The sequence below is a fragment of the Gracilimonas mengyeensis genome (assembly GCF_900182705.1).
GTDB classification, from domain to species: domain Bacteria; phylum Bacteroidota; class Rhodothermia; order Balneolales; family Balneolaceae; genus Gracilimonas; species Gracilimonas mengyeensis.
Genome location: NZ_FXTP01000023.1, coordinates 1 through 42085 on the forward strand (window position 1 = coordinate 1; position 42085 = coordinate 42085).

33 protein-coding genes and 1 tRNA gene are annotated in these 42085 nt (G+C 45.0%); 14 read left to right on the plus strand and 20 right to left on the minus strand.

The features are described from left to right. Window positions 1-518: 518 nt before the first annotated feature. Both FN815_RS18355 and FN815_RS18360 read right to left on the minus strand, forming a co-directional pair. Complete coding sequence (locus tag FN815_RS18355) at window positions 519-1838, minus strand: sensor histidine kinase (RefSeq protein ID WP_185957376.1); 1320 nt, start codon at window positions 1836-1838, stop codon at window positions 519-521. Continuing rightward, window positions 1822-2517 carry a response regulator transcription factor gene (locus FN815_RS18360; protein ID WP_142456301.1) on the minus strand — a complete coding sequence of 232 codons (696 nt, stop codon included), beginning with the start codon at window positions 2515-2517 and terminating at the stop codon, window positions 1822-1824. Before FN815_RS18360 ends, FN815_RS18355 begins: the two co-directional genes overlap by 17 nt. 210 nt (window positions 2518-2727) lie before the next feature. Between FN815_RS18360 and FN815_RS18365 the strand changes: the two genes are divergently transcribed. The 3 genes from FN815_RS18365 to lplA all read left to right on the plus strand — a co-directional run bounded on the left by FN815_RS18365 (window position 2728) and on the right by lplA (window position 5932). Next, a complete protein-coding gene (locus FN815_RS18365) occupies window positions 2728-3780 on the plus strand; it encodes a COX15/CtaA family protein (protein ID WP_142456302.1) in 1053 nt (350 codons plus the stop codon). 834 nt (window positions 3781-4614) lie between these two features. Further along, on the plus strand, window positions 4615-4824 hold the full coding sequence (locus tag FN815_RS18370; protein WP_142456303.1) for a DUF3565 domain-containing protein: 210 nt from the start codon (window positions 4615-4617) through the stop codon (window positions 4822-4824). Between the two features lie 109 nt (window positions 4825-4933). Further along, entirely contained in the window at window positions 4934-5932 is a 999-nt protein-coding gene (gene lplA / locus FN815_RS18375) for a lipoate--protein ligase (protein WP_142456304.1), read from the plus strand. A 398-nt stretch (window positions 5933-6330) separates the two neighbouring features. Here lplA and FN815_RS18380 read toward each other — a convergent pair whose 3' ends face one another. The 5 genes from FN815_RS18380 to FN815_RS18400 all read right to left on the minus strand — a co-directional run bounded on the left by FN815_RS18380 (window position 6331) and on the right by FN815_RS18400 (window position 12896). Then, the gene (locus FN815_RS18380) at window positions 6331-6642 is read right to left on the minus strand and encodes a hypothetical protein (protein ID WP_142456305.1); all 312 of its coding nucleotides are present in this window, start codon (window positions 6640-6642) and stop codon (window positions 6331-6333) included. Window positions 6643-6759: 117 nt separating this feature from the next. Then, window positions 6760-9981, minus strand: a complete 3222-nt coding sequence (locus FN815_RS18385) for an efflux RND transporter permease subunit (RefSeq protein WP_142456306.1) — start codon at window positions 9979-9981, stop codon at window positions 6760-6762. 176 nt (window positions 9982-10157) lie between these two features. Continuing rightward, window positions 10158-11195 (minus strand): efflux RND transporter periplasmic adaptor subunit, encoded by a 1038-nt coding sequence (locus FN815_RS18390; RefSeq protein ID WP_221930360.1) that lies wholly within the window; start codon window positions 11193-11195, stop codon window positions 10158-10160. 79 nt (window positions 11196-11274) lie between these two features. Beyond that, window positions 11275-12639 (minus strand): TolC family protein, encoded by a 1365-nt coding sequence (locus FN815_RS18395; RefSeq protein WP_142456308.1) that lies wholly within the window; start codon window positions 12637-12639, stop codon window positions 11275-11277. Between the two features lie 41 nt (window positions 12640-12680). Further along, entirely contained in the window at window positions 12681-12896 is a 216-nt protein-coding gene (locus tag FN815_RS18400; protein WP_142456309.1) for a YgaP family membrane protein, read from the minus strand. A gap of 513 nt (window positions 12897-13409) precedes the next feature. Between FN815_RS18400 and FN815_RS18405 the strand changes: the two genes are divergently transcribed. Both FN815_RS18405 and FN815_RS18410 read left to right on the plus strand, forming a co-directional pair. Then, window positions 13410-14411 carry an LLM class flavin-dependent oxidoreductase gene (locus FN815_RS18405; RefSeq protein ID WP_142456310.1) on the plus strand — a complete coding sequence of 334 codons (1002 nt, stop codon included), beginning with the start codon at window positions 13410-13412 and terminating at the stop codon, window positions 14409-14411. Window positions 14412-14495: 84 nt separating this feature from the next. Next, window positions 14496-14969 (plus strand): hypothetical protein, encoded by a 474-nt coding sequence (locus FN815_RS18410; RefSeq protein ID WP_142456311.1) that lies wholly within the window; start codon window positions 14496-14498, stop codon window positions 14967-14969. A gap of 6 nt (window positions 14970-14975) precedes the next feature. Here the strand turns inward: FN815_RS18410 and FN815_RS18415 are convergent, their stop codons facing one another. Further along, window positions 14976-17042: an acetate--CoA ligase family protein gene (locus FN815_RS18415; RefSeq protein ID WP_142456312.1), complete on the minus strand. Its 2067-nt coding sequence runs from the start codon at window positions 17040-17042 to the stop codon at window positions 14976-14978. A 507-nt stretch (window positions 17043-17549) separates the two neighbouring features. On the opposite strand from FN815_RS18415, the gene FN815_RS18420 reads away from it, so the two are divergent. From FN815_RS18420 to FN815_RS18445, 6 genes are all read left to right on the plus strand, one after another. Further along, entirely contained in the window at window positions 17550-18941 is a 1392-nt protein-coding gene (locus tag FN815_RS18420) for a PAS domain-containing protein (protein ID WP_142456313.1), read from the plus strand. Between the two features lie 442 nt (window positions 18942-19383). Continuing rightward, window positions 19384-20355, plus strand: a complete 972-nt coding sequence (locus FN815_RS18425; protein WP_142456314.1) for an alpha/beta hydrolase family protein — start codon at window positions 19384-19386, stop codon at window positions 20353-20355. 136 nt (window positions 20356-20491) lie between these two features. Beyond that, window positions 20492-20812 (plus strand): YtxH domain-containing protein, encoded by a 321-nt coding sequence (locus tag FN815_RS18430; protein ID WP_142456315.1) that lies wholly within the window; start codon window positions 20492-20494, stop codon window positions 20810-20812. Window positions 20813-21054: 242 nt separating this feature from the next. Next, window positions 21055-24090: a sialate O-acetylesterase gene (locus FN815_RS18435; RefSeq protein WP_185957377.1), complete on the plus strand. Its 3036-nt coding sequence runs from the start codon at window positions 21055-21057 to the stop codon at window positions 24088-24090. A 408-nt stretch (window positions 24091-24498) separates the two neighbouring features. Beyond that, window positions 24499-25635 carry an amidohydrolase gene (locus FN815_RS18440; RefSeq protein WP_142456317.1) on the plus strand — a complete coding sequence of 379 codons (1137 nt, stop codon included), beginning with the start codon at window positions 24499-24501 and terminating at the stop codon, window positions 25633-25635. A 196-nt stretch (window positions 25636-25831) separates the two neighbouring features. Next, a complete protein-coding gene (locus FN815_RS18445; RefSeq protein WP_425461080.1) occupies window positions 25832-27346 on the plus strand; it encodes a M20/M25/M40 family metallo-hydrolase in 1515 nt (504 codons plus the stop codon). An 80-nt stretch (window positions 27347-27426) separates the two neighbouring features. On the opposite strand, the gene FN815_RS18450 is transcribed toward FN815_RS18445, so the two are convergent. Beyond that, window positions 27427-28122 carry a class I SAM-dependent methyltransferase gene (locus tag FN815_RS18450; protein ID WP_142456319.1) on the minus strand — a complete coding sequence of 232 codons (696 nt, stop codon included), beginning with the start codon at window positions 28120-28122 and terminating at the stop codon, window positions 27427-27429. Window positions 28123-28487: 365 nt separating this feature from the next. Between FN815_RS18450 and FN815_RS18455 the strand changes: the two genes are divergently transcribed. From FN815_RS18455 to FN815_RS18465, 3 genes are all read left to right on the plus strand, one after another. After that, window positions 28488-28835, plus strand: coding sequence for a rhodanese-like domain-containing protein (locus tag FN815_RS18455; RefSeq protein WP_246075361.1), 348 nt, complete (start codon window positions 28488-28490; stop codon window positions 28833-28835). Window positions 28836-28914: 79 nt separating this feature from the next. After that, window positions 28915-29148 (plus strand): hypothetical protein, encoded by a 234-nt coding sequence (locus FN815_RS18460; protein WP_142456320.1) that lies wholly within the window; start codon window positions 28915-28917, stop codon window positions 29146-29148. 61 nt (window positions 29149-29209) lie between these two features. Further along, window positions 29210-29920: a matrixin family metalloprotease gene (locus tag FN815_RS18465; RefSeq protein WP_142456321.1), complete on the plus strand. Its 711-nt coding sequence runs from the start codon at window positions 29210-29212 to the stop codon at window positions 29918-29920. A gap of 18 nt (window positions 29921-29938) precedes the next feature. Here the strand turns inward: FN815_RS18465 and FN815_RS18470 are convergent, their stop codons facing one another. From FN815_RS18470 to FN815_RS18520, 11 genes are all read right to left on the minus strand, one after another. Further along, complete coding sequence (locus FN815_RS18470; RefSeq protein WP_185957378.1) at window positions 29939-30457, minus strand: class I SAM-dependent methyltransferase; 519 nt, start codon at window positions 30455-30457, stop codon at window positions 29939-29941. Between the two features lie 120 nt (window positions 30458-30577). Beyond that, the gene (gene rpoC, locus FN815_RS18475) at window positions 30578-34894 is read right to left on the minus strand and encodes a DNA-directed RNA polymerase subunit beta' (protein WP_142456323.1); all 4317 of its coding nucleotides are present in this window, start codon (window positions 34892-34894) and stop codon (window positions 30578-30580) included. Window positions 34895-34924: 30 nt separating this feature from the next. Next, window positions 34925-38740: a DNA-directed RNA polymerase subunit beta gene (rpoB, locus tag FN815_RS18480; RefSeq protein WP_142456332.1), complete on the minus strand. Its 3816-nt coding sequence runs from the start codon at window positions 38738-38740 to the stop codon at window positions 34925-34927. Between the two features lie 144 nt (window positions 38741-38884). Continuing rightward, a complete protein-coding gene (gene rplL / locus FN815_RS18485) occupies window positions 38885-39262 on the minus strand; it encodes a 50S ribosomal protein L7/L12 (protein WP_142456324.1) in 378 nt (125 codons plus the stop codon). Between the two features lie 54 nt (window positions 39263-39316). Then, window positions 39317-39838 carry a 50S ribosomal protein L10 gene (gene rplJ, locus FN815_RS18490; RefSeq protein ID WP_142456325.1) on the minus strand — a complete coding sequence of 174 codons (522 nt, stop codon included), beginning with the start codon at window positions 39836-39838 and terminating at the stop codon, window positions 39317-39319. A gap of 16 nt (window positions 39839-39854) precedes the next feature. Beyond that, window positions 39855-40553 (minus strand): 50S ribosomal protein L1, encoded by a 699-nt coding sequence (gene rplA / locus FN815_RS18495; RefSeq protein WP_142456326.1) that lies wholly within the window; start codon window positions 40551-40553, stop codon window positions 39855-39857. A gap of 13 nt (window positions 40554-40566) precedes the next feature. Then, complete coding sequence (gene rplK / locus FN815_RS18500) at window positions 40567-40998, minus strand: 50S ribosomal protein L11 (protein ID WP_142456327.1); 432 nt, start codon at window positions 40996-40998, stop codon at window positions 40567-40569. 76 nt (window positions 40999-41074) lie between these two features. Then, a complete protein-coding gene (gene nusG, locus FN815_RS18505) occupies window positions 41075-41632 on the minus strand; it encodes a transcription termination/antitermination protein NusG (RefSeq protein ID WP_142456328.1) in 558 nt (185 codons plus the stop codon). 2 nt (window positions 41633-41634) lie between these two features. Then, entirely contained in the window at window positions 41635-41817 is a 183-nt protein-coding gene (gene secE / locus FN815_RS18510) for a preprotein translocase subunit SecE (RefSeq protein ID WP_142456329.1), read from the minus strand. 18 nt (window positions 41818-41835) lie between these two features. Further along, window positions 41836-41908 (minus strand) — tRNA-Trp (locus tag FN815_RS18515). A gap of 80 nt (window positions 41909-41988) precedes the next feature. Next, a partial coding sequence (locus tag FN815_RS18520; protein ID WP_142456330.1) for an EF-Tu C-terminal domain-related protein occupies window positions 41989-42085 on the minus strand: 97 nt, incomplete at its 5' end.

Consider the following 42085-nt stretch of genomic DNA (forward strand, 5'->3'; position numbering starts at 1 on the left):
CTCTGTTGGTACTGTTGAGGTTCAACGGCAGAAAAAACCAGCCTGGATATACCTGACGAAGTGCATCTGCCTGCAGGCAGTGCATAGACCAATACTGAAGGTACCAGGCTGGCTCGATTCCAATAAAACAGGCAGAGAGTAAAGATCACAAGCTACTTATACAACCTTTTGCCTGTTGGTAAATAGTTCTCCCTCTAACATATGAGACCGGTACATGCTTGATCTCTAATTTAGCTCGTGTTTGAGATAAAATATCCATTTACAGTAATTGCTCCGGCCTGAAGGCCGGAGCAATTGTTTTTTATCTCGAATGCTCACGTGACTTACTAGCGCAAGCGTCCCGCTTGTGCGTTGTTGAAATAGGGTAAGGATCATTCAAGCCAACCAAGGCGTTTCCTCTTTTGGGTGAGGGTGGGAAGTCACCAATGAATCTTTAAACTCGCCAACACTTTTTTGCTGGCAATTTCCAGTCACCGCTTCGCTAAAGACTGAAAATATCCCGAAAAGACTATCAGCTCTCAAAACAATATCGAAACCGTAGCACCCTGTCCACTATTATTTTCGGCTTTGGAACGGAATCCGTGAAGCTCGCAGATACTCTGTACAATGGAAAGACCGAGGCCAGGACTAGCAGCAGCATTCCCGGTAAAATTCTCTCCCTTTTTAAAACGATCAAAAACACGGCCAATCATTTCTTTGGAAATACCCGGACCTTCATCCTCTACCGCAAATACCGGTTGACCATCATTATTGCTCCGAACAGAAATTGTAATTTTTCCACCTTCCGGCGAAAATTTAATGGCATTTTGAACAATGTTATACAAAGCCGAATGCATAAGCTCGCGACTACCGGTTATCTTGATCTTATTCGAAAAATTCTTTTCAAGTTTTAGTCCTTTCAGTTCAATAAAATCTTCAAGCTCGGTCAGCACTTCGCCGACCAGGTCCGTGATTTCAATCTCATCCTCCATCTCGTATTGCCGATTCTCTACCCGGCTGATGAGCAACAGGGCATTGCTCAAACGAGTAAGTCGCACAGCTGTTTGTTGTATGCCATTCAGACGTTCAACGGATTCCCGGTTCATTCCTTCGGGTTCGGACAACATTTTTTCGGTTTTCTGCCGGATGATAGAAAGTGGAGTCAACAACTCATGCGAAGCATTCTGAATGAATTTCTTTTGATCTTCAAAGGAAGATTTTATCTGGCTGAGCATAGTATTAAGCGCCTGATTGAGCACCCGGATTTCATAAGTGTCCGGTTCCGGGAAAGGTTCACCCACTTGTGTTGGAGATGATATCTTTTCCAGTCGGTCTACCGTTTCATAAAAGGGAGATAACACCCGGCCAAAAACATATTGATTGACCACATACAACAATATCACCCACAAAAACAGAGCTCCCAGCACACTTAGCAATACCGTCATGCTGATTTTTTCCCAAGCTGCTACTTCTTCATAGATTTCCAGGAAGTAGGGTTCACCAGTAACCGAAAGAGTCGTCTCAAGCTTGCGGTAGGCCTCTGGCACCGATGATATTTCGGGATAACGGATGGTATCTAAAGTGGCAAAGTAATTAGTATTCTCCACAACCTGTCCGGAATAAGACGTGATATCCACCCATTCATAGGAACCCAATCCTCCCAAAAGCCGGATTTCATCCAGAGTAGACGGATCTTCATTTAGCTGCTTTTGGATGTCCTGTTTGTGCTGCAGCAGGTGATAATCCAATTCATCAAAAATGGTGCTGTTTACCACATAATACATTCCCACCCCTGTTACCATCAACATTATAACGGAAAGCAGTAAATTGCTAAGCAGTATTTTATTGTTCAGCTTCATAACCATTCAACTTATATCCAACGCCATATACCGTTTCGATCATATCGGGCACACCGGATTCTCCCAGTTTCTTCCGGATATTTTTCATGTGTGAATTGATAAAATCCAGCGAAAACCGGTCATCAATCTTATTGCCCCAAATATGCTCAGCTAAAGCGATACGAGTGATGGTTTTATTCTTATTCAGAAAGAGATAGCGCAGCATCTTGTATTCGGTATCGGTTACTTCCAGCGGACGGCCTTCAAAACTAACATGCAAGTGATCAAGATGCACCGAAAGACGCCGGATGGTAATCACATTATCATTGATCTTAAACTTACGCCGCAAAACAGCATGGATACGGGCCCGCAGTTCAGGCATGGCAAAGGGTTTGGAAAGATAGTCATCGCTGCCCAATTCCAATCCCTGCACACGGTCGTCAATGTCTCCTCGTGCCGTTAAAATAATCACGGCCGTGTCTTCATTTTCGCGATGAAGTTTAAGCATTTTCAACAGGTCCAACCCATCCCCTCCTGGAAGACTTAAATCCAGAAGCACCAGATCATACAATTCGCCCGTGATGAAATCTTCAGCTGTGCTAAAATCCAGGGCGGTATCTACAGTAAACTGTTCCTCCAGCAGCTGTTCCTCCAGCTCCTCATTCAGCAGTGGTTCGTCTTCAACTATCAGAGCGCGCATACATTCCCGGTATGTTAGAATCTATGCTATAGTAGAAATTAAAAATGTACAGAATATGAATTCCGAGCCCGGTTTCTTAAACTATGATCAACTATCATCCAATAAGACACTTATTTACAGTTATTTATAAGCTTCACATAATCTTTACCTTTATCGGCTATAATAGTTGGTTGTTGAAGAAACTATTCAAGCGGCGATAAAATATTTACTATGAGGAACTCCAATCTGCGGCCTGTTTATCTTTGGTTATGGTCTGGCGTTATACTGGTTAGTCTGATGGTAATCATAGGCGGCATCACCCGGCTTACCGACTCCGGCCTGTCCATGAGCGACTGGAATCTTATTATGGGCTCCATCCCACCCACCAGTGAAGTAGAATGGCAACAAGCATTTGAGCGCTACCAGGAATTCCCGCAATACCAGCAAATCAATCATCAAATGCAGCTTGATGAGTTTAAACAGATTTATTTTTGGGAATACCTGCACCGGCTTTTGGGACGTATGATCGGCATCGTTTTCCTGGTCCCTTTTGTGTATTTCTGGGTAAAGGGGTATTTCGATCGCAAGTTGCTCAAACGTATGTTTATTCTTTTGGGATTAGGCGCCATGCAAGGAGCCATGGGCTGGATTATGGTAAAAAGCGGCCTTGTGGATGTGCCTTATGTAAGCCATTACAGGCTGGCCCTCCATTTTATGCTGGCCGTCATTTTGATTGGATTCTGTTTGTGGTACGCCCTTGATCTAAAAAAATACTCCCTGCCTCCTGATTCCCCTACCGTGTTAAACCGGCTGAAGCCTTGGTTTTGGGCAATTACTGTGTTATTCATTATTCAAATGGTATACGGGGCGTTTACTGCCGGACTTGATGCCGGTTACCTCTACAATTCTTTCCCAAAAATGGGCGGGCAATGGCTGCCTCCTACTTTTTCCATGCTGGAACCGTATGTGGCCAACCTGGTTGAAAATCCCGGCACGGTACAGTGGATCCATCGGGTAAACGGCACCCTGCTTGCCTTAGCTGTGATTGGATTTTGGTGGAAAGCCGTTTTCAACAGTAACTCAGCATGGATACAGGCGGTTTCCGGAATTTTGTTAAGCATTATTTTAGCTCAATATTTGTTGGGTGTACTCACGCTGATTTATAAAGTACCTGTTACACTTGGAGTTCTGCATCAGGCGGTGGCTATCTTGTTTTGGATTGTTTTATTGTTGATCGCTCACCGGCTGTATAAAAGTAACGGGCAAGTGGTGGCAACGTGGTAGTTTTTTAAAATTCTAGCTTATAGTATGAGGAATTGTTGAAGCTTAGTGGCGAAGGCTCTTGCGAACTTAATTTACAATAAATGCCTTTTCACCATCTCACATCCCCCTGCCCCGATTTCTCGGGGGCATGCTCATTTTCGGTCCCTCTTCAAAGAGGGGATTCTTGGTAGCAGCCTGAATTATAATTCTACCACTATAGTCGATGTTATCATGATGCATTATCGAATAAATCTCCCCTGGAAGGGAGACCGTTTGAAAGCCTGGGCTTTCAAGCAGAGGGATGTGCAATGGTGCATCCTCTTCGATGACTCAAGTCTGAAGACTTGATGTGCTTGTGCTCTTAAGTCATCGCTCGGAAAACTGTTTTCCTTTGGTAAGAATCTTGCCCCGCTCAAGACTTAAGATATCCTTGAAAGCAGGTTATAGTTTTAAAAGATCAGTTTTTAGTTGGGATCGTATTTCATCATCACAATACATCATACAAATCGCAAACATCACAGTTCAAAACAGATGCCGGACATAGCACATTCATCATCGGAATTAGTTACATGAACCCATTTCTATCCTAATCGCTTTCAAAAAATTAAAGACATTGAAGTTCTCACAAGTTAAAAGCCCAAATCTTCGACCTCACCAAACCTCTCCTTCACAAGGAGAGGCTTTTACGAGCCATGTTGATTATTAGAAACCTTAATAGTGCTTATTATCAACTAAAAGAGTTCTCCTCCTTGAGAAGGAGGAGACAGTGGAGGTCGGGAAGGTGGTAAAAGGTATGATTATAATATTACTTAACCTCCTATACATTGACTAGAGATTGTTCAGGACACTATTTTCATGAAACAAGCTATTATTGGATTCCACAAAGACGAAGAAGACGACTGGGTAGCCGACTTAGCTTGTGGCCACACCCAACATGTGCGCCATAATCCGCCCTGGCAATTGCGCCCTTGGGTCATCACGAAAGAAGGGCGTAAAGATCACTTGGGCAGGGAGCTTGATTGCAAAGAATGTGACCGCGAGCATAATTCTGATGATAGAAACTAAATATGTAAGTCATCGAAACTTACGAACCGTCTAAAATGCAGAATCATCATAAATGGCATGAATTCTGTTATCATAACTACCAAACTTTTTAACTCAACATCGCCGCACTATGATTTTTATTGATAACGAAGGCATCACCAATCCCCAAGTAAATCTCGCACTTGAAGAATACGCATTGCGTAACTTTGGGGAACATGAAGACTATCTGCTTTTCTACATCAACGAACCCTCTATTATTATCGGAAGAAACCAGAATACGCTGGAAGAGATTAACGATGAATACGTCAGGGACAATGGTATCCATGTGGTGCGGCGGATGTCGGGTGGCGGTGCCGTGTACCATGACTTGGGCAATCTGAACTTCAGCTTTATCACCAAATACAAAAAAGAGAACCTGAACAATTTTAAGAAGTTTACCCAGCCGGTCATCAAAGTATTGAAGTCGCTGGGCGTGCCGGCCGAGATGAGTGGACGAAACGACATCCTGGCAGAGGGGCGTAAAATCTCCGGCAATGCTCAGTTCTCTACCGGCAAAAGGATGTTCAGCCATGGCACTTTATTGTACACCAGCGATCTGGATGAGGTGACCAACGCCCTGGATGTGAAGATGAGTAAAATCCAATCAAAGGGGCATAAATCAGTCCGCAGCCGGGTGGCTAATATCATTGAGTTTATGGATACTGATTTGAGTGTTGGCGAGTTCCGGGAACGCCTGCTGGAAGGATTGTATGAGGATCGCGAAACTTTTGAAACCTACAAACTTTCCGAAAGCGAATGGGCTGAAGTGCATGCACTGAAAGACGAGAAATATGGCAACTGGGACTGGAACTTCGGCAAATCCCCTAAATTTAATATTCAGCGCACCCGTCGCTTCCCTATCGGCGAAATTGACTTGCGACTGGATGTGCAAAAGGGACACATCAAAAACTTAAAAGTGTATGGCGATTTCTTTGGTAAAGAACCAGTAGAAGAGCTGGAAGAGTTACTTAAGGACGTACGCTATCACCCCGAAGATATCACCGCAACCTTGCAACCTATAGACGTGAAAGAGTACTTTGGCGACATTGAAAAAGACGCCTTTATTGAATTAATCTATGGAGAAGACTGAGTGGGTAATTCCAGAAACTAAACGCCTTTGTAAATTTATTTTGAGGATATCCTAAGTGGTATTAAGGAGATTGCCACGTCGATATGCCTTCCAAATTTATTTTTGGCATCATATTCTCCTCGCAATGACCGTGTTTTAAAATTATAAGAGTGGTTCTCAGAAAATCATCTATTGCTTGGTCTGAAGATCGAAGAAGTTTCAATACAGGGTTTATGTACCTAGTCCTGGGCTATCAAAAGAAAAAAAGGCCATCCCGTAACCCTAACAATAAGTTTGGCGACGGGACGGCCCAAAGCGCAACAAGAGATAACATCTTTAGCTAATGTGCTGTCATCTAAAAAAGATGTTCGGCTAAAATGTTTTTTTATTGTGAACAATTGATGAAGGTTTTGAGCTTTTTAAGCAAAGGCTTCAACCGGTATCTGATAGGCGTGTAGCGGATTATCAGCATTATGATCCACCTGCTCATTGAATGATTTAACAGCCGCAAGGATATTTTTGACCGTTTCTTCGTTTTGAAAAGAGAAAAACAGGGTGGAATAGATTCCCTGGTCGGCTTGTGAAAACCAGCTCCTGATGTCGGGTTGATGTTTTTCGGTGCGAAAGCCATACATCTCTGTTTCACTATACACCGGCACATTATGCTTTACCATGAGGGCCCGCACTTCATCCTCAAATTCTGCTATGCTAAGTATGATGAGTAATTTCATGATTCTATGATTTAAGTAGTTAAAGCTTTAAAAAATTGGGAGAAAGCTTTCAGAATGGGCTGAAAGCTCCCTCCCGTTTTGTCAGACCGATATACCGACCTTTTTCATGGTGCTGTTTTAATCTTTTAGAATTTGTTCTCTGCTAAGCCTCTTTTTAACCATAAAGTAGATCAGCGGAACGGTTACCAGCGTGAGGGCGGTAGAGGCAATAGCCCCGCCCATCAACGAAATAGCCAGTCCCTGGAAAATGGGATCAAACAGGATTACGATAGCGCCAATTACTACAGTACCCGCCGTGAGCAGGATGGGCATGGTTCGTACCGCACCGGCTTCAACTACCGCATCCTGTAAGGAATTTCCTTCCCTCAGACTAATCTGAATGAAATCAATTAGGAGCACTGAGTTTCGAACCATAATACCAGCCAGGGCAATCAAGCCAATCATAGAGGTGGCCGTGAAGAAGGCACCGGTGAGCCAGTGTCCTATCAATATCCCAATCAGCGACAACGGAATGGCGATCATCATGATGATGGGCACGCCGAAATCCTGGAACCAGCCTACAATCAGGATGTAGATAATCAGCAGCACCACGGCAAAGGCAATGCCCAGATCGCGGAATACTTCCAGGGTAATCTGCCATTCGCCGTCCCATTTCACCGTCAGGTCCTCGCTGTTGAAAGGCTGACCTGCAAATTGCTGTTCCATGCTGTAACCCGCCGGCACGTTTAGTCCGTCGATCTGATCTCCGGCATCCAGGATGGCATAGACCGGGCTTTCAATTTCTCCGGCAACTTCAGCCGTCACATATACCACACGGCGCTGATTTTTGCGGAAAATACTTTTCTCCAAAGTGTCCTCTTTTTCCTCTACCAAATCAATAACCGGAATCATTGCACCTGTTTGGGATTGCACATGCAACCCTCCGAGCTGTTGGATTCCTGCCCGGTTAGCCTCACTTAGTTTTAACTTCACAGGCACCGGTGTGGCTTCGTCTTCATCATATAAAGTGCTTATCGGGTGCTGTCCCAAAATCATTCCAAGCGCTTCGGTTACCTGGTTAGGCATCACGCCGCTTATGGCTGCTTTCTGCCGGTCTACTTCAAAGTGGTATTTGGTTTGATCGGCCTCTACCATCCAGTCGGTATCTACAATACCAGGGGTTTGCTGGAAAATTTCTTTGATCTGTTGGCCGATATTCCGCTGCATTTCTAAATCCGGGCCATAGACTTCGGCCACTAAAGTAGACATGACGGGAGGTCCCGGGGGTACTTCCACCACTTTCACGTTGGCGCCGTACTTCTGCCCTACTTTCTGCACCATCGGACGCATCCGTTTGGCAATGTCGTGACTTTGGTCATCACGCAGGCTTTTATCTACCAGGTTCACCTGTATATCCGCCACGTTTGCGTTTTGACGGAGATCGTAACTGCGTACCAGTCCATTAAAGTTGATGGGCGCGTTGGTACCGGAATATACCTGGTAATCGTACACTTCGGGGATATTCAGCATTACCAGCCCTACTTCCTGCGCCACCACTTCGGTGCGTTCCAGGGTGGTTCCTTCCGGCATATCGATGATGAGCTGAATCTCATTTTTATTATCAAAAGGCAACATCTTCACTTCCACCGAACGGGTATAAAACAACACCAGGGTTCCGAAAAGTACCACCGTGGTTCCAATCAAGAAGCCCCAGCGTTTGGACGAGCTTTCCATCAGCGGACGCATGGTTTTATCATACACCCGGTAGATAATCGTGTCTTCCAGTTTGTAGCGTTTGCCTGAACTGTTTATCGCCTGAACCCGGGAAGCTCGAAGCAGCCGGTAACCCAGCCAGGGCGTGGCAATCAAGGAAATGATCAGGGATAAAATCATGGCCACGGTGGCTCCAATGGCAATGGGACTCATATAAGGCCCCATCAACCCCGAAACAAAAGCCATGGGAATAACGGCTGCAATTACCGTGAAGGTCGCCAAAATGGTTGGGTTGCCCACCTCGTTGATGGCATAAATGGCCGCCTGTTTAAAGGGCAGATTCCGCATTTTAAAATGCCTATGCATATTCTCCGCCACAATGATAGAATTGTCCACCACAATCCCCGTCACAAACACGAGGGCAAAAAGCGTGATGCGGTTTAGGGTGTAATCATACATGTAGTAGAAAAACAGGGTGAGTGCAAAAGTGATAGGCACCGAAATGAACACTACCAAAGCCCCTCTCCATCCCATCGCTAAGAACACTACAAAGGATACCGAAAGCACCGCCACTAACAAGTGAATGAGCAAAGTGCTCACCTTTTCCGTTGCGGTTTTGCCGTAATTACGAGTAGTCTCAACATTAATATCGGAAGTAATCACGGAGCCACTCAGCTGCTCTACCATTCTGTCGATGTCAGTAGCGATGGTCATCGCATCGGCGCCTTGCCGTTTGGCTACCGATATAGTTACTGCTGGATAGGCTCCACCGGCTACATACTCACTTTCCTTGGCCGATACGGGGCCCGGTGAATAAGACACATAATTGGCCGGCTCACCCGGACCATCCTTAACCCCTGCTACATCGCGCAGCAAAATTGGATCGCCTGCCCGCACATCTATCACTAGTTCACCTACCTCGTCGGCTGTTTTCAGGAAGCTCCCGGTTTGAACCAGGAATTGCTCATCATTAGCCGCAAAACTTCCGGAAGTAAACTCCCGGTTGGCCACTTTTATGGTCTGAGCTACTCTTAGCGGATCTACAGAAAGAGAAGCCATCTTGGCTTTATCGAGAATTACCTGCACCGTTCGTGAGCGTCCGCCATGAATTTTGGTCTCGGCTACATCAGTAATCGATTTGATTTCATTATCCAGTTCCTGGGCTACGCGCCGCAGTTGATAATCGTCTTGCGTATCACTCCAAAGCGTCAGTGTTACAATGGGCACATCGTTGATGGAACGGGTTTTTACCAGCGGCATAGTCACGGCCTCCGGTTTCTTATCCATAAACTTCATCACCTCGTTATAGAGGCGCACCAGGCTTTCTTCCACATCCTGCCCTACGTAAAAGCGGGCGGATACCATGGCCATCTCCGGCATGGACGTGGAATACACGTACTCAACGCCCGAAATGTTGGAGAGAATTTTCTCCAGAGGGATGGCCACTTTATTTTCTACCTCCTGCGGAGAGGCGCCGGGGTAACCGATATAGATATCGGCCATGGGCACGTCAATTTGAGGTTCCTCTTCACTGGGCGTCAGCCACACGCCGTACACTCCAATGGCTAAAAAGGCGATCATCAAAAGCAGTGTCAGCTTTGAATCAATAAACGCCTGTGCAATTTTACCTGCTAATCCGGTTTTCATCGTTCTTCTTTCTTACAAATTCTTATTAATGCTTGATCTGATTTACTTACTGTCAAAACTTTTTCCGCGAGCATCAGCCCGATCCGTGTAATCCGTGTTCTGTTCCTTTGTTGCAATTGTATGGAACACGGATGACGCTGATTCTGCGGATGGTCACTGGTCTATTATGAGTTATTTTATTGGGTCTGTAGTTGTTGCCCTTGCCTTATGGATGTTGTAGCATCGGCCACGAACTGTTCTCCATCCTTCAAGCCGGATATAACTTCTACACTATCTGCATAGGATTCTCCCGTTCTTACCCAGCGCAGCATAGCTTTGTCCTCATCATTCAGCGTATAAATTCCGGTTAACTGTCCTCGTTCTACCAGAGCCTTTTTTGGGATGAACAGTGCATTGCTTCCGTCAACCTGAATGGCAATTTGAGCAAACATGCCCGTTTTAAGGCCTTCGGTTCCGGCCGACTCATCCAGCTTGGCTTCAATGGCAAACTGACGGCTCATCGGATCACCTGCTTCACTTACCGCGGTCAATGTTGCTGGAAGGCTTTCAAGCGAGGCCGACTCTACATTGACCCATACTTTTTCGCCTTCTTTGATGTCTTCTATCCACTGCTCAGGTACATTAGCAGTTATTTTCATGGATGAAGGATCCGCTACCGCTACCAGTGGATGTCCGGGAGCTGCCATATCACCCTCCGATACAAACTTGCGGGCCACGATGCCATCAAAGGGAGCCCGAATGGTGGTGTAAGCCAGCATCTCGTTGAGCTCATGCAACCGCGCTTCAAGAGCTTCCATATTGGCCTTGGCGATCTCGTACATCGTCGAGATATCGTCCATTTCTTTGGATGTGGCACTTTCCTCAGCATACAAATTCTTGATGCGGTTGTAGTTCTTCTCGGTATTCTCCAGGTTGGCTTTGGCCTGCACCATATTGGCTTCCAGCTGTGATTTCTGCGCCAGGATCTGATCGTCCTTAATCCGAACCAGCACTTCTCCTTTATTCACTTGTTTGCCAACCTTTACCGGCACGCTGGTTACGGTTCCCATCACGATGGTGCTGAGATTGGCCTCGTTATCGCTGGCTACTCTACCTGGAAATTGTTGTACACCGGCCGACATCGAAGTGGAAGCTGTAAGTACTTCTACAAGTATCGCCTCCTGAGACTCAGACTCTTTTCCCTCCGATGTGCAACTTATAGTGAGCGTTGCCATGAGTATGAGGGATAAAAGTCCCGCTAAGGGTTTAAACCAATTTTTAAATAGGTAATTCATTGTTCGTGTTGTTTAATCGTTAATTTTTAAAATGTTCTTCAAGCAGCAATTCAAGGGCTGCCAAACTCATATTGTATTTAAAGCGGGCCATCACCCGTTTCAGCTTGGCCTCGGCCAGTTTGGTTTCCGCCTCCAGTAAATCGGTAGTGCGTTCCATCCCCTCTTCGTATCGGTTCGTCCTGATGGTCACGTCTTCGGTGGATTGAGTGATGGCTTCTTCCGTCAATGCCAGTTCTTTTTGGGCATGATCGAGGGAGCGCAGGGCCTGTCGCAGTCTGTTTTGCTGTTCCTGTCGGTGGCTTTCCTGCATGCTCTGTGCTTTGTGATAGTCTGCTTTCGCCTCCATCACTTTACCGGCTTTACTGAAACCAGAGAATAGATCCCACCGCAGATTAAGCCCTATCATGTAGGAGGAAGCATCAAAGCCTGCAAAATCCTGATCGTTGTATTCGTAACTTCCAAAGGCGTTAATTTTGGGTAAAAAGCTGAAACCGGCTGATTTGACCATCTTTTGGGCCGCCTCAACCTGTAAATCAATAGCCCGTGTCTGAGCGTTGTTGATTTCAATTTCTGAGAGGTTATCTGCCAGTTCGGGTTGCGCTTCAACTTGTAATTCATCGGTTGGGGTGATGATCGCGTTGCCTTCCAAGCCCAAAAGCAGCGCCAATTCCTCTTCTACCTTATCCCGTTCATTTTGCGTGTGCAGCTGGCGGCTTTCCATCTCCAGCTCATATACTTTAGCCGCCAGAAAATCTTCCTTACTGATCATGCCCTGCTCAAAATAATTTTGTGCCTGCCGGCGATGAGCTTGGGCGGTTTCCAAAGCGGCATCCAGCACCTCCAGCTGGCGCAGATGCAGAATCAGGTTGTAATATTGTTGCCGCACCTGGAACCGGATGTAGTTTTTAGTTCCAGCCAACTGTTCCCGGCTTGATTGGAGCTTGCTCTTTACGGCACCCCGCTGCAGGAACATATCCGGGTTTAGCAGGGGCTGGCGCACCTCAAATTTGGCACTGTAGTTCTCATAGGCATCCGGATCGTTTAACAGCGCCGGGTTAAAATCCTGCTGCGAAACCACTTCCTGTTTTAGTTTAAAACCAAATACGTTCAGCGGATCGTCTGTAGAAATGGCGTTGTACTCAAAAGATAATTGAGGCAGAAATACGGCATTGGTTTGCCGAAATTTAGCCTGTGTTTTATCCACCTCGTAGCCCGCCTGTTCAATACTGAAGTTTTGGTCGAGAGCCAGTTCGGTTGCTTCCTCCAGCGACAGCCGGAGTGTGTGCCCATTACCGGCCGACTGCTGTGCCATGACCGCAAGCGGCGCCATCAAAGCTAGCATAAGCAGACCGGTTTTCAGGGTATATGAATTATTGGAATTCATGTTAATGATTGTTTTGTAGTTAGTTTGTTGATTTAAATTCTTTACAGCTTGCAGGATTTGCCCTCCCTAAAACCAAGGTCAAATTTGCGCACTATTTGATCAGCCAGGCACCAGCCCGAAAAGGTAGATTGCATCATATTCAGCCCTACAAAAAGGGTAAGCAACAGCCAGTAAGGAGAAATGAAATGTGCGAGCAAAACGCTTAGCGTTACCATAAACCCTGCAAACAGCCGGATGGTCCGTGTTACTTTGTCCATGCTTAATTCCTTCCCCGATAGATATACTGTTCAGGATGTTGCCGGTCATTATTTACCGGCACCCTGACGGTGACCCTCTTTTTTTCCAATACTCGGTCATCATCCCTCAAAAGCCGTTTAATCCTTTCTATGTACTCTTTTAAAACGGAAACCATATGTGTTCTGCTCATCTTTGTTGGTTTGTGCTTTGAATTTCTGATACAAAGAATACGCAGTTTGCTAACTTCATTCAATAATTTTATTGAATGATTATTTGTTTGATTGTACGCTTGTTAAGTTAGGTATTTTCAGTAACAAGGCCTGCTTCATCAAATCTTAACTATCTATAAAACTGTGACTTATATCACAGATCCAAAAAGCCTGTTTGTGCGAGTAGCTGGTAGTAGTTGCAAGGAGTCATAGGAGAAGCACTGGTTTTTAGATCGCAAACGTAAATGATACACTCCTCAAAAATGTTGGGGCTTGATGAAAAAAGCACTTAAGTTTACTCATCATTAAACAAAACCTATTTTGATGCGCCACATCCCCTATTCCGTCTTAGATCTTGCCATTGTAACCGAAGGTAGCACCTTAGCCGAAGCTATAGAGCGCAGCCGCGATTTGGCTGTTCACGCAGAAGAGTATGGTTATAAACGATTTTGGATGGCGGAGCATCACAATATGGAGAATATTGCCAGTTCAGCAACCTCGGTACTATTGGGGCATGTAGCAGAAGCTACCAACAGCATCCGGGTAGGCTCTGGCGGAGTGATGCTCCCCAATCATTCGCCGCTCATCATCGCCGAACAATTTGGCACGCTGGCTACTATGTATCCCAATCGAATTGACCTCGGCCTTGGCCGGGCTCCCGGCACCGACCAAACCACCGCCAACGCCATTCGGGAAGACCGGATGCAGGAAGTGCAGAAATTCCCTCAAAATGTAATCCAGCTGCAAAAGTATTTATCGGCAGAAAACAGAGAGGAACAGGTACAGGCCATTCCGGGAACGGGAACCGAGGTTCCGCTGTATATCCTGGGTTCCAGCACCGACAGTGCGCATCTTGCAGCAGAATTGGGCTTGCCGTATGTGTTTGCCAGCCATTTTGCGCCCCAACAGTTGATGGCAGCTGTTGAGATTTACCGCAAACGGTTCAAACCTTCCAAACAATTGAACGAACCGTATGTGATGCCCTGTGTGAACATCATTGCATCTGACACGGATGAGGAAGCCGAATACCTTTCCACCAGTATGAAACAGATGTTTATGGGCGTGGTTACCGGAAACCGAAAGCCTATGCCGGCTCCGGTGGACGATATGGGACCCATTTGGAATATGCATCTCAAATACGCCGTACAGCAGATGTTGGCTTGTACCTTCATTGGCAGTAAAGATACTATCAGCAAAGAGCTTAATGATTTTCTGGAGCGAACCGATGCCGATGAACTGATGGTTGCCTCTTATATTTATGATCACCAACAGCGGCTGAAATCACATCGCATGCTAAGTGAAATTATGACCACTGTAACTGCCTGATTTCAAATCAGGAGTTTGAAAGTCGGCATAAAAACCCTATTTACCGGCATACACAGCCTTTTATATAAATTGAAAACCAATCGTATGAGTGCTTCTACTTTTTGGCGTACCGTTATTTCGGGATGTATTGCAACCTTTGTGATGACCATGATTGCATTTTTGCAGGGCGGTCTTGGTCTGCCTGTGATTGATGTGGGGCATATCCTGACCCAGAGCTTCAATCACATTCACACCGGTGAACCGTACAGTTTAATCTGGGGTAATTTAGCCTATAACATCACCGGAGTTTTACTGGCGCTGATTTGGGTCGCTTTTCTGCAGGAACGCATCCCGGGGAACCGGTTTATACAAGGCGTGCTCTACGGAGTTTTGGTTTCAGTAGTGGCTGGTGGTGTGATCTCTCCATTTGTTTCAATGGCTGCGGGTGACTCCTTTGGCTTTTTCTACACCAACACCTGGATTCCCGGAAAAGTATTGCTGGCAGGACTAACCATGCACCTCGGATACGGACTTACCCTGATGTTATGCATGAAGGTAGCCGGTGTCGGTAAGAAGTAACGGGCTCTAATTTTTTGGGGTGATTTTTTCGCCCCGTATATCCACCGCAATGGCGCCCTGGCCATTTTCCAAGACACACAGCGGGTTTATTTCCAGCTCTTCGATCTCGGGATAATCAACGGCGATACGGCTTAAGCGGAGTAGCGCCTCCACAACGGCCTCTTCATCCCGGGCCGACATATTTCGCCAGCCTTTCATTTTCTCACCTGCTTTAGTGGCGTTGATGAGATCTTTCGCACGCATACGATTTAGCGGAGCAATAGCCGTTTGCACATCCTTATATAATTCCACATCGGTGCCGCCACTGCCAAATAATACCATGGGGCCAAACTGCTGGTCTCGCACCAAACCTACAATCACTTCCTGCGCACTTTCTACCATTTGCTGAATCAGCACTCCCTGCATGTTTCCGCCGGCTTTTTCTACCGATTTTCGGATTTCACTCCAGGCTTCCCTTACATCTGCTTCACTTTTTAGGCCCAGCTTCACCCCGCCGATATCGGATTTATGACTGAATTCTTCGGAAACCAACTTCATCACCCCCTTGCCTTTGATCTCCGAAGCCATTTTTACTGCCTCATCTTCAGAAGCCGCCGTTTTTTGTTCGGGAAACCGGATGCCATAGCTTTCAAGCAGGCTTTCCCAATCGTTGTTTTTTACTGCTTCCTGAGCTTCTTTCTGATCCACTTCAAAGTCAGGGATTTCGGCATCCTCCTGTTTTCGCAACCATTCGCGCCGGTTCTTCATGGCGGATAAAAGCGATGCTGCCCGTTCCGGAAATGCCACGTTCGGGATTCTTCTTTTCTGAAGGATTTTGAGGGCATCGCCAACGGATGCTTTCCCCATGATGGAAGTCACCACAGTTTTGTCATGTGCAGCGGCTACTTCTCCCACCACCTCGGCCAAACTTACCGGTAAGAACCAATCCTGCGGTGCCTGTATAACCAAAACCGCATCCACATTTTCATCGGTGAGCAGGGCTTCTAAAGCCAAGGTGTAAGTGCCCGGCCCAGAACCAGCCAGTACATCCACCGGGTTGTTCACACTGGCCGCTTTAGGCAAACGGGAGGTTAAATATTTTTTGGTCTCATCAGAAAGGGAAGCTATTTCCAGCCCTTCTCTTTCCAGGGCATCTACAGCCAGTATGGCCGGTCCACCCGCATTGGTAAGCACCGCCACTCGTTTACCTCTAGGCAGTGGCTGCCAGGCCATGGCTCTGGCCCATTCAAACATTTCTTCAATCGTATCGGCTTCCTGAATCCCACAATATCTGAAAGCAGCCCCATATGCTTCCGAGCTTCCGGCCAGAGCTCCCGTATGCGAAGCCACCGCACGGGCCCCGCTTTCACCCTGTCCTCCTTTCAGCATCAGGAAAGGTTTCTTGAGGGCCATTTTGCGGGAAGTTTCTAAAAATGCTTGTCCGTCAGAAACGCCTTCGATATAGGCCGTAATAACTTTTGTTTGAGGGTCTCCGGCAATACCCTCAATCATTTCAATTTCGTTTACGTCAATCTGGTTTCCGAGACTTACAATCCGCGAAAACCCAATTCCACTGCCACTGGCCCAATCAATAATTGCTGCTACCATTGCTCCGGAATGAGAAATAAAGCCTATGTCACCAGGCTCCGGCATACCCACTACAAAAGTGGTATTTACAGGCGTGTGCGTATCGATTGTGCCAATGCAGTTGGGCCCAATCATACGGATGCCATACTCCTCAGCCACTTCCATCAGTTTCTTTTCCATCTCCCGTCCTTCCTCGCCGGTTTCGCTGAATCCGCCGGTCATAATAATGACATGTTGGATACCGCGTTCGCCACATTCCGCCAAAACTCCGGCTACTGCTTTAGCGGGAACAATTATCACCGCCAGGTCCACAGGATCCGGAACCTCAGCCACCGATTTAAAGCAGGGTTGCTCCAGTATTTCGTAAGCCTTCCGGTTTACGGGATAGATACCGCCTTTATAACGATACTTTATCAAATTACGAATGACCCCGTAGCCAAGTTTATGCGTGTCTTGAGAGGCTCCGATTACTGCAATACCCTTAGGAGAAAAGAACGGACTATCCATACGGAATGATCATTTTTGGTTAGCTGAAATGTGGCATACAAGGTAATGAAAAATCACATAAACGACGTCTCTGAACTCAGCTATTCTTGATATTCAAGTAACATATTTTCATAACTCTTTTTTTTACTAAGCCCATTAAAATTAATTCAATTACCCATTATTCATTATCAAAATAGATTTAAGAAAAACAAAAGACCTACCGATAACACAATAAAGGAGCAGTTCCTTTTATATCCGCTGCTGATTAGACTATTGCAGAATATAGTTTTGGGTTAGCAACAAGTTGTGGCAGCGATATTGTTCGGTAAAATTCATACAGCGGTTTTGGAGGTTTTCTAATGGGTAAATTATTGTTATGGCGGGACTATATTCCAGCCTCAAAGCTGCCCTTTTTATGTGACAGCCTTATTTTCACTTACTTATCAGCTCAAAGTAACCTCCTGCCAGTCAAGCTTTTCCTTTTCCTGTTTATCCCTCTTTTCTATCACACTATCTAAATAACATATTATGGAAGCAACTAAAAAGATTAAAGACTTCACCATACCTAAACCTCTTAACAAAGAGAGGCCTTTTGAATATCACGAGCTGTTCTTTTCTATTACCGATCCGAAGTCTGTAATTACTTATGCCAATGATGTATTTATTCGCATTAGTGCCTATCCCGAAGAAGAACTAATTGGGGTACTGCATAAGATCATTCGTCACCCTGATGTACCCAGAGCGGTATTTCGGATATTCTGGGATTTTCTGGAAGCAGGAAAACCCGTAGCGGCCTATGTGAAGAACCTGGCTAAAGATGGCTGCTATTATTGGGTGATGGCGCTGGCTTTTCCCTGCGAAGGAGGTTATCTCTCCATTCGCTTAAAACCGGGAACCAAACTGTTTAAAACGGTTGAGAAGCTTTATAAGGAAGCGCTGGAAGTGGAAAAGTCGGCTGAACAGCATACCGACAAGAAAACGGCGATGATGCAAGCGGTGGATTTCATCAACAAAAAAATAAATGAACTGGGCTTTGACAGTTATGAGAGTTTTATGTGGCATGCGCTGGAACAGGAAATGGCCAACCGGCAAGATCACTTATCTGGCACTAATGATATCACCCATAAAAATGTCGAAAGTGTACCATTTCAGATGAGAGACCTGGAGCATCTTTTATCCGGTTTATTCAATCATCTGGGTAGGGTTAGGGGATTGCAAACCAACCTTGCTGAAAATTCGGGCTTCATCAATACCCTGTCTTCCTCCATTGCCTTGCTTTCACTGAATGCCCAAATAGGATCTTCTAAAATAAATCAGCAAGATATTTCCCTGTCGGTAGTAGCCAAAAACATGGGCGATCAGGCTGTTAAAGGAAAATCTATTCTGACTAATATGAAGTCTAATATCAAACAGCTGGATAAGCTGCTTAGTGCTATGGCTTTCGATGTCATCTCTTCAAAACTTATGGTAGAGATGACCAACACCTACCTAAAAGGTCTGGGTGAAGAAAGAACAGATTCTACTCATGTTACCGAACTAAGCCCGCACGAAGTTATTAGTATCCTGAAAAATGCTTTTTCGCCATATTTGAATAGTACTAGTCGGCATCTGGCAAAACTGCCCCATCATATCCACAAACTGAGCAGTAACATCCATGAGGTTGAAAAGCTGCTTAAGATGCTTCGTTTCACTCATAACACCGGTAAAATTGAAATATCGAGGATACGTGAAAACAGTCATACTTTTACTACCACCTTTAAAGAACTGCTGCAGGAAATTGATGCGGCCCAGGAGGTAGTAAGCACTTTATCGGATTTTATAAATGAAAGCAGATCTTATCATCGTTTCTATTATCAAAATAACACAAATCTAAAATCCATCACTGACAGGTTAGAAATGAACGCACTTATAACGGCGTAAAACGGTCGAGGTTGCTATTTTACATTTTTACTGCAACTTACAATCAATTGATTTACTTTAGGCGGGCAATTGATTGGGAATACATACGTGTAATTAGTGAATTAAGGAATACAGGTTCATCCCTTTTTGGAAAATGATCAAATATCCTCATCTGCAATATCGTATGATTTCTCAGACCTGAAACCAAAAAGGCAATTGCTTTGGAGCGCATTGAGTGGAGCCGGCTACCGGGACTTGGATACAAGCTTTTTAACATCGTTCAGCAAAAACACAGATGTTCAAAGTGATATTTCTCCAATTATTAGTACCGGTGTAAACAGCCAATTTTCAGTTATTTGTCTTGTTAAATATTGGTTACATTTTCTTCATTCGTATTTTAGTCACATTAGATCAAAACATCATTTTCATATAACATATAGCAATTAATACGGTTTGATTTCCGATGGATGATTTTCTGAAACGATTCTTTGTTTTCGTAGTTATACAATTATTTTGCTTCAATCTGCTTATCGCGCAGAATGCTAATCGTGAGGAAGTAGTATTTAAAAGTGGAGATCGGGTTTTAAGTGGTACCCTGGTTTTACCCGAATCTGCCGAAAATGTACCTGTTTTGATATTTATCGGAGGCATTAATGAATGGGGGGATCCATTTCCACAGAGACAGCCCTTCATTGAGCAAAACCTGGAACGTACTTTTTTGGATGCCGGAGTAGGTGTTTTTTATTATCAGCCCAGAGGGGTCGGAGATTCCGACGGCAGGTGGCATCGCACCACTCTTCCGGGTTTTGCTGATGATGCTATAGCAGCAGTTCGGTATTTGAAGCAGCGCCGTGAAGTAAATCCCCAAAAAATAGGCTTGATAGGACACGGAGAGGATGGCTGGGTAGCACAAATTGTGGCTGCTGAAGCCCCTTCTGAAATATTATTTGCAGCCTCACTTGCCGGGCCAACCTTTGATGCCAAACGGCAGCTTATCAACGAGTACCATAGCGAGTATATGTGCGCCGGTGAAGACAGTACCACGGCTTATGACAAAGCCGTCCAAAAAGCGACTTCCCATCAAAATTGGGTATCATTATTCCCCTATACCAAACGCTGGCGGCATATGAGCCTGAAATTGGATTTTGAGCCGGCCTCATATATACGAGAAATTAATCTTCCTTTCCTTTTTGTTTTTGCAGAGAATGATGGCAAGGTTTACGCTGACTGGGCCGAAGAAGAACTCAATAATATTTTTTCAGGTTCAATCCCCTCGAATTTTACTGTTCAGTCTATTCCCGGAGCCAATCATTTCTTCCACGTAGCAAGCCCTTGTTTTGAGTATGATGAATCAACGCGAGAGTCTCTTGAGCGAGACTTTTCATTTCGCTTTCGGGAAGTGCTGAGAAACTGGGTATTTGAACAGTTGCAATAGTCCTATCCACCTTGGCGACAATTGGATACCATAGCTTGTAAAAACCGTTTGTTTTTCAAATTTCCGCAATACTAATTTGGAAATTGGAACTTGTTAGCGCTATACTTGTTTTAAGTACTAAAAAAGGAGAAATACTATGAGCAGATCATCAGATTATATTTCAGGAATTCTTTCAGGAGCACTTGTAGGTGCCGCAATCGCTTTGCTTTATGCACCGGACACCGGTAAAAATACCCGTGACCGTCTTTCTTACAAACTAAGTAACTATTATGATGAGCTGAATGAGCTTATTGATCAGTTGCGGGCAGAAAAAGAACTATTGGTTTCGGAGGCCAAAGAAAAAGGCGACCAAGTGGTACTTGATGCTAAAGAAAAAGCCGAGGGGCTTATCAAGGAAGCCGAAGATTTACTGGAATCTATTGAAACCGCTAAGAAAGCGGCGAAAGAACAAGGTTAATTTTTTAACCACATATTCTTACTTAATTTTCAAAAGCCTGCATTAAAAGCGCAGGCTTTTTCTTTTCCCAATTTTCAGGCTACTCTTCTATTTTTTATCTGATTATTAGTGTTTAGTCAATTATATTGATTAAAGAACTTACAGGTAATCCCTGGCATATCGCACACTAACCAATCCGTTGACTTATGTTTCCCTTCTTACCTAAAAAAATCGCCCCGATATTTCTCCTTTTTTTCGCCTTTATGTTACCGGTAACAGCTTTTGCTCAGCTTTCGGTATCAAAACTTTTTCAAAGTCGCGTGGTGTTGCAGCGTGATAAACCCGTGAAAGTGTGGGGTAAAGCTAATGTGGATGCAAATGTAAGCATCACTTTTGCACAACAGGAACTAAGCACACAGGTTGCTGCCAATGGGGAATGGGAAATTACATTTCCAGCAATGGACGCCGGTGGTCCCTATACGATGACCATCACTTCGGGCGACCAAAGCATTACCGTAACAGACGTTCTGGTTGGGGATGTGTATTTGATCAGCGGACAGTCGAACATGGAGTGGCCGCTTAGTGCCTCGGACGGAGGCAGTGCGGAAGCGTCTTCTGCAAATTATCCCGAAATCCGTGAATTTAAAATATCCAAAGCCACCTCTCCGGAAATTTCCGATGAGCTTGGTACTGCAAGCTGGAAGAAAGCTACTACTGGTTTTTCCACGGGTTCCTTCTCGGCAGTAGGCTATTATTTTGCCAAACATATTCATGCTGAAGAAGGTGTGCCCATCGGTTTGGTGAACAATTCGTATGGCGGTGCCCGTATCGAGGCTTTTATGAGCGAACAGATGCTGGGCTATGACGAAGAAGACGTAGAGCTGGCCAATGGAGAAACCGAACGCCAGCCTACCCTGATCTACAACAAAATGGTTCATCCTATTCTGCCTTTTGCTTACAAAGGCATTCTGTGGTATCAGGCCGAATCAAACGGCGACAGCATGACCGATGCCCTTGCCTATGGCGAATTGTTTAGAACCATGATTACCTCCTGGAGAGATAGTTTGAATCAAGGTGACCTGCCTTTTCTTTGGGTGCAACTTCCCAATTACGGTCAGCCGGCCGGCGATACTCCCTCCACCTGGGATGCATGGCCTCAGCTTCGTGCACAACAAAGTTCCGCACTCAGCCTACCCAACACCGGAGAAGCTATTACTATCGACGTGGGTGGAACCGATATCCATCCCACCAATAAAGAACCCGTTGGCGATCGCCTCGCTCTGTTGGCCCGTAAGATGATTTACGGAGAAGATATTGTAGCTCAGAGTCCCCGATATCAAAGTAATGCATTGACCGACAGCGGTACCGTGGTAATACGCTTCGAAAATACCGGCAGTGGTCTGGTTACCATTCCTGAAAGCGAAGATGTACATGCTTTTGCCCTGGCCGGTGAAAACGAACAATTTGTTTGGGCAAATGCTAAAATTGAAGACAATCAGGTTATTGTTTGGCATGATGATATCCCGGAACCTGAAACCATCCGCTACGCATGGGAATACAATCCTGGTGATGTGAATTTATACAACACCGAAGGTTTGCCCGCTGCGCCTTTTCAAACCGCAGTAAATCCTGGTTTTAGTATCGGTTCTTTCGAATCAGCACGCAGTGCCATTGAGGTGGGCCAAAGCACGACGCTCAGCTGGCAGGTATTTAACGCTGCCTCTATTACGCTCGATGGCGCCTCAGTAGACTCTGTAGGCTCTCAAACCGTCACCCCAACCCAAACCACCACTTATGAGCTGATTGCCGTTAGCCGCAGCGATGTGTCCTTAACAGATACCGCCCGCGTCACGGTTGAAGTACTATCCCCGGAAAACATCAACCGTACCTATGGCAAGCTGGCCACGGCTTCCTCACATGAGACCTGCTGCGGTGATCCCCTGCTGCCTGAATTTGCGGTGGATGAAGATATGAGTACGCGATGGAGTAGTGCCTGGAGCGACGGCACTGGCGACAATCCCGCAGAACCCAATTATGACGGAACGCCTGATGATGAATGGATTACGGTAGATTTGGAAAATGCTATTGATTTGGAACGCGTGATCCTGCGGTGGGAAGCCGCTTACGGTTCTTCTTATGATATTCAGGTTTCCTACGATGGTTTTCTTTGGAATACCGTATATGAAGAACGTGCCGGTGACGGTGGCGAAGACAACATTGTTTTTGAAGAGCCCGTTACGGGTCGCTACCTACGAATGCAGGGGATAGACCGCGCTACCGAATTTGGTTATTCATTATTTGAGATAGCAGCTTATGGTACCGTCTCTTCTGTACAACCTCCGGAAGTTAGCATCTCAACAAGTTTTGGGAATTTTCTTAATAAAAACCAAACAACCGTGACTGTAAATGCTACAGCCGGCTCTGAAGTAAGTGAGATCACAACTGTTGCTTTTTACGTGAACGGCGAATTAGCAGAAACGATCACTGAAGCCCCCTATTCAGCTGAAATAGAAGTACCAGGTGCTGACGAATTCACGGTAACGGCCGTGGCCACCGATGCCAATGGCATACAAGTGCAATCCTCTCCTCTTGTGCTGTATGGTAACCGTGATAATATGACTTTATTTGAAGCGGAGGCAGATGATGTAACCACTACTGGTGGAGCTTCCGTAGGCAGCCATGTGGGTGCAAGCGGCGGGGAGTTTCTGGACTTGCAGGATGCATGGACGGTTACTCTTCCTGATTTATTGTTCTATAATTCCGGTGAAAAACTGGTAGTCATTGGGTACCAACTGCTTTATGAAACCCCGAAATCCCAATATTTAGTAGTGAACGGAGATACCGTGGAGACCATTGAATTTACCGCTCCTGACACTGAAAGCTGGATGACCTATGCCACTAAAATAAATATCGAAGATCCATTCGGCGATAACCAAATAGCTATTCATGGTTTTTGGAACTGGATGGGTATTGATTACATCAAAATTAGTGATATCAATATTGGTCTCTCAACCGAAGACGGAGGCGAACTGCCTACCCGATTTGATCTGAAGCAAAACTATCCCAACCCATTCAACCCTACTACACAAATAACCTTTCAGCTGCCCAAAACTGAAAAAATAAAGCTACAAGTGTTTGATGTAACAGGCAAACTAGTTGGTACTTTAGTTGATAAAGTGGAACAAGCCGGTACTCATACGATCTCTTTTGATGCAGGTAATCTTTCCAGCGGCATTTACTTCTACCAGCTTTCCGGTTCTTTTGGAATCAGAACACAGAAAATGACGCTTATTAAATGATTTAAGATTGAAAATTCAAGATTAAAGATTATTGCTTCACATCCATCTGACGGCTTATTTCATAGGCAAGTACCTGTATCCTTTAAAAGCCGCCTGATGGATTTTGGGGTAACTTCTTAAAAAACTTTGAACCTGTTTATTTTCTGACTGAGTTCGATTAATAACGTAAGCCCTGATGTCATTTCGCAGCGCAGGCCCGAAATCTAATTGCTTTTCAGGTATCAACCGTTGATCTACTGGAAGCTTATCGACTTTTTTTGGATCAATTAACATATTTTTTAATCGAACTCTGGTTTCTACCAATTTTCAATCTTTAATTCCCCACCTGTTTGCATTTCACTTTGCCTTTTCGGTATTTAGGAGCCTTCGTCCACCGGCTACGATAAACTAATTCTACCCAGGTTCAGCATGTTAAACTTAGAGGACATTATTAACCTTCGGCATACCCTGCATCGGTATCCGGAATTATCAAATCAGGAATTTGAAACAAGAAGACGCATCTCTGATTTTATGCAACGGTTTGAGCCGGATAAGGAAATTGATGTAGCCGGCACCGGCAAGATGTTTGTATTTGAAGGAGAAGAACCCGGAGAAACTATCTTTTTCAGATGTGAATTAGATGCCCTTCCCATTCAGGAAAAATCCCCGAATCTCGCCTACCGGTCTTCCAAAGATGGTGTGGCTCATCTTTGCGGACACGATGGTCACATGGCCATTCTCGTGTTGTTGGCTAAACTGATTTCAGAACACCGCCCTAAAAAAGGGAAAGTTGTACTGTTATTTCAGCCTGCCGAAGAGCATGATTTGGGCGCAAAGCATGTCGTGGAATCCCCGGAGTTTCATCAACTTTCTCCTGATTATCTTTTTGCTCTTCATAACCTGCCGGGCATCCCCAAAAATACAGTGATGGTAAAAGAAGGAAGTTTTTCTGCTGCCTCTTGTGGTTTCACCGTAAAACTGGAAGGGCGTACCGCACATGCTGCCGAACCGGAAAAAGGTCTGAATCCTTATAAAACAGCAACCCGAATTTTTGACCGTATAGAACGGCTTACGGTGAGCGGTAAACATTTTGAGAGCCGTACTATTTCTACACTGATCTATATACACCTCGGGGAAATTGCCTTTGGAGTCTCCCCTTCTGACCTGGAAATGGGCATAACCTTGCGTGCCTATGAGAATAAAGATTTAGAAAAGCTTTGCGCACTGGCTGAAGAGATTGTTGAGGAGGAAGCCTTACTGGCCAAACTGCATTACTCTCATAGCTATTGCGAAGAATATCCCGCCACCGACAACGCCCCTGAGTGTGTAGAAATGATTCAAGAGGCCACTGAAACCCTTGATATGCAAAGTCTCCCAATGGAAGAGCCTAACAAATGGTCAGAGGATTTTGCTTATTACACGGCTACCAACAAAGGGGCTCAGTTTGGGATCGGATCGGGTGAAGATCAGCCCAATCTGCATCATCCTGCCTATGATTTTCCTGATGATATTATTGAACCCTCTGCCAGACTCTTCTTTGAAATTTATAAGAACCGCTTGACTTAGCAGCCGCGTATTTATCTCTACTCACTGAACAGTTAACAGGAACCGGCAGATAAATTACAGCTCCCTAAGAAACGTAAAAAGTAATTACTGCCCGATTCTTTTGTATCTGATACAGATATATTCCCGCCCTTATTCCTAACCATACCCGATTTTTATGCCACGTATCCTAGTTTTAGCTTACCTATGTATACTTTTAATGATTCCCGCCCGGTTCGCAGTTGCTCAGGCTCAGCAAGAAACCATCGGTGCTATCATTCAGGAGGCCAACGAGAATTCTCAGCTGGAATACCTGGCCCATCAGCTCACCGATGTAATAGGTCCGCGGTTGGTTGGAACACCCCAAATGCAAAATGCTCATGACTGGGCCGTTGAGCAGTTTGGACAATGGGGCATTGAAGCCGAAAATCAACAATTTGGAACATGGAGAGGATGGGAACGAGGCATTACCCATATCGACCTCATCTCTCCCCGGGTGGTTTCATTGGAAGGACAACAACTGGCCTGGAGCCCGGCTACTCCTGAAGGTGGAGTTGATGGAGAAATAGTTATCATCCCAAAAATAGAAAACAGAGAACAATTCGAAGAGTGGCTGGCTTCAGTAAAAGGTAAGTTTGTACTGATTTCTCCGCCTCAAATTACCGGTCGCCCTGATTACAATTGGCAGGAGTTTGCTACCGAGGCCTCTTTCGAGAAGATGAAAGCGGAGCGTGAAGCCATGGAAAAAGCCTGGGATGAAAACCTGGAACGTACCGGCTTCAACTCAAGGACTTTGCAAACAGCCCTTGAGGGAGCTGGGGCTTTGGGTCTCTTACAATCCAGATGGTCCCGGGGTTTTGGTGTAAATAAGATATTTAGTGCCCGCACCGATAAAATCCCTGTTATTGATTTGGCCCTTGAAGATTACGGGATGCTGTATCGCATGGCAGAATATGGCGACAAACCTGTGATCCGCGTAAATGCCCAATCCAAAGATTTGGGCCGTGTGCCCACTTTTAATACCATCGCCACCATTCCCGGTACCGAAAAGCCCGATGAGTATATTATCCTTTCTGCCCACTACGACTCCTGGGATGGCGGTACCGGAGCCACCGACAATGCAACCGGTTCCATCACTATGATGGAAACCGCCCGCATTCTGAAAAAGCATTACCCAAACCCAAAACGAACGATCATTGTGGGCCTTTGGGGTAGCGAAGAGCAGGGATTAAACGGTTCCTCAGCTTTCGTAGAAGATAACCCGGAAATCGTGGACGGCCTTCAGGCTCTGTTTAACCAAGACAACGGCACGGGGCGTGTGGTGCGCATCTCAGGTCAGGGATTTTTGCATTCCTATGCATTCATTCAACGCTGGCTAGAACCTGTACCGGAGGATATTAAAGGAGAGATCGAAACCGATTTTCCGGGTCGGCCAAGTGGCGGTGGTTCGGATTATGCTTCTTTCGTTGCAGCCGGAGCTCCCGGGTTTTCACTCAGTTCGCTAAGCTGGAGCTATTGGAATTATACCTGGCATACCAACCGCGACACCTACGATAAAATTGTTTTTGATGATGTACGTGGTAATGTGATTCTTACGGCTATCCTCACATACATGGCCAGTGAAGATCCAGAGAGCTTTCCACGGGATAAAGCAGAACTACCGGTGAGTCGTCGTACAGGAGTGCAAATGGAATGGCCGGAGCCGAGAACGCCAAATCGTGAGGGTGGGAATTAATTATTGATCTTAAATATCAATTAAATCTCAAGACACCTTTTGATTTTTGAATGGCTTTCTAAATTTAGTGAACAAATGATTTAGGCCTTTATAAAGCCCGTTACCTTTGTTACTAATTTATTGAAGTTACCTTTTTTTAGTAAGTATTTTAGTTGGCCCAATCTAGATTTTAGAATAGTATATTTGCTTTTTTTGACTAAATATGGCTGTTCTGCCCACCACTCTTTTTGATCTACCTCTTTTTCCTTTGTAAAAAATGCAGTCCGGTTCTGAATATTCTTTCTCAATTTCCAATGAGGATCATTTTTAAGAAAATCATACATAACCTTCCCAGTCCATAGATTGATATCATCAACTATTAACCAGCCATTTTTTTCTAACATCAGAGAGAGGTAGTAATAATCTACAAAAGGAGTAGGAAATGAATGCCTGCCATCAATTAAAGCTACATCTACCTTTTTCTCTACAATTTTGGGAAGAGCAAATTCAGATCCTTCATTTATAAAGGTAGTTCCTTCGTAATCAATATTATGAGTCTTAAAATAATCTTTCAGCAATGTGATCTCATTGGCAACTGGAGCTATACAAATATGATTACACCTATTAAGGTTAAATACCAACGTACTAAAACCTATCCCTGTTTCAACTGTTTTTGCCCCCTCTTTAAGTAAATTATTTAAGGTCAAAATAGTTTCTTCATTAATGTGGTGAACCGTTTGGGTTCCATTACCATGAATTACAGGGGGATTTGACAAGTGAAATGTTAAATCTACCATACCTTTTCTCTCAGTTTATATTTAAACCCAATAATAAATAAAATTACATATAAGTAATCATTTTCTTTTACTTAATTTTTGCCTAACAGTGAATACTTCTCTCTATATAATTGCCAAAATAAACCTGTATTTATTGATTAATCAAGCATCATACATATTATGCAATTGAAAGCAGCCTGTTAATAACCTTCGATATTCTATTGTATAGCTATTGACATCTGCAACTGCCAAAGTCACATTGTCCATATTATTAAACAACACGATACCCGAAACCCAAATACTGAATAATAAGGATTGTAACTGAATGTGAGTGTTCTTCAATTTGTTATGAAGGTAGCTATAAGTCGAACTCAAATCTTAGGATTATGACGACTACAGCAACACTCCAACATATGAACGCTGAAACACTTCATCGCAAAATGACAGGAGAGCATGCACCTATTATCATCAATGCACTAGACAGGGATTCTTATCTCGCCCAGCACATTCCAGGTTCCATCAATATCCCTACAGATAATGCTAAAATAGCCAAAGAAATTATTCCTTTTATGGAATCTGAATTAGTGGTGTACTGTGCCAGTGCTGATTGCCCTGCTTCAGCTAATTTAGCCCAAAAGCTGGAAGAGATGGGCTATACCAACGTTTTCGATTTTGAAGATGGTCTTGAAGGCTGGCGACAGAAAGGATACGAACTGATTGGAAACGAAAGTTAGGCAAACAGCTAATTTTTAAATGCTACAAGCCACCTTATTTTGGGTGGCTTTTCTATTTTAACGTGAGTTCGAGATAAGAATGACAAAAAAACAGGCTGGTCATCGCGAGGAGCCCCCTCTTTTGGAATTAACTCTTTTTTCTTCCGACGAAGCGATCTCCCGAACAAAGCTTAGAGGCATTATCCGGGAGATTGCTACCGACACAAGTGTGCGGCACAGGCCCGGTATTTCCTCCCTTTCGGTCACTTCCCGAACCATCGGGACTCGCAATGACAAGTTTTATATCGAACTGAGGTTATTTTACAAAGAATAACCCCACTTTGATTCTAAAATGGTTTTAAGGATATTGCTCGCTATTCACTGATACATTGAGCATGAAATTCTATTTATTGCTATTTGTGGTTTGTCTGGTTTTAGGAGCCTGCAAGAATAAGGGTACAGATCCTAATCCAGATGATTCCAAAACATATGCAGCCTGCGATCGATTATTATATGAAGGCTGCCCGAATACCACGGCCGATTACTGCCTGTTTGGATATAAATGGGGAGCAGGAAATCCCTTAACCGAAAGCGGAAACAATAGTCAGGGCCCAAGAACTTCTGCAGGAATCGTGACTTACAGTATTCAACCGGCAGGTACTCTTTTTAACACTCATCGAGAAGTAAATCTCACGAGCAAATCATTTAGCACGCTTCCTGCATGTGCCCTCGCACAAATAAAACGTGCCCTAAACGACTGGCAGCAGGTAGCCAACATTGAGTTTCAGGAAGAAGCGGAAGGTTCAAACAGCCACATTCGTTTTATTCTTGGGGATGTGAGCCAGTCCGGCATTGGCTTTCCAAATTTCCCGGCACAGCCTTGTTCAGATATTGGTGGGGATGTGATTCTTTCCACCGGAAATAAATCTATACCCTGCGAGGATGGCATTTATCCTTTGGCTTTGCATGAGATAGGTCACACGCTTGGGTTGGGGCATGTAAAAGGGCAAGCCATTATGAGCACTACATTTTGGGATGATGAGATTCGGCATATTCAGCGGGGAGACTCTCTGGGGCTAATTGAACTTTATGGTATCAGAGAATAATCACAAAAGAAGAATACATTATTGCACCACGCAGGCATACATATTTTTATGCCCGTATTTGGAGGCTCGCTCCCCTATTTTATTGATGTGATCATACCCTATCTCTTTCAGCAATTCTTTGAGGTCATCAAAGGGAATAGGATGAGGGATCCAGGGATTTCGAAGGGTTGTATCGTATTCAACAATTATAAGCTTGCCATTCTCTGACGTCTCTTCCTTCAGCTTATGCAAGAATACTTTCTTGTCTTTAACATAATGAAGAGAGTTAGCCATCAAAACCCCATCAAAGTCCGCTATAGGGAGTTTTTCCTTTAGGAAATCAGCTTTATGGAAAGTAAGCTCTACCTTTTTTATTGATGGTTTAATAGGAACCTGATTCTTTTTATCCACCGCCAGAATGCTGCTTCCATCGGGTAGATAAGCTGCCAGCGCATAAGAAAACAGACACTTACCACATCCCAGGTCCACCCAGCTCTGTGGTTCTTCTCCCTCAATATCAACTCCCTCAATAAATGAAATGGCTTCGGCTTCAGTCACGATTTATCCTGTATGATCTCTTAAGTGAAAATAGATTTTACATGATGTATGTAAAATAAAAAAGCCCCGATCTAAAAGAACGGGGCTTTAATTTTTTTACTTCAGGCTACGAAGAGTGATTTATTCTCCGGCTTCAGCAGTCTCGCTTTCGCCGTTTTCACTTCCGCCAAGTTCTTCAAATACTTTGGCAATTTCTTCGTCTCCTTCTTCCATATCGGCTTTAGAACCAACGATGATATCGTTGTAATCCCGGAGTCCGGTACCAGCAGGTACTTTATGTCCAACCACCACATTCTCTTTGAGTCCGCGGAGGAAGTCTTTCTTAGCTTCGATAGAAGCCTGAGTGAGTACCTTGGTTGTTTCCTGGAAGGAAGCAGCTGAGAGCCAGCTATCAGTAGAAAGTGCAGCTCTTGTGATACCCAGCAGGATTGGCTTAGAAATAGCCGGTTCTGCTTCACGGGTTTCGAGCTCGTCTTTACCGTCTTTAATAAGCTGGTTATTAACGTCTCGCACTTCACGACGGTCGAGGATAGAACCTTTCTTCAAGTCACTTCCTCCCGGATCGGTAACTACAAACTTACCAATCAGCTCGTCATTACGGTCATTTACTTCGAAACGATCTACTTTGTCGCCTTCAAGGAACATGGTATCGCCCGGATCGGTGATTTCTACCTTCTGCATCATGGTGCGTACAATCGTCTCAATGTGCTTGTCATTAATTTTCACACCCTGCAGTCGGTAAACCTCCTGAATCTCGTTTACGAGGTACGATTGTACCGCATAAGGACCGAGAATATTCAGAATATCCTGTGCCGGAATGGTACCGTCAGAAAGCGGCTGACCTGCTTTCACATAGTCATTGGCCTGAACCAGGATATGCTTACTGAGCGAGATCAGATACTTCTTCTCATCTGTACCATCTTTGGATTTAACAAATACCTCTTGAGAACCACGCTTACGGCCACCCATTTCAACAATACCGTCAATTTCAGAAACAACGGCAGGTTCACTGGGTGATCGGGCTTCAAACAGCTCGGTAATACGCGGCAGACCAGCGGTGATATCCTTAGACTTGGATGCCACACGCGGAATCTTGGCGATAACCTGACCGGCTTCCACCTTGTCTCCGTCGTCCACCACAATGTGGGTTTCAACGGGTAGTGTATTCTCACGAATCCGGTCGCTGTCACCCTTGATAACCAATGTTGGTACGAGCGTACGGTCTTTGGATTCGGTAATTACTTTCTCACGGTGACCGGTTTGAGCATCGGTATCTTCAGAGGATGTTACTCCATCAATGATATCCTTGTACTCAATGGTACCGTCAATTTCAGAGAAGATCAGCGCGTTATATGGATCCCACTTACAGAGCACTGCTCCTTTTGGAACCACATCGCCTTCTTCAACTAACATCTCTGAACCGTAAGGTACGTTGTAGTTGATGAGGACTTTTCCTTCATCGTTCACAATCTTGATTTCGCCGGCACGGGAAAGCACTACATTGTGCTCTTCTTCGCCGTCGTCGTAAACCACTACGCGAACGTTTTCAAACTCAACTTTACCTTCAAATTTAGTTTTGTGCTGAGACTCGGCCTCCAGACGGGAAGCAGTACCTCCCACGTGGAAGGTTCGAAGCGTAAGCTGTGTACCGGGCTCACCAATAGACTGAGCAGCGATAACACCTACGGCCTCTCCTTTCTCAACCATCGTACCGCGGGCAAGGTCACGTCCGTAACACTTGGCGCACACTCCGCGTGGAGTTTCGCAAGTAAGTACTGAACGGATTTCCACTTCTTCAATAGAAGTTTCGGCGATCTTGCCGGCTACGGTTTCGTCAATCACCTGGTTGGCTTCGCAAATCAATTCATCCGAAATCGGATCATAAATATCATGCAGCGAAACGCGACCTACAATACGGTCTTCCAGGCTTTCAATAATATCTTCATTATCCTTCAGAGCGGTCATCTTAATGCCACGGAGTGTACCGCAATCATTTTCGTTGATGATCACATCCTGAGATACATCTACCAGACGTCGGGTCAGGTAACCGGCATCGGCCGTTTTCAGAGCCGTATCGGCCAGACCTTTACGCGCACCGTGAGTAGAGATAAAGTATTCCAGTACGGTTAGTCCCTCTTTGAAAGAAGACAGGATTGGGTTTTCAATAACCTCGTTGCCCTGCTGCATGGAACTCTTCTGTGGCTTAGCCATCAGTCCACGCATACCGCCGAGCTGACGAATCTGCTCTTTAGAACCACGAGCACCGGAATCCGCCATCATATACACGGGGTTAAATCCGCTGCGATCTTCCTGCAGTGCTTTAAACAGTGTTTCAGAAACACGGTTTGTGGTACTCGTCCACTTATCAATTACCTGATTATAACGCTCGTTATCGGTAATGAAACCCATTTCATAGCGTCCCTGAATATCGGTAACCTCATCTTTGGTTCCAGTAATCAGTTCTTCTTTAGCATCAGGGATGATAATGTCATCGAGGCTGAAAGAAAGTCCACCAATGGTGGCTTCTTCGTAACCCATTTTCTTCATCTCATCCAAGAACTCAGAAGTACGGGCTGTACCTACACGGTTGTGGATCTCTCCAATCAGACTACGCAACTCCTTCTTACCAAGGGTTTTGTTGATGAAGCCCATTTCTTTGGGCACAATCTGATTGAACAGTACACGTCCTGTAGAAGTCTTGATTACTTCATGAACGGTTTCGCCTTCCTCATTTTCAACAGGAATGCGAACGTTAATTTTTGCGTGAGCATCCAGTTTGCCCTGATCAAATGCAACCAGAACTTCGTCAGCGGATGCAAAAGTCTTGCCTTCACCTTCACGACCTTCATCAGGCTTGGTGAGATAATAAAGTCCTAAAATCATATCCTGCGAAGGAACGGCAATAGGTCCGCCGTTGGCCGGAGCAAGAATATTGTGAGAACCTAACATCAGCACAGATGCTTCAAGAATGGCATCGTGGCTCAATGGAAGGTGAACAGCCATCTGGTCACCGTCAAAGTCAGCATTAAAAGCCGTACATGCCAGAGGGTGTAAGCGAATAGCCTTCTCCTCAATCAATACCGGCTGGAATGCCTGGATACCTAAACGGTGCAAGGTTGGTGCACGGTTAAGGAGAACGGGGTGTCCGTCAATTACATTTTCGAGCACTTCCCAAACAACGGCATCGCGTCGGTCCACTACTTTCTTGGCGCTCTTAACCGTCTTCACGTATCCACGCTCAATCAAGCGACGGATAATGAATGGTTTGTAGAGCTCAACCGCCATTTCTTTCGGCAGACCACACTCGTGCATTTTCAGCTCGGGGCCTACTACAATTACGGAACGTCCTGAATAGTCAACACGCTTACCGAGAAGGTTTTGACGGAAACGACCGCTCTTACCTTTCAGCATATCTGAAAGTGATTTCAGCGGACGGTTATTGTTCCGAACAGCGTTAGATTTTCTGGAGTTATCATACAGAGAATCAACCGCTTCCTGCAGCATGCGCTTCTCGTTCCGGAGAATTACATCAGGAGCTTTGATATCAATCAAACGCTTCAGGCGGTTGTTACGGATGATAACACGACGGTAAAGGTCGTTAAGGTCAGAAGTAGCAAAACGGCCACCTTCAAGAGGTACCAGAGGACGCAGTTCCGGTGGAATTACCGGGATTACGCGCTGTACCATCCACTCGGGACGGTTTTCGGTATGCTTGTTGGCAGCACGGAAAGACTCAATTACCTGCAGTCGTTTCAGCTTTTTCTTCTTACGCATCTGCGAAGTCTCATGCTTCACTTCATAACGTAATTGATAAGCCAGCTCATCCAGGTCTTGATCGGCCAGGAGAGCTTCCAGTGCATCGGCACCTTCTTTTACGATGAATTTGTCTTCGTCGTCGTCATCCAGTTCCTGATTGTCTTCAGGCAGCTGCTCCAGGATATCGTATTTTTCCTCTTCGGAAATCATATCACCCTGTGCATAACCCAGATCACGGGCCACACCCGGATTGATGATTACGAATGTCTCGTAATACACAATCTTCTCAAGGTTCTTGGACGACATGCCAAGCAGATAGGCAATCTTGTTTGGCAGAGATTTGAAATACCAAATGTGTACTACAGGAACGGTAAGGGTAATGTGTCCCATTCGCTCGCGTCGTACAGCTTTCCGGGTAACCTCTACACCGCAACGGTCGCAGATGATACCTTTGTAGCGGATACGTTTGTATTTACCGCAATGGCATTCGTAATCTTTCACAGGACCAAAGATCTTTTCACAGAAAAGACCGTCCATTTCCGGTTTAAAGGTTCTGTAATTTATTGTCTCAGGAGTCAAGACTTCGCCGTGAGAACGAGATAAAATCGTTTCCGCGGAAGCAAGGGATACCCCAATGCTGTCAAAATCTTTCGTGACTGTTAATGTCTTAGTTACTGGCAAGGATGTTCCTCCAAATTATTAACAGTGATATTATTCAATATGCATTTCAAGGCCGAGACCCATAAGCTCTCGTAGAAGTACCTTGAATGATTCGGGCACGTCTCCATCGGGCAGGTTCTCTCCCTTAACGATGGCCTCATAAACTTTTGAGCGCCCTTTTACGTCATCACTTTTCACAGTGAGCATTTCTTTGAGAATGCTGGATGCACCGTAAGCATACAGTGCCCATACCTCCATCTCACCAAGACGCTGACCACCAAACTGAGCTTTACCGCCCAATGGTTGCTGCGTAATGAGAGAGTAAGGACCAATAGAACGGGCATGCATCTTATCTTGAATCAAGTGATTCAATTTCAGCATGTAGATATATCCTACGGTTGTTTTCTGTGCGAAAGGCTCACCGGTACGTCCATCGTATAATTTCACGCGGCCGTCTTCCGGCAGTCCAGCTTCTTTAAGTTTCTCTCTAACTTCATCCATGGAAGCACCATCGAAAATAGGAGAAGCAAAATTAACTCCCATCTTCTTAGCAGCCCAGCCAAGAATGGTTTCATAAATCTGTCCGAGGTTCATACGAGATGGTACACCCAGCGGGTTCAGGCAGATATCAACAGGTGATCCGTCTTCCATGTACGGCATATCTTCTACCGGTACAATTTTAGCCACAACACCTTTGTTACCGTGACGTCCGGCCATCTTGTCACCTACTTTCAGCTTACGCTTTTTGGCAACATATACTTTGGCTTTCTGGATGATGCCTGGTGGCAGTTCATCTCCTACCTGGATGGCAAACTTACGTCGTTTCGCCTCGGTATCAATTTCTCTGCGAAGATCCCGGTAGTTGGCAAACAGACGTTTAACCATTTTCACCAGCTCACCGTCGGTTGCCCAGTCAATATTCTCATTGATATTAACGGGATCCAGTTCTTCAAATACGGATTTCTTGTACTTCTCGCCTTTTGGTATCAGCTCTACGTTACTGTAGTTGTATACCCCAGGGGAAGTCTTGTCTCGCAACAGGGAATACATCTTATCAGCCCACTGCTGATTCAATTCAGCTACTTTCTGGGAATGACGTTCTTCCTCTTGCTCAACACGTTTTTTCTCTTCTTTACGTGATACCAACTCATCGCGCTTACGGCTAAAGAGTTTGGTGTCAATCACAGTTCCTGCAACACCTGGTGGTACTTTAAGTGATGCATCTTTCACATCACCGGCTTTATCACCAAAGATAGCGCGCAGTAATTTCTCTTCCGGAGTAGGATCGGTTTCACCTTTAGGAGTAATCTTACCTACAAGGATATCGCCATGCTCAATCTTGGCACCTACACGGATAATACCGCGCTCGTCCAGATTACGTGTGGCGTCTTCACTTACGTTAGGAATCTCACGAGTTAGCTCTTCTTCACCACGTTTGGTGTCTCGAACCTGTTGTTCAAATTCCGTTACGTGGATAGATGTATAAATATCTTCTTGTACAATACGCTCACTTACTACAATGGCATCCTCAAAGTTATAACCTCTCCAGGGCATGAAAGCCACAAGCAGGTTACGGCCAAGAGCAAGCTCACCATTTTCGGTAGAGCATCCATCGGCCAGGCATTGTCCTTCCGTCACCTTATCGCCGATCTTAACAACCGGGCGCTGGTTGATGGTAGTATCCTGATTTGTACGGATAAATTTGTTCAGTTCGTATGATTTAATACCACCGTCGAAGTAGCAATGTTGCTCATCCTCGGAACGATCGTATTTCACACGAATTTCAGTCGCACTTACATATACTACTTCGCCATCGGCGTCTGCAGTAATGATAGCGCGGGAGTCACGAGCGGCACGTTGCTCCAGACCGGTTCCTACTACAGGAGCCTCCGGACGCAATAATGGTACCGCCTGACGCTGCATGTTCGATCCCATCAGGGCTCGGTTAGCATCATCGTGCTCAATAAATGGAATCAGCGCAGCCGCCAACGAGGTAATCTGGTTGGTAGCAACGTCCATGTATTCAATAGTATCAGGCTTAACGCGCAAGTAGTTACCTTCTCGTGTTCTTGAGAAGATCGCTTCACTTTCGAACTTACCTTCAGTATCAATCTCGGCGTTGGCCTGTGCAATAACCGTTTCATCTTCCTGCTCAGCAGCAAGATACTCAACGTCCTTGGTAACTTTACCGTCTTTCACCTTACGATAAGGTGTTTCGATAAATCCAAAGTCATTTACTTTAGCGTGTACACACAAGGAAGAAATCAAACCAATGTTTGGACCCTCAGGGGTTTCAATCGGGCAAAGTCGTCCGTAATGTGTGTAGTGAACGTCACGAACCTCGAAACCAGCACGCTCACGAGTCAGACCTCCAGGTCCCAGGGCCGACATACGACGCTTGTGCGTCAGCTCGGCAATCGGGTTGGTTTGATCCATAAACTGTGACAGCTGGTTCGTTCCAAAGAAGGTGTTAATCACGCTGGAAATAGTACGTGCGTTAACCAAATCCTGCGGGGTCAGCTGCTCGGCATCGCGAGAGTTCATACGCTCGCGAATAGTACGTGCCATTCGGGCAAGACCAATAGCAAATTGCTGTCCAAGCTGCTCGCCTACGGTACGTACACGTCGGTTACTCAGGTGATCAATGTCATCCACCTGAGATTTCATATTCTTGAGGCGGATTACCTCTTTTACAATTGCAACAATATCCTCTTTCGTCAGATACTGCAGATCCTGGTCTTGATCAAGATGCAGACGCTTGTTCAGACGGTAACGTCCTACTTCACCAAGGTCGTACTTCTTATCACTGAAGAACAACCGCTCCAGGATAGATCGTGCAGTTTCCGGATCAGGCATCTCGCCAGAACGGATTTGCTGATAGATTTCGCCCAATGCAGAATTCTCATCATAGGTAGGATCCTTACGCAGTGTATTCATTATAACGGAACGCTCGGATTCCTCAGCGGAAATCTTCTGAACCAGCACTTTTTTCACATCAGCTTCCTGGAACATACCGTAATCATCTTCGGTGATCTCGTGATCACGCTCAAATATTACCTTACGGTTCAGGGCTTCAGTAACCTCGCCGGTTTCATCGTCCACCACTTCTTCCATTTCTTCCATAACGATGTTTTCAGCCAAGCGGCGTTCAACAAGGTTTTTCTTGAAATGCTCTTTCTTACCGAATTTAATTTCTTCAGAAAGCTCAAAGAGGTTGAGTAGTTCAAAGTCAGAGGAGTATCCCAAAGCACGCAACAGTGTAGTTGCAGGAACTTTTTTCTTACGATCGATATACGCCCATAATACGTCGCGGATATCAGTTGTAAATTCAATCCAGGATCCTTTAAACGGAATAACACGCGCTGAATACAGCTGTGTACCATTGGGGTGAATAGATTGTCCAAAGAATACACCGGGAGAACGGTGAAGCTGACTTACGATAACGCGCTCAGCACCATTAACTATAAAGGTACCGCGGTTAGTCATCCACGGCAGATCTCCCAGGAATACTTCCTGTTCAATGGTTTCGCTCGCTTCATCACTCTCATCTACAGATGAAAGCCGCAGCTTTGCCTTCAGCGGAACAGAATAGGTTAACCCTCTGTCCTGGCATTCAGACTCTGTATAACGGGGTACATCCACGTTATAATAAAGAAATTCAAGGATATGGGTTTCCCGGCTATCCTGGATGGGAAAATTTTCATTAAAAATACGTTGCAGGCCTTGATTTTGTCGCTCATTGGGAGCAATATCAAGCTGTACAAATTTTTCGAATGACTCTAGTTGGATATCCAGAAAATCCGGATAATCGAGTACGTGCTTTGTTTTACCAAACGACAGGCGGTCTGTGTTCGGAATAGTTTGCATCTTCTTGCTCAAAAGGAACCTCTCCTCTTAGATTGAAGGGTTATAATACGGGCAACCCCCGTTTAGATGGGGCAATATAGTATAGACGCCAATAGCCAATACCGTTTTCACGGCATTGGCTACCAACGAATGTGTAAGTATAAGTTACTTAAGCTCTACTTCAGCACCAGCTTCTTCAAGCTTGGATTTGATATCTTCTGCTTCGTCTTTGGAAACAGCTTCTTTTACGTTGTTGGGAGCTCCGTCAACTAATTCTTTAGCTTCTTTAAGCCCAAGACCAGTGATTCCGCGTACTTCTTTAATTACGGCAATCTTCTTGGCGCCAGCGCTCTTCAGAACTACGTCAAACTCAGTTTGCTCTTCGCCACCGCCGGCTTCTCCGCCGCCTGCAGGTCCGGCTACTGCTACAGCAGCCTGAGCTGGTTTGATATCGTATTCTTCTTCAAGAATAGTTGCAAGTTCGTTTGCTTCTTTAATTGTTAGGTTGACAAGCTGTTCAGCTAAATCTTTAACGTCAGCCATTGTTTTCTCCAGTTGTTTTTGATATAAAAAATTCTAGTTGATAAAAATAAGGGGTTATTCTTCGCCTTTTTCAGCGATGGTTTTTACTGCACCAACAAGGTTAGAGCCTTGTGATTCAAGCGCACCAACAACATTTGACAGTGGCGCCATCAATAGACCAAGGATATCGCCAATAATCTCGTTTTTCGACTTCATCGCCGCTAAAACGTCCAGCTTATCTTCACCGTAGAAATCTCCGTCTACAATAGCTGCTTTAAATGTTGGCTTGTTGTGCTCCTTGATAAATTCTTTCAAAACCTTCGCAGGGGCGGCTAATTCTTCTTCAACAAAAGCAAAGGCATTTTGCTCGTTGAGTGACGGAATGATTTCATCATATCCGCCTACCTCTTCCATAGCAAGCTTAACCAATTTGTTTTTGTAAATTTTGAAGCGAATATCTCCCTTACGAAATGCACCGCGCAGTTCATTCATTTCAGGTACCGACATGCCAGAATAATTTGCGATGTATAATGCGCTCGCATTCTGTAGCTTGTCGTTCAATTCATCTAAAACTGCTCGCTTTTCTGCAGTAGGCATAATTCAATTCCTCCTATTATAGGGATGTTACTGCGGTTCTGCTTATCGGGATGCTAGGTCCCATTGTACTGCTCATGAAAACACTTTTCACGTACAGTCCTTTTGCGGAAGCCGGTCTCAGGTTCATAACCGTTCGAAAGAATGCCTCAACATTGTCTTTCAGGTCACTTGCGCTAAAACTTACTTTACCAACAGATGTATGAAGGATTCCGGTTTTATCAACACGGAAATCAATTTGTCCGGCTTTAACTGTTTTCACAGCATCAGCCACATCCATTGTTACTGTTCCACTTTTAGGGTTAGGCATCAACCCGCGGGGCCCTAAAAAGCGCCCAAGCTTACCGAGTTTACCCATTACGTCGGGTGTGGCGATAATAACGTCAATATCGGACCACCCTTCTTCAATTTTTGTGATGTAATCATCAAGACCAACATGGTCGGCACCAGCTTCTCTGGCTTCATCTTGCTTAGCTTCGTTAACGAGAGCTAATACTTTAACTTCTTTACCTGTACCATGAGGCAAGCTCACGGTGCCACGAACCATTTGGTCGGCGTGACGAGGATCAACACCCAAGCGGATGTCTACGTCTACAGATTCATCGAAATTAGCGGTAGATGTTTTTTTAACCAGATCGCACGCTTCTTCCAAAGTATATTCTACCTCGGGATTCACGAGTGCCACAGCTTGTTGGTATTTCTTTCCTTTTTTTGCCATGATCACAATTTCCTTACTTTTCGCGATTTACTCTAAGACCCATACTGCGAGCCGTTCCTGCAATCATTTCAGCACCGGCTTCGACGTCAAACGCATTTAAGTCTTCCATCTTTTCCTCTGCTATATCTTTGCATTGGCTCCAGGTAACCGTTCCTACTTTCTTTCGGTTCGGTTCGCCAGATCCGGACTTGATTTTCGCTGCTTTTTTGAGAAGTACAGGTGCGGGTGGGGTCTTTGTTTTAAATGTAAAAGACTTATCCGCATAAACAGTAATCTCAACAGGAACAACAGTTCCGGCCTTGTCCTGAGTCTTAGCGTTAAAGGCTTTACAAAACTCCATAATGTTGATCCCCGCCTGACCGAGTGCCGGCCCAACAGGTGGCGCAGGGTTTGCCTGCCCCCCAACAATCTGGAGCTTCAGGATAGTTTCAACTTTTTTAGCCATGGATTCTCAGGATCCTATAATTAATAACTTCAGTTTAATTTGCGTAATAGCTAGTGTGCATCAACTAGGTTCTTTATTAAGTAGCCGATTCAACTTGGTTCACATGAACTTCTACAGGGGTCTTACGGCCAAAAATACTGACCAACACTCTCAATTTTAATCGTTCGGTGTTTACTTCCTGTACGGTACCATCAAAATCTTTAAATGGCCCGGATATTACTTTAACCAAGTCGCCTTCGCTGTACGGAATTTCAATATTCCGCGCTTCTTCTCCACCTTCACGCACTCGTCCAATGATGCGTTGAACTTCGTGCTTTTTAAGGGGAGTCGGCACCGTCTGGCTTTTACCTACTTTCAAAAAACCAAGGCAGGAAGGTGCCGAATCTACTAAGTTGTTTACTTCTTCATCATAATGAGCGTTCAAGAGAATATACCCGGGAAAGAAATTCTTCTCCCGCGTACGTTTTTTACCAGAACGAATCTCCACGACAGTCTCCGTAGGAATCAAGATCTCCTTGACTTTATCCTCCAGCCCCTGTTCTTCGATTTCGCGCTCCAGAAACTCTTTAACTTTTTTTTCATGGCTCGAAAAGCAGCGTACTACGTACCAGCCATGTTCCATTTCTTTGCTCATTATTAACTATAAATAGCTTCTAATACAGTGCTGTAAATTTGATCTACCCCAAAAATAAAAACCGAAAGAATGATAGAAAATACCACCACTATAATAGTGTTATCAATCAGCTCTTTTTGGGTTGGCCAGGAAACTTTTTTGAATTCCTTTACAACACCGTCGAAAAAATCATTAATCTTGCTCATATCGTATATTTATCTGTGCACGGGTGGAGAGGCTCGAACTCCCGACACCTGGTTTTGGAGACCAGTGCTCTGCCAACTGAGCTACACCCGTAAACATGCACAGAAGTAGGCGACCGAAATCACCTACTTCTTACATTGTGCAAAGTTTTACTGATTAGCAGCTTACTGTGCTTAGTCTAAGATTTTACTTACAACTCCGGCACCAACAGTACGTCCGCCTTCGCGAATCGCAAACCGCAGGCCTTCTTCCATGGCTACCGGCTGAATC

What these genes read in the sequence shown, in the direction of transcription:
- FN815_RS18395 (WP_142456308.1), bottom strand. Translation starts at nt 12,639, where the DNA reads ATGAATTCCAATAATTCATATACCCTGAAAACCGGTCTGCTTATGCTA.
- FN815_RS18380 (WP_142456305.1), bottom strand. Translation starts at nt 6,642, where the DNA reads ATGAAATTACTCATCATACTTAGCATAGCAGAATTTGAGGATGAAGTG.
- FN815_RS18370 (WP_142456303.1), top strand. Translation starts at nt 4,615, where the DNA reads ATGAAACAAGCTATTATTGGATTCCACAAAGACGAAGAAGACGACTGG.
- FN815_RS18425 (WP_142456314.1), top strand. Translation starts at nt 19,384, where the DNA reads ATGGATGATTTTCTGAAACGATTCTTTGTTTTCGTAGTTATACAATTA.
- nusG (WP_142456328.1), bottom strand. Translation starts at nt 41,632, where the DNA reads ATGAGCAAAGAAATGGAACATGGCTGGTACGTAGTACGCTGCTTTTCG.
- FN815_RS18410 (WP_142456311.1), top strand. Translation starts at nt 14,496, where the DNA reads ATGAGTGCTTCTACTTTTTGGCGTACCGTTATTTCGGGATGTATTGCA.
- FN815_RS18360 (WP_142456301.1), bottom strand. Translation starts at nt 2,517, where the DNA reads ATGCGCGCTCTGATAGTTGAAGACGAACCACTGCTGAATGAGGAGCTG.
- secE (WP_142456329.1), bottom strand. Translation starts at nt 41,817, where the DNA reads ATGAGCAAGATTAATGATTTTTTCGACGGTGTTGTAAAGGAATTCAAA.
- FN815_RS18355 (WP_185957376.1), bottom strand. Translation starts at nt 1,838, where the DNA reads ATGAAGCTGAACAATAAAATACTGCTTAGCAATTTACTGCTTTCCGTT.
- FN815_RS18390 (WP_221930360.1), bottom strand. Translation starts at nt 11,195, where the DNA reads ATGGCAACGCTCACTATAAGTTGCACATCGGAGGGAAAAGAGTCTGAG.
- FN815_RS18455 (WP_246075361.1), top strand. Translation starts at nt 28,488, where the DNA reads ATGACGACTACAGCAACACTCCAACATATGAACGCTGAAACACTTCAT.
- rpoB (WP_142456332.1), bottom strand. Translation starts at nt 38,740, where the DNA reads ATGCAAACTATTCCGAACACAGACCGCCTGTCGTTTGGTAAAACAAAG.
- FN815_RS18450 (WP_142456319.1), bottom strand. Translation starts at nt 28,122, where the DNA reads ATGGTAGATTTAACATTTCACTTGTCAAATCCCCCTGTAATTCATGGT.
- FN815_RS18385 (WP_142456306.1), bottom strand. Translation starts at nt 9,981, where the DNA reads ATGAAAACCGGATTAGCAGGTAAAATTGCACAGGCGTTTATTGATTCA.
- rplL (WP_142456324.1), bottom strand. Translation starts at nt 39,262, where the DNA reads ATGGCTGACGTTAAAGATTTAGCTGAACAGCTTGTCAACCTAACAATT.
- FN815_RS18365 (WP_142456302.1), top strand. Translation starts at nt 2,728, where the DNA reads ATGAGGAACTCCAATCTGCGGCCTGTTTATCTTTGGTTATGGTCTGGC.
- FN815_RS18400 (WP_142456309.1), bottom strand. Translation starts at nt 12,896, where the DNA reads ATGGACAAAGTAACACGGACCATCCGGCTGTTTGCAGGGTTTATGGTA.
- FN815_RS18440 (WP_142456317.1), top strand. Translation starts at nt 24,499, where the DNA reads ATGTTAAACTTAGAGGACATTATTAACCTTCGGCATACCCTGCATCGG.
- FN815_RS18460 (WP_142456320.1), top strand. Translation starts at nt 28,915, where the DNA reads ATGACAAAAAAACAGGCTGGTCATCGCGAGGAGCCCCCTCTTTTGGAA.
- FN815_RS18465 (WP_142456321.1), top strand. Translation starts at nt 29,210, where the DNA reads ATGAAATTCTATTTATTGCTATTTGTGGTTTGTCTGGTTTTAGGAGCC.
- FN815_RS18415 (WP_142456312.1), bottom strand. Translation starts at nt 17,042, where the DNA reads ATGGATAGTCCGTTCTTTTCTCCTAAGGGTATTGCAGTAATCGGAGCC.
- FN815_RS18420 (WP_142456313.1), top strand. Translation starts at nt 17,550, where the DNA reads ATGGAAGCAACTAAAAAGATTAAAGACTTCACCATACCTAAACCTCTT.
- rplK (WP_142456327.1), bottom strand. Translation starts at nt 40,998, where the DNA reads ATGGCTAAAAAAGTTGAAACTATCCTGAAGCTCCAGATTGTTGGGGGG.
- rplA (WP_142456326.1), bottom strand. Translation starts at nt 40,553, where the DNA reads ATGGCAAAAAAAGGAAAGAAATACCAACAAGCTGTGGCACTCGTGAAT.
- FN815_RS18430 (WP_142456315.1), top strand. Translation starts at nt 20,492, where the DNA reads ATGAGCAGATCATCAGATTATATTTCAGGAATTCTTTCAGGAGCACTT.
- lplA (WP_142456304.1), top strand. Translation starts at nt 4,934, where the DNA reads ATGATTTTTATTGATAACGAAGGCATCACCAATCCCCAAGTAAATCTC.
- FN815_RS18445 (WP_425461080.1), top strand. Translation starts at nt 25,832, where the DNA reads ATGATTCCCGCCCGGTTCGCAGTTGCTCAGGCTCAGCAAGAAACCATC.
- rplJ (WP_142456325.1), bottom strand. Translation starts at nt 39,838, where the DNA reads ATGCCTACTGCAGAAAAGCGAGCAGTTTTAGATGAATTGAACGACAAG.
- FN815_RS18405 (WP_142456310.1), top strand. Translation starts at nt 13,410, where the DNA reads ATGCGCCACATCCCCTATTCCGTCTTAGATCTTGCCATTGTAACCGAA.
- FN815_RS18435 (WP_185957377.1), top strand. Translation starts at nt 21,055, where the DNA reads ATGTTACCGGTAACAGCTTTTGCTCAGCTTTCGGTATCAAAACTTTTT.